53 protein-coding genes, 3 pseudogenes and 1 riboswitch (1 of these 57 running past the window's edge) are annotated in these 57,671 nt (G+C 47.4%); of the genes and pseudogenes, 26 read left to right on the forward strand and 30 right to left on the reverse strand.

Features of this window, described 5'->3' with window-relative positions; genetic code table 11:
* Positions 1-276 precede the first annotated feature (276 nt).
* From D791_RS02475 to D791_RS02495, 5 genes are all read left to right on the forward strand, one after another.
* Positions 277-750 (forward strand): NYN domain-containing protein, encoded by a 474-nt coding sequence (locus D791_RS02475; protein WP_036507450.1) that lies wholly within the window; start codon positions 277-279, stop codon positions 748-750.
* 252 nt (positions 751-1,002) lie between these two features.
* Positions 1,003-1,104: riboswitch (TPP riboswitch) on the forward strand.
* 92 nt (positions 1,105-1,196) lie between these two features.
* Positions 1,197-2,114, forward strand: coding sequence for an FAD-dependent oxidoreductase (locus tag D791_RS02480; RefSeq protein ID WP_202806792.1), 918 nt, complete (start codon positions 1,197-1,199; stop codon positions 2,112-2,114).
* A gap of 42 nt (positions 2,115-2,156) precedes the next feature.
* Positions 2,157-2,354, forward strand: coding sequence for a sulfur carrier protein ThiS (gene thiS, locus D791_RS02485; RefSeq protein WP_036507453.1), 198 nt, complete (start codon positions 2,157-2,159; stop codon positions 2,352-2,354).
* A gap of 1 nt (position 2,355) precedes the next feature.
* A complete protein-coding gene (locus D791_RS02490) occupies positions 2,356-3,117 on the forward strand; it encodes a thiazole synthase (protein WP_036507456.1) in 762 nt (253 codons plus the stop codon).
* On the forward strand, positions 3,114-3,713 hold the full coding sequence (locus D791_RS02495; RefSeq protein ID WP_193364990.1) for a thiamine phosphate synthase: 600 nt from the start codon (positions 3,114-3,116) through the stop codon (positions 3,711-3,713). The genes D791_RS02490 and D791_RS02495 overlap by 4 nt, the downstream gene beginning before the upstream one ends.
* On the opposite strand, the gene pyrE is transcribed toward D791_RS02495, so the two are convergent.
* Positions 3,710-4,354 carry an orotate phosphoribosyltransferase gene (pyrE, locus tag D791_RS02500; protein ID WP_036507459.1) on the reverse strand — a complete coding sequence of 215 codons (645 nt, stop codon included), beginning with the start codon at positions 4,352-4,354 and terminating at the stop codon, positions 3,710-3,712. The two genes, D791_RS02495 and pyrE, sit on opposite strands and share 4 nt — an antisense overlap.
* Positions 4,355-4,520: 166 nt before the next feature.
* Here pyrE and D791_RS02505 point away from each other — a divergent pair.
* A pseudogene (locus tag D791_RS02505) lies at positions 4,521-5,293 on the forward strand (exodeoxyribonuclease III).
* A gap of 51 nt (positions 5,294-5,344) precedes the next feature.
* Here D791_RS02505 and rph read toward each other — a convergent pair.
* Positions 5,345-6,118 (reverse strand): ribonuclease PH, encoded by a 774-nt coding sequence (gene rph, locus D791_RS02510; RefSeq protein WP_051514022.1) that lies wholly within the window; start codon positions 6,116-6,118, stop codon positions 5,345-5,347.
* Here rph and D791_RS02515 point away from each other — a divergent pair.
* Complete coding sequence (locus tag D791_RS02515) at positions 6,117-7,067, forward strand: YicC/YloC family endoribonuclease (protein WP_337588587.1); 951 nt, start codon at positions 6,117-6,119, stop codon at positions 7,065-7,067. The two genes, rph and D791_RS02515, sit on opposite strands and share 2 nt — an antisense overlap.
* Here D791_RS02515 and D791_RS22150 read toward each other — a convergent pair.
* The 9 genes from D791_RS22150 to D791_RS22155 form a co-directional block, all read right to left on the reverse strand.
* Positions 7,004-7,372: a hypothetical protein gene (locus tag D791_RS22150; protein ID WP_475094895.1), complete on the reverse strand. Its 369-nt coding sequence runs from the start codon at positions 7,370-7,372 to the stop codon at positions 7,004-7,006. The two genes, D791_RS02515 and D791_RS22150, sit on opposite strands and share 64 nt — an antisense overlap.
* 216 nt (positions 7,373-7,588) lie before the next feature.
* Positions 7,589-7,891 (reverse strand): hypothetical protein, encoded by a 303-nt coding sequence (locus D791_RS20155; protein ID WP_036507471.1) that lies wholly within the window; start codon positions 7,889-7,891, stop codon positions 7,589-7,591.
* A gap of 74 nt (positions 7,892-7,965) precedes the next feature.
* Entirely contained in the window at positions 7,966-9,168 is a 1,203-nt protein-coding gene (locus D791_RS02525) for an ImmA/IrrE family metallo-endopeptidase (RefSeq protein ID WP_036507473.1), read from the reverse strand.
* 9 nt (positions 9,169-9,177) lie between these two features.
* Positions 9,178-9,462, reverse strand: a complete 285-nt coding sequence (locus tag D791_RS02530; RefSeq protein ID WP_036507475.1) for a type II toxin-antitoxin system HigB family toxin — start codon at positions 9,460-9,462, stop codon at positions 9,178-9,180.
* A gap of 77 nt (positions 9,463-9,539) precedes the next feature.
* Positions 9,540-11,573, reverse strand: coding sequence for a DUF2357 domain-containing protein (locus D791_RS02535; RefSeq protein ID WP_202806793.1), 2,034 nt, complete (start codon positions 11,571-11,573; stop codon positions 9,540-9,542).
* A 5-nt stretch (positions 11,574-11,578) separates the two neighbouring features.
* Positions 11,579-14,719, reverse strand: a complete 3,141-nt coding sequence (locus D791_RS02540) for a DEAD/DEAH box helicase (RefSeq protein ID WP_036507477.1) — start codon at positions 14,717-14,719, stop codon at positions 11,579-11,581.
* A 10-nt stretch (positions 14,720-14,729) separates the two neighbouring features.
* Positions 14,730-15,062 carry an HVO_A0114 family putative DNA-binding protein gene (locus tag D791_RS02545; RefSeq protein WP_036508052.1) on the reverse strand — a complete coding sequence of 111 codons (333 nt, stop codon included), beginning with the start codon at positions 15,060-15,062 and terminating at the stop codon, positions 14,730-14,732.
* 218 nt (positions 15,063-15,280) lie between these two features.
* On the reverse strand, positions 15,281-16,531 hold the full coding sequence (locus D791_RS02550) for a type II toxin-antitoxin system HipA family toxin (RefSeq protein ID WP_036507479.1): 1,251 nt from the start codon (positions 16,529-16,531) through the stop codon (positions 15,281-15,283).
* Positions 16,532-16,646: 115 nt separating this feature from the next.
* Positions 16,647-16,832 carry a hypothetical protein gene (locus D791_RS22155; RefSeq protein WP_475094914.1) on the reverse strand — a complete coding sequence of 62 codons (186 nt, stop codon included), beginning with the start codon at positions 16,830-16,832 and terminating at the stop codon, positions 16,647-16,649.
* A gap of 318 nt (positions 16,833-17,150) precedes the next feature.
* Between D791_RS22155 and D791_RS02560 the strand changes: the two genes are divergently transcribed.
* On the forward strand, positions 17,151-18,479 hold the full coding sequence (locus tag D791_RS02560; RefSeq protein WP_036507481.1) for an ATP-binding protein: 1,329 nt from the start codon (positions 17,151-17,153) through the stop codon (positions 18,477-18,479).
* 186 nt (positions 18,480-18,665) lie between these two features.
* On the opposite strand, the gene D791_RS02565 is transcribed toward D791_RS02560, so the two are convergent.
* The 9 genes from D791_RS02565 to D791_RS02600 form a co-directional block, all read right to left on the reverse strand.
* The gene (locus D791_RS02565) at positions 18,666-18,998 is read right to left on the reverse strand and encodes a hypothetical protein (protein ID WP_036507483.1); all 333 of its coding nucleotides are present in this window, start codon (positions 18,996-18,998) and stop codon (positions 18,666-18,668) included.
* A gap of 28 nt (positions 18,999-19,026) precedes the next feature.
* Entirely contained in the window at positions 19,027-19,560 is a 534-nt protein-coding gene (locus tag D791_RS02570; RefSeq protein ID WP_036507486.1) for a hypothetical protein, read from the reverse strand.
* Positions 19,557-19,943, reverse strand: a complete 387-nt coding sequence (locus D791_RS21310) for a PepSY domain-containing protein (RefSeq protein WP_202806794.1) — start codon at positions 19,941-19,943, stop codon at positions 19,557-19,559. Before D791_RS21310 ends, D791_RS02570 begins: the two co-directional genes overlap by 4 nt.
* Before the next feature lie 95 nt (positions 19,944-20,038).
* Complete coding sequence (locus D791_RS21315) at positions 20,039-20,809, reverse strand: PepSY-associated TM helix domain-containing protein (RefSeq protein ID WP_202806795.1); 771 nt, start codon at positions 20,807-20,809, stop codon at positions 20,039-20,041.
* 21 nt (positions 20,810-20,830) lie between these two features.
* A complete protein-coding gene (locus D791_RS02580; protein WP_036507489.1) occupies positions 20,831-23,260 on the reverse strand; it encodes a TonB-dependent siderophore receptor in 2,430 nt (809 codons plus the stop codon).
* A gap of 110 nt (positions 23,261-23,370) precedes the next feature.
* Positions 23,371-24,342, reverse strand: coding sequence for a DUF4880 domain-containing protein (locus D791_RS02585; RefSeq protein ID WP_036507491.1), 972 nt, complete (start codon positions 24,340-24,342; stop codon positions 23,371-23,373).
* Positions 24,335-24,844 carry a sigma-70 family RNA polymerase sigma factor gene (locus D791_RS02590; protein ID WP_036507493.1) on the reverse strand — a complete coding sequence of 170 codons (510 nt, stop codon included), beginning with the start codon at positions 24,842-24,844 and terminating at the stop codon, positions 24,335-24,337. The genes D791_RS02585 and D791_RS02590 overlap by 8 nt, the downstream gene beginning before the upstream one ends.
* Before the next feature lie 182 nt (positions 24,845-25,026).
* Entirely contained in the window at positions 25,027-26,430 is a 1,404-nt protein-coding gene (locus tag D791_RS02595; RefSeq protein ID WP_036507496.1) for a sensor histidine kinase, read from the reverse strand.
* A gap of 4 nt (positions 26,431-26,434) precedes the next feature.
* On the reverse strand, positions 26,435-27,100 hold the full coding sequence (locus D791_RS02600) for a response regulator (protein ID WP_036507498.1): 666 nt from the start codon (positions 27,098-27,100) through the stop codon (positions 26,435-26,437).
* A 310-nt stretch (positions 27,101-27,410) separates the two neighbouring features.
* Here D791_RS02600 and D791_RS02605 point away from each other — a divergent pair, with 310 nt between their 5' ends.
* From D791_RS02605 to D791_RS02620, 4 genes are read left to right on the forward strand one after another with little or no spacing between them, the layout of a single operon-like run.
* Complete coding sequence (locus D791_RS02605; protein WP_036507501.1) at positions 27,411-28,406, forward strand: Bug family tripartite tricarboxylate transporter substrate binding protein; 996 nt, start codon at positions 27,411-27,413, stop codon at positions 28,404-28,406.
* A gap of 52 nt (positions 28,407-28,458) precedes the next feature.
* Positions 28,459-28,911 carry a tripartite tricarboxylate transporter TctB family protein gene (locus D791_RS02610; protein WP_036507503.1) on the forward strand — a complete coding sequence of 151 codons (453 nt, stop codon included), beginning with the start codon at positions 28,459-28,461 and terminating at the stop codon, positions 28,909-28,911.
* 14 nt (positions 28,912-28,925) lie between these two features.
* Entirely contained in the window at positions 28,926-30,443 is a 1,518-nt protein-coding gene (locus tag D791_RS02615; RefSeq protein WP_036507506.1) for a tripartite tricarboxylate transporter permease, read from the forward strand.
* Positions 30,444-30,459: 16 nt separating this feature from the next.
* Positions 30,460-31,479: an AbrB family transcriptional regulator gene (locus D791_RS02620; RefSeq protein ID WP_157682213.1), complete on the forward strand. Its 1,020-nt coding sequence runs from the start codon at positions 30,460-30,462 to the stop codon at positions 31,477-31,479.
* A 26-nt stretch (positions 31,480-31,505) separates the two neighbouring features.
* Here D791_RS02620 and D791_RS02625 read toward each other — a convergent pair whose 3' ends face one another.
* From D791_RS02625 to D791_RS02640, 4 genes are read right to left on the reverse strand one after another with little or no spacing between them, the layout of a single operon-like run.
* Positions 31,506-32,033 (reverse strand): winged helix DNA-binding protein, encoded by a 528-nt coding sequence (locus D791_RS02625; protein ID WP_036507510.1) that lies wholly within the window; start codon positions 32,031-32,033, stop codon positions 31,506-31,508.
* A complete protein-coding gene (locus tag D791_RS02630; RefSeq protein WP_036507513.1) occupies positions 32,033-33,331 on the reverse strand; it encodes a TRAP transporter large permease in 1,299 nt (432 codons plus the stop codon). Before D791_RS02630 ends, D791_RS02625 begins: the two co-directional genes overlap by 1 nt.
* Positions 33,332-33,344: 13 nt before the next feature.
* Positions 33,345-33,896, reverse strand: a complete 552-nt coding sequence (locus D791_RS02635; RefSeq protein WP_036507515.1) for a TRAP transporter small permease — start codon at positions 33,894-33,896, stop codon at positions 33,345-33,347.
* Between the two features lie 50 nt (positions 33,897-33,946).
* Positions 33,947-34,930 (reverse strand): TRAP transporter substrate-binding protein, encoded by a 984-nt coding sequence (locus D791_RS02640; RefSeq protein WP_036507518.1) that lies wholly within the window; start codon positions 34,928-34,930, stop codon positions 33,947-33,949.
* A gap of 215 nt (positions 34,931-35,145) precedes the next feature.
* Between D791_RS02640 and D791_RS02645 the strand changes: the two are divergent.
* The 3 genes and pseudogenes from D791_RS02645 (at position 35,146) to D791_RS02655 (ending at position 37,522) form a co-directional block, all read left to right on the forward strand.
* Positions 35,146-35,891: pseudogene (locus tag D791_RS02645) on the forward strand (5-oxoprolinase subunit PxpA).
* Between the two features lie 3 nt (positions 35,892-35,894).
* Complete coding sequence (locus D791_RS02650) at positions 35,895-36,602, forward strand: 5-oxoprolinase subunit B family protein (RefSeq protein ID WP_202806796.1); 708 nt, start codon at positions 35,895-35,897, stop codon at positions 36,600-36,602.
* Positions 36,599-37,522, forward strand: coding sequence for a 5-oxoprolinase subunit C family protein (locus D791_RS02655; RefSeq protein ID WP_036507520.1), 924 nt, complete (start codon positions 36,599-36,601; stop codon positions 37,520-37,522). Before D791_RS02650 ends, D791_RS02655 begins: the two co-directional genes overlap by 4 nt.
* Positions 37,523-37,875: 353 nt before the next feature.
* Here D791_RS02655 and prmB read toward each other — a convergent pair whose 3' ends face one another.
* On the reverse strand, positions 37,876-38,796 hold the full coding sequence (gene prmB, locus D791_RS02660; protein ID WP_036507527.1) for a 50S ribosomal protein L3 N(5)-glutamine methyltransferase: 921 nt from the start codon (positions 38,794-38,796) through the stop codon (positions 37,876-37,878).
* A 163-nt stretch (positions 38,797-38,959) separates the two neighbouring features.
* On the opposite strand from prmB, the gene D791_RS02665 reads away from it, so the two are divergent.
* Positions 38,960-40,198, forward strand: coding sequence for an EAL and HDOD domain-containing protein (locus tag D791_RS02665; protein WP_036507529.1), 1,239 nt, complete (start codon positions 38,960-38,962; stop codon positions 40,196-40,198).
* Positions 40,199-40,256: 58 nt separating this feature from the next.
* Here the strand turns inward: D791_RS02665 and ilvD are convergent, their stop codons facing one another.
* A complete protein-coding gene (ilvD, locus tag D791_RS02670; protein WP_036507531.1) occupies positions 40,257-42,092 on the reverse strand; it encodes a dihydroxy-acid dehydratase in 1,836 nt (611 codons plus the stop codon).
* 142 nt (positions 42,093-42,234) lie between these two features.
* Here ilvD and D791_RS02675 point away from each other — a divergent pair, with 142 nt between their 5' ends.
* From D791_RS02675 to D791_RS02690, 4 genes are all read left to right on the forward strand, one after another.
* A complete protein-coding gene (locus tag D791_RS02675) occupies positions 42,235-42,495 on the forward strand; it encodes a hypothetical protein (protein WP_036507533.1) in 261 nt (86 codons plus the stop codon).
* 106 nt (positions 42,496-42,601) lie between these two features.
* Positions 42,602-42,889: a PepSY domain-containing protein gene (locus tag D791_RS02680; RefSeq protein ID WP_036507535.1), complete on the forward strand. Its 288-nt coding sequence runs from the start codon at positions 42,602-42,604 to the stop codon at positions 42,887-42,889.
* Positions 42,890-42,907: 18 nt separating this feature from the next.
* Positions 42,908-43,594: a response regulator transcription factor gene (locus tag D791_RS02685; protein WP_036507538.1), complete on the forward strand. Its 687-nt coding sequence runs from the start codon at positions 42,908-42,910 to the stop codon at positions 43,592-43,594.
* Complete coding sequence (locus tag D791_RS02690; protein WP_051514031.1) at positions 43,591-44,958, forward strand: ATP-binding protein; 1,368 nt, start codon at positions 43,591-43,593, stop codon at positions 44,956-44,958. The genes D791_RS02685 and D791_RS02690 overlap by 4 nt, the downstream gene beginning before the upstream one ends.
* Positions 44,959-44,985: 27 nt before the next feature.
* On the opposite strand, the gene argA is transcribed toward D791_RS02690, so the two are convergent.
* The 3 genes from argA to D791_RS02705 form a co-directional block, all read right to left on the reverse strand.
* Positions 44,986-46,338 (reverse strand): amino-acid N-acetyltransferase, encoded by a 1,353-nt coding sequence (gene argA / locus D791_RS02695; protein ID WP_089503595.1) that lies wholly within the window; start codon positions 46,336-46,338, stop codon positions 44,986-44,988.
* A 97-nt stretch (positions 46,339-46,435) separates the two neighbouring features.
* Positions 46,436-47,701 carry an inorganic phosphate transporter gene (locus D791_RS02700; RefSeq protein WP_036507540.1) on the reverse strand — a complete coding sequence of 422 codons (1,266 nt, stop codon included), beginning with the start codon at positions 47,699-47,701 and terminating at the stop codon, positions 46,436-46,438.
* A gap of 28 nt (positions 47,702-47,729) precedes the next feature.
* A complete protein-coding gene (locus D791_RS02705; protein ID WP_036507543.1) occupies positions 47,730-48,410 on the reverse strand; it encodes a TIGR00153 family protein in 681 nt (226 codons plus the stop codon).
* A 278-nt stretch (positions 48,411-48,688) separates the two neighbouring features.
* On the opposite strand from D791_RS02705, the gene D791_RS20600 reads away from it, so the two are divergent.
* From D791_RS20600 to glnE, 6 genes and pseudogenes are all read left to right on the forward strand, one after another.
* Positions 48,689-49,288, forward strand: a complete 600-nt coding sequence (locus tag D791_RS20600) for an AraC family transcriptional regulator (RefSeq protein ID WP_237748484.1) — start codon at positions 48,689-48,691, stop codon at positions 49,286-49,288.
* Between the two features lie 265 nt (positions 49,289-49,553).
* Positions 49,554-49,691 carry a helix-turn-helix domain-containing protein gene (locus D791_RS20605; protein ID WP_237748485.1) on the forward strand — a complete coding sequence of 46 codons (138 nt, stop codon included), beginning with the start codon at positions 49,554-49,556 and terminating at the stop codon, positions 49,689-49,691.
* Positions 49,692-49,827: 136 nt separating this feature from the next.
* Positions 49,828-50,685: a SphA family protein gene (locus D791_RS02715; protein WP_237748486.1), complete on the forward strand. Its 858-nt coding sequence runs from the start codon at positions 49,828-49,830 to the stop codon at positions 50,683-50,685.
* An 11-nt stretch (positions 50,686-50,696) separates the two neighbouring features.
* The gene (locus D791_RS02720; RefSeq protein WP_036507545.1) at positions 50,697-51,917 is read left to right on the forward strand and encodes an MFS transporter; all 1,221 of its coding nucleotides are present in this window, start codon (positions 50,697-50,699) and stop codon (positions 51,915-51,917) included.
* 86 nt (positions 51,918-52,003) lie between these two features.
* A pseudogene (locus tag D791_RS02725) lies at positions 52,004-53,442 on the forward strand (amidase).
* 282 nt (positions 53,443-53,724) lie between these two features.
* On the forward strand, positions 53,725-56,634 hold the full coding sequence (glnE, locus tag D791_RS02730) for a bifunctional [glutamate--ammonia ligase]-adenylyl-L-tyrosine phosphorylase/[glutamate--ammonia-ligase] adenylyltransferase (protein ID WP_036507548.1): 2,910 nt from the start codon (positions 53,725-53,727) through the stop codon (positions 56,632-56,634).
* 73 nt (positions 56,635-56,707) lie between these two features.
* Here glnE and D791_RS02735 read toward each other — a convergent pair whose 3' ends face one another.
* Positions 56,708-57,671, reverse strand: the 3' portion of a protein-coding gene (locus D791_RS02735) for a branched-chain amino acid aminotransferase (RefSeq protein ID WP_036507551.1). The gene runs 35 nt beyond the window's last position; the window shows 964 of its 999 coding nt (coding positions 36-999); its start codon lies off the right edge, out of view — the gene reads right to left on this strand; its stop codon occupies positions 56,708-56,710.

The following is a 57,671-nucleotide window of genomic DNA, read 5'->3' on the forward strand; positions in this document are numbered from 1 at the left end:
AGGGATGCAGCTGCATGGATGCAAAATAGCAGAATCAAAGATTCTCACTCCATATAACCTCTCCAGTACAGTTTTCTCTTTAAATATTAAGTATTTTTGCAATTCGAAATATATTCATCTATCTAAAGCCGCTTTTAGATTGATAAATTACATGCCGTACAATCTTGCTATGGGGCTTTTATAGTTAGCTCGTTGATTCAGTTATAGTATCTATGATGAGTTCAGGGTTATCATCAGGTAGTCCCGATCCTCCAATTCATATCAAGAGAATCTGTTTTGACCCGAATAGCCATTTTTGTCGATGTTCAAAATATTTATTACACCACACGTCAAGTATTTGGACGGCAGTTTAATTATCGTGCTTTTTGGCAGGCAGCGAGTGAACTTGGCGACATAGTGCTTGCTACTGCCTACGCGATAGATCGTGGAGATTCACAGCAGCAAAAGTTTCAGGATGCCCTGAGACATATCGGATTTGATGTAAAGCTCAAGCCCTATATTCAACGTGGTGATGGCTCTGCCAAAGGTGACTGGGATGTCGGTATTACTATAGACGCATTGCTTTGTGCAGAGGCTGTCGACCGAGTAATTTTATTGTCTGGAGACGGTGATTTTGATTTATTATTGCACACCCTTAGGGAGCGATATCAGGTTTATAGTTATTTGTTTAGTGTTCCTGGGCTCACCGCCCATTCGTTAATTGCAAGTGCGGACGAGTGGGTTTCTATAGATGACTCTTTACTGCAATAGAGTATATGAAGCTTCTTTGCTACTGCCACCCTTGTATTTTTTATATTGATGACTCTTTAGGAAGAACTCCTATATACAGGCTAAGTCTTTATCTTGATAATCTCATCAAGACAGAGCGCAAGGGATTGTGATTGCCTGAAGGATTCAGGCCTCTGTCTATCTCACAGGATCGTGGCTCCGCTGCAAGGAAGCAGCACACTAATTGTCTCTCTCCACCTCTCTTTACACTCTGCTAGCCACTCTATATCATCAATGCATCCGTTGGGGTGCCGTGAAAGGCTGAGAAGTTTTATAAACTAACCCATCGAACCTGATACGGGTAATACCGGCGAAGGGAACGGTGATCTTCTTGTGCTTTGCCATTCCCCCATGCTTATTCCCCATACGTTTAATCCGCTAATTTTAATATTTGCATATCGCTCATATTGACCTATCTAGGGGGAATGATGAGAGTACAAGTAGTAGGTGCAGGGGTTGCAGGTCTATGCGTTGCAAATGAGCTATCTTCTCGCGGTGTTGAAGTCAGCTTACATGACACGTATCGTCCGCCAGGTCCGCATGCATGTTCATGGTGGGCAGGTGGCATGCTAGCGCCCTTCTGCGAAGGTGAAAGCGCCGAAGAGCCCGTCATACGCTTGGGTACACGTGCAGCATCTTGGTGGCAGAAGTTTACGGGCGCTGTTGAGTATAAAGGCTCGTTAGTTTTATCGTCCAAGCGTGATAAAAATGAGTTATTGCGTTTTGCCAGTATGACTCGCCAGCATCGCTGGGTGGATCACCTTTCTATTGCTGAGTTAGAACCCGACTTAGCCGGTCATATACGTCAGGGGCTCTATTTCGACTCTGAAGCTCACCTCGACCCCAGAGTTGCGCTGGCACGTCTTGTCGATACTTTAGCATCTCAGGGTGTTGTATGTACTCAAGAGGAGCCTTTAAGTGACATACTCACAATCGATTGTCGTGGGTTAGCAGCGAGGGATGCTTTAGCTGATCTGCGCGGTGTTAAAGGTGAAATGGTAATCTTAAAGAATCCTGAACTTAATATTAGTCGTCCAGTTCGCTTTATTCATCCGCGTATGCCTCTATATATCGTACCACGAGGGAGTGGGGTGTATATGCTGGGTGCGACGATGATTGAATCTTCAGATCGATCTCGTATTACTGCTCGTTCGATGTTAGAACTTTTATCGGCTGCTTACGCTCTTCATCCTGCCTTTGCCGAGTCTGAGGTTCTTGAAATTGGCGTGGATGTACGTCCAGCCTTCCCAGATAACCTTCCGAGAATACGACGCAGAGGCAACAGGCTATTTATTAATGGCCTTTATCGGCATGGCTATCTATTGGCTCCTGCTTTAGCGAGATGACCGCAGACTACTTATTGACTCATAAACAACCGGAGTTGATGGATGAATGTACTATTTAATGGTGAGAACGTAGAAGTAAGCGCCTCAAATTTGGCAGAGTGCTTGGTTTTGTTAGGTGTTTCAGATCAGCATATTGCAACCGCCGTGAATGGAGAGTTTGTACCTCGTTCTCAGCGTCATCAATTACAATTGACAGAGGGAGATCGGCTAGAAGTCGTTTCCCCTATGCAAGGTGGCTAACATGGCTAGATTTTACGATGTCGACATCACAAATCCTTTGATGCTGGGTACGGCACTTTACCCTTCTCCTGCAATATTGAAAGACGCTTTTAAAGTATCTGGTGCCGAAATTGCGACAGTGTCTTTACGTCGTGAGCAAGGCGCAGGACAGGATTTTTGGTCTCTAATTAAGTCTATGAACCTGCGTTTACTTCCTAATACAGCAGGATGCTATTCAGTGAAAGAGGCCGTGACAACTGCGTATATGGCACGAGAAGTCTTTGATACACCTTGGATTAAATTAGAAGTTATCGGTCATACGGATACATTACAGCCAGAACCCTTTGCATTGGTTGAAGCCGCTCGGATTCTGAGTGAGGATGGATTTCAAGTTTTTCCTTACATGACGGATGATCTGGTTTTAGCGGATCGATTGGTTGAAGTGGGTTGCCGAGTATTAATGCCCTGGGGAGCACCTATTGGCTCGGGCTTAGGCCTGAACAACGAGTATGCACTAAAAACCTTACGAAACTACTTTCCTGACATTCCTTTAGTTGTAGATGCCGGAATCGGTCTTCCTTCTCATGCCGCTAGAGCAATGGAGCTAGGTTTCGATGCTATTCTACTGAATACCGCTGTTGCCAAAGCGCAAGACCCTGTCAAAATGGCGCAGGCATTTTCGCTAGCTATCCAGGCTGGTGCCCTAGGTTATCAGGCTGGACCGATGGAAGTGCGCGATATGGCATCTCCATCCACCCCCGTGATAGGTAAGGCCTGGTTATGATGTCTCTCCCCATTTTCTATCCGTTGCTCGATTCTGTTGAAGGAGTTGAGCTGGCTGCGCGATTAGGTGTTCGTTTTGCACAACTTCGGATTAAGTCAGGAGGGCATGAGACGATACGAGATAACATTCGTCAAAGCCTAGCCATTGCCCGTGAGGCCAATATGATGTTGGTGATTAATGATCATTGGCAGTTGGCCATAGAAGAGGGGGCTGATTGGGTGCATTTAGGGCAAGAAGACCTTATCCAAGCCGATGTAAATGCGTTACGCAGAGCAGGGATTTCGTTAGGTATCAGCACTCACTCACAAGAAGAACTTGAGCGTGCACTCTTGTTAAATCCTGACTACATAGCACTAGGCCCTATTTACCCTACGCAAACGAAGTCGTTGACTTGGTCTGCGCAGGGGCTAGGGCGTATTTCTGAATGGAAAGCCCAGCTGGGTCAGATTCCGCTTTGTGTCATAGGTGGCATTACGTTGGAGCGCTCGAGCGCTGTTTTAGCATCAGGTGCTGACATCATTGCCGTCGTGAGTGATGTTTCGTTGCATCCTGACCCGTCCGAGCGCATTCGTGAGTGGCTAAGCTGCTACTGTTAGGCAACACCGTAGCTGTCTCTGTAGCGTTTGATGGCGTCTAATTGCTTGGTTAAGTCGCCGCGCTCTTGCAAGTAATCAATTAACAGATTGAGTGTAATAATACTGGCAACAGGGATGTTGAAATCCAATTCTACTTCTTGGATAGCGGAGAGTTCGCCCGTTCCCTTTTCTTGACGATTCAGTGCAATCAGAACACCAGCAGGTTCCGCATTGGCCTGTTGTATGATCTCCATGACTTCACGGATAGCTGTGCCTGCCGTGATAACATCATCAATAATTAAGGCTCTGCCAATCAATGGCGCGCCAACCAAGCTACCGCCCTCGCCATGATCCTTCGCTTCTTTGCGATTGAACACATAAGGTGTGTCAATATTATGATCAGTGTATAACGCGACGGCCGTGCTCGCGGCTAATGGAATACCTTTATAGGCAGGACCTAATAGAACGTCATATTCTATTCCGGAATTAATCAAGGCCGCTGCGTAAAATTTACCCAAACGTGCCAGTGCTTCCCCTGTACAGAATAAACCTGCATTAAAGAAATAGGGGCTGACACGTCCTGACTTGAGCGTGAACTCGCCAAATCTGAGGACATTTTTTTCAATAGCAAACTCAATAAACTCACGTTGATAGTCAAGCATTTTAGTATTTCACTGGTTTTGTCTGATGGTGTGTGAACAATAATACCTGTCTGATCCCATATCCGTCATTAATTGATTGGATATAAATTTCATTTTTGGTCGCTTCCCGATACAATCTATAGTCAATAAGTATAACTGGCTACTTGCTCAATGGGGCTAACTTACTATGCGCGTGATTTCATTCAATACACAGGGTATTGAACAAGCAGCTGAAAAAGGCTTTTTTGACTGGATGGTTAAGCAAGATGCAGACGTTGTCTGTTTGCAAAGTTTGCGAGCCAAAGAGTATCAGCTGGATGACGAACGCTATCATCCTGAGGCTATCATGCCTATTTCTTTGATGCGTTCGAGGATGGATTCAGTGGAGTCGCGATCTACACTCGACATGTGCCCAAAGCCATCATGACTGGCCTTGGGTTTGAACAGTGTGATTTTAATGGGCGCTTTATCCAAGCGGATTTTGACAAATTCAGCATATCATCGTTGACGATCCCATCTGGTCTGAAAAGTGATGAAGCGCAAGCGGCGAAAATGGAATATTTAGATTTATTTATGGGGCACTTGAAAAAGACACTCCGTAAGCGTCGTGATTTCATTTTTACAGGTACGTTCAATATTGCACATAAACCAATAGATTTGAGTAATTGGTACGTCAATCAACGAGTGTCTGGCTTTTTGGCCGAAGAGCGTGTCTGGATTGAAGAAGTTTTTGGTGAAATGGCTTTTGTAGATGCATTTCGTCAGGTGAATAAGGCGGAGCGGCAGTACACTTGGTGGCCGGAGTATAACCGTGCCTGGAAGCTCAATGAAGGTGCGCGGTTAGATTATCAAATCACCACGCCGAACTTGCGTAAATCAGTCAAGTCTGTGTCTATTTACAAAGAGCAGCGCTTCTCTGAACATGCGCCTCTAATTATTGATTATGACCTGACATTTTAAACTTAGAAACATGAGAGAGGACACGAACAGTGCCCTCTCAGTATCTTGTTCTTAGGTGTTTGATAACGCTGTTTTTTGTATCTCTAACAACTCTTTGATGCCTTTTTGGGCAAGCCCCAGCATTTCATTAAGCTGTTCTTGCGAGTAAGCGGCACCTTCTGCTGTACCTTGAACTTCAATGAAGCCTCCTTGGTCTGTCATAACAACATTCATGTCGGTTTCGGCATCAGAATCTTCGTTATAGTCCAAGTCTAGAATGGCTTGGCCTTTGTGTATCCCAACGGATATAGCAGCGATGGCTTGTTTTAGCGGATTGCCTTTTACCGCGCCATTTTTGTCTCGGCGTAAAACATTAATCGCATCGACCAGCGCTACATAGGCTCCGGTTATAGAGGCTGTACGGGTTCCACCATCGGCTTGAATGACATCACAATCAATTAAAATTGTGTTCTCACCGAGTTTTTTAAGATCTACCGCGGCACGCAACGAGCGCCCAATCAGTCGTTGAATTTCAAGCGTCCGTCCACTTTGTTTACCCTTAGTGGCTTCGCGATCATTACGTGTATTGGTTGCACGCGGCAACATGCCGTATTCTGCTGTCACCCAACCGGAGCCTGAGCCACGAAGAAAACGAGGAACACCACGGTCTACAGAGGCAGTACAGATCACCTTGGTATTTCCAAACTCAACCAACACAGAGCCTTCGGCATGCTGTGTGAAATTACGAGTGATTTTTATCGGGCGCAACTGGTCGGGTGCACGCCCACCGGCACGCAGTTTATCCAGACCCAGATTTTTTAGCTGCTCAGACAGCGGAGAACTCATGGTGTTTCCTTTCAGTTGTATGCATAGAGCTGGACGCTCAGGACTGTTAGAATTGATTGCCTATTCTAAACGAGAAGCGATGATTATGACACGCAGCATGACAGCTTTTGCACGCCAAAGCCAAATCCATCAATCCTGTGAGCTGACTTGGGAGCTGCGCTCTGTTAATAGTCGTTATTTAGAACTTCATTTTAAATTACCTGAAGTATTTCGCTCGCTGGAGCCATTACTGCGTGATGTGCTAAAAAACCGTTTTGCGAGAGGAAAAATTGAGTGTGCGCTTCGTTATCAGGCAGAAGAGGGCACCGATCAACTCGAGCTTAACCAAGCATTGGTCAGCCAGTTAATTGTGCTGTCAAAACAGCTGAACGATCAGCTAGAAACATCTCATCCTATCTCGCCTCTTGAGTTGATGAAGTGGCCGGGTGCGTTGCAAACGCAAACGTTGAATATCGAAGCCTTGTCCCAAGCTGCATTGGCTGCCTTTCACCTTGCTGTAGATGAGCTAGAAAGTGCAAGGGCGAGAGAGGGGGCACAATTAGCGCTGCTGATTCAGAGTCGTATAGATGATATTCGCTTGATACTGGATAATGTTAAACAGATATTACCTGAGTTACTCGTCGCCCAAGTCATGCAGTTAGGTACGAGGCTGGAGAGTTTTAAGGAACAGTTAGATCCAAGCCGTTTGGAGCAAGAGATGGTGATCTTGGCACAAAAAGCGGATGTTGCCGAAGAGTTAGATCGATTAGAGACCCACTTGCAAGAGGTTGAGCGAGTGTTGGGGGTAGAGGAGGCCAGTGGGCGGCGCTTGGATTTTTTAATGCAGGAGCTTAACCGTGAGGCGAACACTTTAGCCTCTAAATCGATTGCCACACTCACGACTCACTACGCGGTGGACTTGAAGGTGTTGATTGAGCAGATGCGAGAGCAGGTGCAGAATATTGAATAGATTCCTAGGTGGAAAGTTATTACCTCATGAAAGCCTGCCACGGTTTGCTTGGTGGTATCCAACACCACCTTTTCAGGCAACATGGCTTTAGCCGCCAAGTGTGACAGCTCATCCAGCGTGAAATCGCTGAATTTCTTGCTACGGCTCACCTTCAGCGACGCACTATCATCGGGGATATAAGGAATGGTCGAGACAAAGTCATAGGCAGGCAGTATTGGCTCAGCTTCGTAGCTGATGCCGTTAATACCTTGGCTGCTTCGAATGATTGACTTGATGGCAGAAGCGGACTTTTTAGGCGCAACCAATAGCTCTAGGTCGTATACAAAAACATATCACCCTAATCCCACAAACACAAAAATGATTAGCTATTATGTATCATCATGCACTTTTTGATATGCAATTATAGATAAGTCGTAACGCACGAGCTGACTTACCGTGGGCAGTTGGGACAATGGGCTGTAATTTGAATAGCTCGCTTACAAAATACCACACCCAGCTTTAAGCTAAATCAACCAACCCAATTACTTATTTTGATCAGCTGATGCAATCCCCCCCAATGCGTCATTTGCTAATCCATGAGTTTCAACAGCCGCCACACACTTCCCCATCCCTTTACCCCCATACGCCAAAAGCACTATCCGTTTGGCTTTTGGATCGAAACGCCAAGCAGGGAAATTAGCCCATTTACTGTTTGGCGTCTCGATTGAAATCCAACGCTGGTAGGCCTTTCCAGCCCAGTTCGCCGGAGCAAATGGGCAAATCATGCACGGGGTTATTACTGAGTGGCTTAAGAAAAGAAAACGAAAAACGAAGTGATCAGCCACCAGATCAACCTAGAGCTTCTGCACCACCTTTGTGAGCCGGAGAATGATGTTTGGATTACTCAAGAGCTTATGGCTTAACGTTGAAAATAAACGCTAATCTTGTCACGGAATAAAGAGCCAAACTTTTTATGATCACCACTCTCAAAACGAATTCGTCCAGCCACGATACAAGGTGATATTTGAAGCTCTTTTGCTAGCTCCCTGACTTCTTCAGCGCTCGATATACGGCTTCTGCACCAAATACTCTGCGGTATCAACGCCTCTCTAGCCATATCATCGGCCTGTTTCTCAATCTCATCAGCGCCCTGAGCATCTAAATCATCTAAGTACCAGCTTTCATTACCATCTAAGTGCAATGCAATATGTGCCATTTCATGCATTAGTGAAAACCAAAAGCTATCGAGACGATTGTGCCTTAACGTCAGCGCTATAATCGGGTTGCCATCAATACCCATGCACACAGCACCATCCAAATAAGTTTTGGGTAGATGAGGCTCAATGATTACATGAATGCCTGACTTATTTAGACACTCAATCGCTAGTAAAGGGCCTGATTCAAGCCAAGATAGCTTGGAAATGTTCTGCATCCATTCCAAATTCACAGTACTAGCGCGATATTGACAGGGTAATTTTTGTTCAGCAGCCTTCTGCAATACTCGAATTTGCCACGCCCACAGAGCATAAGGATCTGTTTCCTTATCATTGGTACGAAGGTGAGAAGACGCTCTCAACAAGGCAGGTTGAAGATTAAAGCCTGATTTTACGGAACCGATAAAATCAGACAGAGTCTCCGCTGCATATTCCTTTAACTCTTGTAATGAACCATTGAAGCTATCAAAGTAGCCACGCTTTCGCATTTCAGCTATCGGGAAGGCTTGCCAATCAACTTCTCTTTGAATTGCGTGCTTTTGCTCTGGCAATTGAATCAAAACATCAGCTGATATACCCAACCCACTGCTTAGCTTTCGGATCATGTTCAAGCTAAGGCTACGTGTTCCATTCAATATCTCGGAAACTTTTGGAGCTGACCCAATAAAAGGAATAAGGTCTCGATTTTTTAAACCTTGTTGTTCCATTCTAAATTTTATCGCTTCTATTGGATCGGGCTTACTAATTGGAAAATGATCTTCTTCGTACTTTTCAATTAATAATGCCAATACATCCATCTCATCAGATTCGGCTGAACCTGGCTGCGGATCCAAGTCCATTAATGACATTAATCGCATCAATGCTGACTCATGATCGTGTGCTGATTTGATTAATTTAATGTGACTCATCTTCCCCTCCTAAAAGCGTTGCTTATCATACTGAGCATGAGTACCAACCCACTCAATAACAGCAATGCCATTTTGATACCTGACTTTTACAACTAGTCTGTAATGGTTACCTTTGATATTAAATACAACTCTATTACCGTCTAGGAAATCTGCACTGCGGTAACGGTCTTTAATATCCTGAGGAGTTTTCCAACAAGCGCTTTGAGCTTCAGAAACCCATGCCTCTAAAGCTGACTTCACATTAGCGTGTTTTTTATAAAAATCGACAAGTTTGTCTTTACCTAAGACTTGCATACCACCTCAAGGTTCCCTTGGTGGGAATTATAATTAAAGTTACCAAAAAGGGAAGTTTTCTTTTCTATGTTTCACAATCACACCATTGCCGCTTCGTACACTTTTTCAACCTCGGTAAACTTAGTGACGCTCTCTAGGCGAGTTAAGGTGGTGAGTTTCATCGAGTTTTTCATTGGGCGATGTGGCACGTTGGTCACTGGCGTTTGTAGTGACAGTGGTTTGCCTAACTCAAATAAATAATACAAATCAGCAGAACCTGACTTCTTACCCGCTTGATCTTCGGTAATGGCGTAGCGTGGTAACACTGTGACTCGTTTAACCGGCCAAAGTTTGTCAATTTGCTTGGTTGAACTTTGAGTGTCTGAGGTAGACGCCAACGCTAAATAGCGAATTTCCTCGGCAATATGCTGCTTAAATTTCTGCAAAAACGTGCTTTGCGGCAGGTGATACCACAGCGCTGTGCCTTGCTCAAATTGTTCAAAGTAGCCATTATCACGGCCACGTTGCCCACCCAATGCCACTGTCATCGTCAAATCAGGATACAGTACTTGGCGCATGCCGTAATAAGGTATGCGTGCTGCTTCTTGTACGTAGAGCCTTTCCGCCATGCTAGCCACAGGATACATGACTTCATTGTTTTGCTCTGTTTGTGCATTCGGTGCTGTGCCAATTTGCGCTTTCAAGAACTTTAGCAACCACTGGTGACCGGAATAACTGCTCTTAGTCTGAGTAGGATCTGTTTGACTAAGTTCGTTTTGGCTAGGCCTATTCTGACTAGGCTCATTTTGACTAGGTAAAAGGGCAAACGCGCCAATACCCACTTCTTTTATTGCGGCTGCGTAGGGGTTGGTTTTTGTGGCTTGATCAAAAAAGCCTGGGTATAAAGCAAACGCACCAAAAACAGGACGGCTTTTCTTAGGAGATTGGCCAGTGTTTCCACTTGATGATTCAGGTCCGTGAGGTTCTGATAAACGAATCAAGGCATCCCGATAACGGTGCATTTGGTTGATGGCATCGTCGGGTACGTAATCGGTACTTTCAATATCTTCGCAGCTATCATCAAAGTGGTTTTTCTCGGTTTTAATACGGTATTTTGCATCAAACAGCCAAATAAACTGCTTCTCTTCTGATGAGCCTGAGTCTGCTTTTGTTAAATGGGCGCTTTTAGGCAATGTCACTTCCAACACAATATCCGGCTTTTGGTTCACTAGATACGAACGTATTTTACCCGTTTTATTGAAAATCGGTTCATGAGCTAATCTTGCCGTCACACCATCAGCACGTTTAAAGCGAAAAGCGCCACGCATGCCATCTTCTTTAAAGCTGTACTCAAAAAAATCATTTTGTTTTAGCTCTGCCGCACCGTTTTCTACCAACTCGAAGCCGAGATCCTGCTCTAAAATCTGTTTCAAGCATAAAAAGCACCACACTTCGTAAATCTCAGCCACCGATTTCATTGAAATGCTCGACTGATTGCCAAACACATCTAAATAAAACTTCAGCTCCTGCCAAATACGATACACCGCGCTATAACCCGTTTTTTGCTGTAGCACTAACGACTCACGGCTTAACCCAGTGTATGAGCCAACCTCTTTTAAAAAACTTTGACCTAACACTTTTTGCAGCGGTTGTTGCCAACTATGCACTTCATCAATGAAGGATTCTGATAAACGTGGCCGCTCTAGTGCTTGGTTACTTTGCCTAAGTTTTTGTTCGAACTCCGCTAATTGCCGCTTACTTTTAGTCACCGCCATTTTGATAAAACGGTTTTCTGGGGTATCGACACTGAGTCGCTTTTTTTCGACTGCATAGCGCTTATCGTACTGGCCATTCGCAAAGTCTTGCTTAACTTTCTCGGCTAACTTATGTGGCAGGCGGCCTTTTAATTTGGCCGCTTTGATATTAGCTACCGTCGGTTGCAAACGGCTATGTGGTGCGGCACAAATCACTTTTAAGCCTTGCTCAAAACGCTCCCGTAACGCGGCAAAATTAGCCAACCACATCAATGGAAAATGCCTGCGTTGTTGGCTAGTCGCTGCATCTTGCTCGGTTTTCTCTACCAAACTAAAGCGCCAAAGGGGGTAAACTTTGTTGATGGCTGGAGTCATCATGATATTTAACCTACAGCTAACTTCGCCGCTTGTTGCCACATAAAGTGTGGCATTGGCTCTTTTAACTGCCAAGTAATGCTCATCGGTTGTGAACCTGTATGCGATACGTAGTCTACTTCACCATAATTCACAAAACCCATGGTTCGGCCGTATTCATCTTTGCTTTGCTCACGCACAAATAAAAACAGACGCTTACCAATATTTTGATGCTTGATGTACTCCAAACCACGTCCTTTGTCGGGCCTTGCGCTATTTTGCGACTGCCAGTGAAACAGGTGTTCGTTGATCGCGTAATCGTGATACATAGTAGTGGGTGAAAACTGCTTTTCGTTTTTGTCTAAGGTGACAAACATCAGTTCAATATTTTGATCTTTCAGAACAAACACACCTTCTCGTGCTGGCGGCTGACGCTCAAACGTGGTCGCACCAAATGCCACCAATATTTGCTCACGCGCATAACGTGCATGCAGCCTTAGTGAAACCTCAGACAAAGCGTGCATTGCCGATTGCTCATGCTTGGTTTGTGCGAGTTGCCAATTCACAACATCCATTAACTCTGCTTTTAACTCGCAAGCATTCAGTTTCGCTAAGCTTTGAACAATGGAATCGAATCCACATTCAGGCCCCGTTTTCTGCCAAAAATCGAAATGACACATTAAGGCATAACGATGGTCAGCATCTTCAATAACAAAATTACTTTGGCAAAGCTGTTTTAAGAAACTCAAATAGGCATGATCATCACAGGTCAAAATTCGGTTATGAATAGCCTTTCTATGCATTTTCAGCAGATCTTCATCAACTGAGTTTTCGTTGATTTCATCCTTAGCTTGCTGAACCAGCTGCGACCAACTGCCCCGTTTATAAAGTTCATTCAAGTCGATATGCGGATTTAGGATTAAGAAGTTCGAAAGCGTTAACGGCAGTGTGGAATGCTCTGGATACTGGCGGATCATTGCGACTAGGCGCTTCAACGTTAATGAAGCTTGACGAATGTTGCTGAGCACCATTTCTTGCGTGCGCTTACTCAACTCAATGCGACAACCCAGTGGTGCGTGGGGGAACCCTTGCTTTATTTCTTCGCTGATCGCGCGATGACTTTTACCGATTAAGGCTCTAAATTTATTGGCAAAGTCATACTCTGGGCGGGAATTACCAACAAAATCCAGCACGGTACAACATTCTTTGCCTTCGGCTAAACGCAAACCTCGGCCAAGCTGTTGCAAGAAAATGGTGAGGCTTTCTGTCGGTCGTAAAAACAATAACGTATCGACTTCGGGAATATCTACACCTTCATTAAAGATATCGACCACGCAAAGCACGTTAATGCTGCCAGAACGAATCGCTTGCTGCTTTTGTTGCCGCTCGTGGCTGTTATCACTGGTCAACACATCCGCTTTAACGCCTTTTAATAAGAGTTGCTCTGTCATGTACAGTGCATGTTCTTTGCTCACACAAAAGGCCAATGCTTTCATTTTGCGTATATCAGTGATGATCTCCTGCATACTCAGCAAAATCTTGTCAAAGCGGACTTGGTTGTGGGTATACAGATTGGTCAGTTGAGCGATATCGTAACGTCCACGACTCCATGCAATGTTGCGAAGGTCGGTATCATCATCAATAGCAAAATACTGAAATGGACAAAGGTGGCGACGATTAATCGCTTCCGGCAAACGGATCTCTGCCGCAATCACGCCACCAAAATCCGCTAAAATATCACCGCCATCATGCCTCTCAGGTGTTGCAGTCAGGCCGAGTAAAATAGTTGGGGAAAAGTGCTCCAGCAGCGCGCGATAACTTGAAGCTGCAATATGATGCACCTCATCAATGACAATGTAGTCATAATAGTCAGCAGTTAGGTTAAGCTGAGTAAGCTGATTGTTCAGAGTTTGAATAGAAACAAACAACTGCCGATAATGCTCTGGTGTATGTCCGCCCACCCAAAGGTCACCAAACGTACCGTTACGCAACACCCCACGATATGCCGCTCTGGCTTGTTTTAAGATTTCTTCTCGGTGAGCGACAAATAAGAACTTAGCCTGCGGCTTGGCTTTGATAATGCGCGCAAAATCAAAGGCCGAAATCAGGGTTTTTCCGGTGCCGGTAGCCGCAACGACTAAATTACGAAAGCGCTGGTGAACACTACGCTCAACGGCCAGTTGTTCCAAAATGTCACTTTGATGAGGAAACGGAGAGATATCAAAGAAGTGCGTCGGGCTGGCCTCAAAACCTCCGCGCTGCTGACTCAAGGCTTTTTTGAGTTTTTCACTGCTTGTTGCATCGCCACTAAAGTGTTCAAAATCATTAGAAACCCAATAGGTTTCAAAGGTGCTCAATGATTTATTGATAATGTGTGGGATTTCTTGTGAAGTGATTTTTAAATTCCACTCTAAGCCATTGGTTAGCGCTGAATGGGAAAGATTGGAAGAGCCGATATAACCAGTGTGATAACCCGTGTTGCGTAAAAATAAGTAGCTCTTGGCATGTAAACGTTCACGCTCAGTGTTGTAACTCAACTTCACCTCGGTATTCGGTAAACTCGCCAAATACTCCACCGCTTTGGCATCCGTTGCTCCCATGTATGAGGTGGTGATGATTTTTAGCTCGCGCCCACTTGAGGTAAACTCTTCTAGCTCTTTGCGAAAAATGCGGATCCCTGCCCACTTAATAAATGACACTAACCAGTAAATTTTATCCGCAGACAGAATCTCTCGCTTCAATTCAGATTCAAGCGACAAACCCGCATTACTGCCACAAAACAGCTCGCTTTGGCTTAAGCCCGTTAACGGAAAAATGTCGTTAATATAATTTTTTAAATTGGCTGAGACAGGATTTTCGAGCTCATAGAGCGCAGTTAGAATTTTACCTTGACTGGCAAGCAAGTTGTCTTCGATAAAATCATCATCCTGAATTTGTGTTTTTAACCACAATAACAATTGGTTGGACAAAGTAATTTGCTGTTGCAGCCGATCATCACCCGCAGGCACAGAATCAATCGCATACTCAAGAATGTGTGAGAGGAAGCGAGATAACCATGTTGATGCTTCACTGCTATTGAGCTCACGTTCGCCGACATAGAATCGCTCTCGGTCAATACGACTCTCGATAAGTTGCGTTATAAGCTGCTCATAAATTCCGACTTGTTGCATGATATTCCTTTTATTCTAATGGCTGGATCAATAACAACATCGATTGATATCGTAGTTTTACCGCCAATCCATTTTGTGATTTTGTCATTTCAACCAAGTTGTACTTGCACAATGTTTTCAGTGTTCTCGACACATTACTGACTGCACGGCCGGTAAGTGCTGCCAGCTCAGTTATCGATTGCGGCTGCTGCTCGGCAATCACTTTTAACAACTGCTGGTTTTCTTTTGACAACACATTGGCCAACGATTTAAGCGAGTCGAACCAGATATCGACGGGATACTCAGGGTCGGGCGTTTGACCTGTAATACTAATTACGCAGCGCGATTGTTTGACGTTTCTCATTGCTTTACTCGCATAATTTGCTCGCACTCTCTACTTCCTCTACAGTCAGCGGGTGCGTAAAACAGCGTTTGAACAATAAAAAGACTGTACGCTTATACATAAGCCAAACACCTTATCAACTACTGATAATAGTGCAAGAATATTTTCCGTTTAGGGCCATAACAACCCCATACACTCTAAGGTGACGGGCTGATACTGGGTGCATCGTTTCTTACTCATTAAACGTTAAACGCCGATTCTTTCATGGCTTGTTCGGCTCGGCTGATCCCTAGGCGCTTAGCAACGGCTTGCCATTGCTTCACCGCAATTAATACTTCATCGTAAACTTGCGTGGCTTGGGTTTGAGAAAGCCGAAAAAAGTCTTTTACGTCAAAGGCTAATTGATAGTCTAAAGCGTTGTCTGCATCTGTAATGTTCAGATGCAGGCCGTGCTTACCAACTATTGGGTTTAAGTCGTAAGCGGGTGATAATTTCCAACCCTTCTTTGTTAATAAAAACCCATGGTTACGCAGGTGATCATCTGTGTTGGACACCGCAATATTAAACACGATACGACGCCATAGCTGTGCTAAATCAGCTTCTGTTTGTGCACCAGAATTGGAAATAAATTCAGCAAGCTCTAAGTAGCTGGCACCTTGAGATTGTTCACCATCATAGTATTGGAGCTGTGTCATGGCCGATGAAAAATGCAGCCGTTGATCGCCGTCACGGTCAAACCGTTTTGTTAAAAAGGTATGATGCTGAGAGGAAAACTGCCTAATCTCACATGGAAACATGTCAACACCTGCCGCCAAAGCCAATTCATAACAGACCATCTCCCACGCCCCCACGTCAAAGGTATCATTTAGATTGGGAAACTTGGCAATCCACAAGTGGCCTTGTTCATCTGTCGCACAAGCCTTGGGTCTTGCGCCACCTAATGATGAGCCTGGAGAAATCAGCATCTTCAACCAGCGATAATACTCGTCACTGTCGATGTTATCGTCTTTTTCAATCTGCATTGCAGCGTGCTCTAACTCTCGCAGAGACGACATTGGCGGCGCAGCAAATTCAGCATTGTCATCTAAGAAAGCATCCGAGCCTGCTCGCTTAAATCGAATACCACCCATTCGGTAAGAGTCATGTACGCCCAGCAGGTAATCCAACTCGTTTAATCGACTTGTTGCTCGAATGTCCTTGCGAGCTTCAATGGCCGCACGTCGTTGCATTAAAATACGTCCCCATCTATCAGGCGATGAATCAAGAAATGAACGAAAGTTTTTATCGGCTTCATCGTTGTAGAGTTCACCGGAGTGAAGCGTCAGGATTGGATCGATTTGCAAGCGATAGGCTGAGGTTAAAAACGCTTTATCGTAGGCAAAACTAAACACGCCACCTCGGCTTGAGTCGCTGTAAGTAAGCTGCCCTATTAGCAAAGGCGCTTCAATTGGCTGCCAGTCGGCATAGACTTCGACGATTTCACGGCTCATCTTGAACCTTCCAGCAATTTTATGTTTTGCAGCTTGATACCAACTTCATCATGAGCGGCCATTTCCGCAAAGTTGCTTTCCATGCCAAGTACGGCCATTACCTTTAAGTAAGTACCTATGGCAACGCCGGATCACCTGCGAAGACTTTGTTCACGGTTTTATGATCAAAGCCAGTTCGTTCGCACAGTAGCTTTTTTGTAAAACCACGTCGTTTCATCGCCAACAGCAAATCCTCACCAAAATGAGTCAGGATTTTGCGCTGCTTTGGAAACAGTACATTGTGTAAGTCACGCTTAGCCATATCACCAACCAAAGGGACTATATTCCCACTATTTAACCGTTAATGGGAATATAGTCCAACTTTTAAATTCAAGCAACGTCAACAAGTAAAATATGGGACTATATTCCCATTTTATTTGATATAATTGGATTTATATCCTACTTTTAGGCTTAGTTTGCGCGTTGGCCAAGGCGATGATGTGGATCCCTGAATGCCAAAGGCCATCAAATTACACTTTTACGCGCATAAAAATGTAAAATTTCGCACTTTTATGCGCGTAAAAGTGTAAGCCGAGTTATACTACAGGCAGTTAACAGTCTTAATTGGCGGGAAATAACAATGCAGCGTAACTTACTTAACGCCTTAATGGCATGGAAAAACCAATCTGTGCGCAAGCCATTATTAATCGATGGCGCAAGACAAACAGGTAAGACCTATCTGCTGCAAGAGTTGTTTGGTAACACCTTTGCCAACATCCTTCGTATCGACTTCCTTGAAAACCCTGCTTACAAAGAGGCGTTCGATGGCTCGTTGTCACCTAACGAGCTAGTAATGAACATTGAGTTGTTAACCAACCAAGCATTCAACCCAGAAACCGATCTGCTGATATTAGATGAAATTGGCGAATGTGAACGTGCCGTTACCTCACTAAAGTATTTTGCTGAAAAAACACCTTCCTATTTTGTCGCGGCCAGCGGCTCGAATATTGGTTTGCTCAACACTTTTCCCGTTGGCAAGGTAGAGCAATACAATTTACGACCACTGACCTTTCAAGAGTTTATTTACGCATCAAATGAGCAAGCACTGATCAAAGCGTTTGATGGCCAAGCAAGTACACCGGCAGTGCACACTAAATTGATGGATAAACTGACGGACTACTTTTTTACGGGCGGTATGCCGGAAGCTGTTTCTGCTTGGTATCAGTTTAAAGATTCAAGCATTTTAGAGCGTGTTGAAAAAGTCACTAAAATTCATGCCGATTTAGTTGAAGGTTATCGCCGCGATTTTGGTAAATACGCCGGCAAGGTCGATGCCACACTGATTGAATCGGTGTTCAATAGCATTCCAGCGCAGCTATCACTTGTGAGCGATGAGTCCGTTAAACGCTTTAAATTTAAATATGTCCATGAGCGTAAATCTCGATATAGCGATTTTGAAACCGCAATCCATTGGCTTAACTGTTGCCGCTTAGCCTTGCCAAACTACCCTATTGAAGGGTTGCCGAAATCACCACTTGCGGCCTATAAAAAAGAAAATATGGTCAAGCTGTTTCTGTTCGATGTGGGCCTGCTCAATCATATGCTGGGCAGCAGTTATAAAGAGGTTAAGCAACAAAACTATGATCTCTCTGTTTATAACTACAGAGGCTATGTAGCTGAAAACTTTGTGCAGCAAGAACTCACCGCCATTGGCATTGACCCAAGTTATTCATGGAATGATGCTCGTGCCGAAATCGAATTTATTTTGGCAACAGATGAAGGCGATATCATCCCTGTCGAAGTAAAAAGCGGCAAACGTACACGAGCAAAATCGTTGGCATCCTACGTTGAAAAATGTACTCCAAGTAAAACCTTTAAGTTAACGGGTACACAAGGCTCTTCAGCGTTAGAACAAACCAATATCGTGATGCCCTTGTATTTCACCCAGTATTTGCCGCAGAGATGGTAAAAGCGCTTTGCCCATAATTTGGAGGTCTATACAACGGGGTCACACCGCCCAAGCCTAGATGCCATAGAAACTAGGGCTGTGCTAAAAGCCTGTATTCCTGCACGCGCCGCTGTAGCAGAGTTAAAAAAGGCTGGGGAGCTTAATCCTAACTTTCCGCTGCTCAATGAAGGGTATAACACCTGTCGATTAAGACTCTATCCCTTCAATTTCCGGCCAATCTATTTCAACAATATGTCCAGGGCCTGCATCCATTAAGATGTAAAAATCGCCCTCAGGGCGTGGGAAGCGGATGCTGGACTGTCCATCCAACGTGCTCGATAGAATAATGTCTTCATCATAGGTGATGACATCTAGCTGTATACCCTCAGCGCCGGAGCCATCTGAAAAACCACCTTGGCAGACAATAAAATCCCCTTCAAGTTTGCACTGACAGTACGGAGAGTGGGCCCAAACGGGTAAGGTTGCTAGGCTGCTGAATATCAGTAGTACTATGTAAAAAAAGCGTTTATTCGTTCTCATAATCCGTTCTCAATCTAGGGTGCCTTGGTTAATGATTGCGACGTTGAATAAAGGTCGCGGCGCTGGGTGAAGCCTCAGCCAAGGGCATGGATATTTGGTGTATGGAACCGTCCCAGCCTTCCAGTGTTATCCAAATATCGGCATCGGCCGTTGCGCTATCGGTAATGGGAACCGATATAAACTGGCGATAGGGCGTTCCGAATGAAATGGCACCAGCGGTGCGCAGATTACGCGGTTTACCAATGCGCATATAGGCCGCTTTCACCTCTGGGATGCACGTCTCACAGAGGGAGAGTGAAAAGGTTTTCATATAACTGGCCACTCCATCTCGCCAAGGTGGGTTGGTATCCCATTCTGCCAACTGAATCTGCCAAGGACCGACTTGGTGTTGACCAAGATCCCGTTCGCCCAGACCTTTTTCACCCCGAGACATGGCCAGATCATCAAAATAAAACGGCATCGCGACCATTGGTAAAATCAGCAACAATCCGCTGAGATGAAAGCGCCAGCGAAACCAGAGACTTTTGCGATGACGGGGTTGGGAGGCACGTGGCTGACTCATGCGCTTTCTCCTTTGTTTAATGCGTAAGCAGGTATTTGGGGGTTCATCTGTTCGTTGGGTTGTTGTTTAATTTTTCGCTCGCGAAGGACCGCAGCCGTGTCCCTGAAGGTGCGTTTGCTCCAGATCATCATGCCGCTGAATACCATCATGGTCAGCAGTATGCCGAAGAAGAAATACACCAGCTTCAAGCTCAGACCGACGAAATCACCGGTATGCAGCGGGCGCATGGAGCCCGTGATGATTTCAAGCCAAGACAGATCGGAAATCCGGCGTGTCTGCTCAATTTTGGCGTTGTAGGGGTTCACACTCACGCGCTCGAACAGCAGTGGATAACTGACACTGCGTCCGCCGATACGATAGTGTGCGTAGGCATTGCCCGGCATAGAGACAAAAGACGCTTGGAAATCGGGAAAGGCGGTTTCGACGGCGGCTGTGGCTTCATCTAGGCTGATAAAAGGCGGTGTCTGGCTGTTGCTGCTCAGTTGCGGGACATCAGCCCTGTCGACATAGATAGGGGCCCCGCTGTTGAAAACGAAACTTGATTATCCTGCAGTATGCCCTGTAGCAGAAACCAGATACTGGTGATCGAAATAATTGCAATAAAGGGAATAGACCAAATCCCCGCTAAGCGATGAAAGTCTCCCCAGAAAACCCGTGCATTGACGTTAAAGCGCAGTCTTGGGCTTAAAAAACCTCGCCAAAAGCGTTTATAGACAACAAGACCAGTGACCAATGAAATGAGCATGGGAACCGCCGTAATGCTCACCAGATACCATCCCCAACTGTAGCCGTTGGTCCAGGGCATGAGTAGCCAGCCATGTAGGCCCCGTACAAATTGTCGAAAATCAAAACGAGAACTTTCGCCTTGAATCACGCCAGTATAGGGGTTGATGTAGAGTGTTCGCGTGGTGGTGTCTGGATAACTGATACGCGCCGTTAGGGCGAATTGCGATTTTACCGGTCGGGAAATCGACTGAATAATCGCTTCGGGATGACCCTCATTCACCACGGCGACAATTTCATCAAAACTGAGCAGGTTCCCCGCCTGTGCCGGAGGATTGGCGCGTGAGGCGGGGTCAGCCAGCCACACGATTTCCTGACTCACGGTAGCAATCGTACCCGTTAGGCAAATGAAAAATACAAATGCCCAAATTGGCATGGCCATCCAGCTATGCACGAGAAACCAGATTTTGGCACGATTGGCGCGTGGTTTTTCGGTCATTGACTTAGTTGAAGTGGATGTCGGCATTAGGTCACTTTCCGTTTTGTCTCAGAAGGAATATTTCATGGTCAGCATGGTTCTTCGGGGCTCACCCCATGTGTAGGTACTATACGCGCTGAAAATTGTGTAGTACTTCTCGTCGAATAGGTTGCTGATATTCAATGATCCTGTTAACTGATCCGTAAAACGGTAGCTGGCCATAGCATCAACAACCCAGTAGTCATCCACCGTATGCTTAACCATGCCAGCCACGGCTGGGTTGTAGACATCTCCCCAAGTTTTATCTTGCCAACGTGCGCCGCTACCGAGTGTCAATTTGCTATTTTGCCCCCAGGGTTTGTAAGTGGCAAAGAGGCTGACTTGATTGGCCGGTGCGAGGGTAGAAACCTTATTGCCTTGTCGACGTGAAACACTGTTGCTGAAGCCTGCATGCAGGTTCCAATAGTCATTCAACTGACCGGACACCTCCAGTTCATACCCTTTAGTTTTTACACCGTTAATGGCTCGATAAGCGACACCTCCGTCAGGTGTTAGCGCTCCTGTGGCTTCAGCAAAGTTGTCCTGTTCAAGTTGGAAAACGGCAGCGCTAGCGTTCAGGCGATTACTGAAGAAGGCACCCTTCAAGCCGAGCTCTATGTTGGTGCCTTCTAAGGGGTCGAGTGTATTGCCAGACTCATCACGTCGAGATTGAGGTTTAAAAATACTGGTGTAGCTGGTGTAAACAGAGTAGGTATCGTTGAGGTCATAGACGAGGCCGAGGTAGGGGGTCAACACTCCTGACTCTTGCATGGTTTCACGCTTGTAGTTAGAGAGGCGAGCTCCCGTAATGAGTTTTAGATCGTCGCGTAGATTCCAACGTGCCGTGGTGTACAGGCCTTTTTCACGCGTGGTTTCATCATTTTGACCATGCCATGCATTAGGGTCATTCCAATCGGGTTCTGGTACCTGTCCGTTCCATTCATAGTAGTTGCTTGGGATGGTTGCGTAGCCGACATGTGGTCCATCTCCGTTATTGGTCCAGCGTCGTTCGCTCAAGCCACCACCGACGACCAGTTCATGTTCACGCTTCAGAAACTCAAATGGGCCGCTCGCATAGAAATCTGCTGCATTGGCCCGAGTTTTCCCAACGTATCGGCCGACCCACATGCGTGTGCCGGAGCCATCAGTAGGGTTTGGATTGCCCCCGCCTACAGCACCGAGAGGAGCATCATAGCCATTGATTTGGTGGTTGAGTTGTAGTTTTACGACCCAGTCGTTATCAAAGTAGTGCTCCAGCGTCGCGAAAGCTGTTCGAGTGTATTGTTCCCAACTGCTCCAGCTGGCGCCATTGTTGAAAGAACGTGGGCGTTCGTTGAAGTTACCTTCAGTGTCATAAATTGGGATCCCGCCCCAGGTTGAGCGAGTCGGTTTATTGTCTTGATAGTCAGCGCCGACTGTAAGCAGGGTGCTAGGCGTGATATCGGCTTCGATGCTACCAAAAAAAACAGGTGTTTTTCGGCGGTAGCCATCCATGTGGGATTCTTGATCTTGGTAAGATGCCACCGCTCGGCCTCGCACGGTGCCTTCTGAGTTAAGCGGGCCCGAAAGATCAATTTCGGTTCGATAGCTGTTCCATGAGCCTGCACTTTGGCTGACATGCCCTTGAAAATCTCGGGTAGGTTTTTTGCGGATTAAGTTGATGGTGGCTCCTGGGTCACCGCTACCTGTTAATAAGCCAGTGGCACCTTTCAATACTTCTACTCGGTCATACGTTGCCATGTCACTGAGTGTATTGCCTGCTGAATATCCCGCATTTCGTTCCATTGGGATACCATCGTATTGAAAGTTGTTGATCGCAAACCCGCGTGCGTAATATACCGTTCGTTCACTATCGTAAGTCAAAATACTAATGCCAGGGGTGTTCTGCATGACTTTATCGATGTTTGTGAGCTGGAAGTCATCCATCTCGTTACGTGTAATGACACTAATGGACTGCGGTGTTTCGCGCGGTGTGAGTACTAGACGGGTGGCGGTTGCGATGGCGCCTGGGGTGTAAGTGCCACTGCCTTCAGTAATTTCGCCAAGCTGGTTGGCGGTTACCGTGACGGAAGGTAAAGCGACCGCACCGTTTATAGCTTGTAGAGTAATAATATAGCCCCCGCCACTTTGCGGTACCGCGACCAGTCCACTGCCCTGAAGCAACAGTCCTAGGGCCTGATCAACCGGATAGCTGCCTTGCAGCCCCCGTGTTTGCTTGCCTTGGCTGAGATCACCGTTCACTGACACTAAAACACCGCTTTGCTGGCCAAATAAAACGAGAGCAGAGTCGAGACGACCGCTTGGAATGGAAAAGGCTTGTTTAACCGTCGATACGGGAGCTGCCTGTATCAGTGGTGACGCTATGAGTCCACTGAGTCCTATACCCATCGCTAAAACGAGATGACTCAGAGAGGGGCGGTATCTGTATAATGTACGCACAGAGGGTGAGACAAACGGCATGCTCTAGATTCCTTGTTGGGTGGCCAATACACCTGAGCGAGTTGCCACAGGTGCTTCTTATTTGATAAGCCCCACGAACAGACAAAATCTGCCTTATTTTTTTATAATTTTTACGCGGGCATGAGCCGTACCCAGTATTGGCTCACTCTGTGTTGACGAATGGGTAGTATTTGGCAGAGATTATGTAAAATCGCGTCGGTATCCGCGATTGGAAAACTGCCTGAGAAGGTCAGGTGGGCAACCTCATCGGCGTAGCCTAAATAGCCCGCTCGGTAACGGGTTAATTGCCTCAGAAAGTCCCCTAATGTCGTACGCTCAGCTGTTAATAAGCCTTGGCGCCAACTTAGATGAAAAGGAGTTAGCGCTGTTTGCAGCATCTGAATGCCTTGTAGCTGTATCTTCTGGCCAGCATTGACTTGATGCTCTTTCTTATTGCTGAAGATACATTGGACTATCCCCGTAATCACCTGCAAGACACAGTGGCTATCTTCCCGGTATAGGGTGAACTCGCTTCCCGAGGTAGGAGTGAAGAGATGGGCGCCTGCCCGAACTTGTGCACCACCACTGTTAGCAATAGATAGTTCGCCATAGTGCAGGATAAGTTCCGGCTGGGAGTTGAAATTAACATCTAGGGCAGATTGTGTATTCAGAATGAGCTGGCTGTTGTCATCAAGTATAAGTGTTTTCTGTTCGCCTGCGGAGGTTCGTAGGTCTGCCATCGTTTTGCCGTACAGATAGCGTCCAGTTTGAGCGACCCCCGAGATATCACGTGTTAGCCAAAGGGTCGTTCCAAAACCGCTGATCGCGGCGAGTGTTTTAAGTGTGTGGCGTTTTTGGTGCAAGCGCTGTTCAGCACTGTTTAGGCTATATAAGGCTTTCTCACTGCTGAGATGTGAGACGCGGGAGAAGTGTCGATTGGCCAGCTTCAGCTGTTCCCATACCAACGCATGTTCAGGACTTTGTGATAACCAGTGTGTAAACGCAAGCTGTCCGACTGCATCAACCTCTCCAGCCTCGAACTTAACCTGCCAATAAATTGCTTCCGTCACGAGTTTGCGAGTGGGTAGGCGTGGATTAGTCATATAAGACTCGATAACACTGTTGCATGCACCGGACCATCGCTTTTTGTACCCGGTTTACATTTATATTGAGCCTGTCCGCGATTTCCTGATATTTAAGTCCATCTAAACGAGCCATTAGAAATATTTGTTTATCGCGATTGGGTAGGCCCTCTAGTATCTGTGCCAGTTGCAAGAGCGTCTCAACCACTAAATGCTGCTCTTCCAACGAAGGCGATTCGTGTTCGGGTTGTAAGGCGAGTGCTTCTAAATAGGCTTGTTCTAAGGCTTGACGCCGCCAGTGGTTAAACATCAGACCTTTGGCAATGGTACTGAGATACGCCCGAGGACTTTCAGGTTGTGGAGCGGCTTCCTTTGTTAAAAGTCGAATGAAAGTATCTTGCGCTAAATCTGCTGCCGTTTCAGAGCAGCCCAGACGTTGACGTAACCACTGGTGCAGCCAGCCGCGATGGTCGCGATACAGCGAGCCCACCTGATTGTGCTGCATTGGGTTAACGTCAGGCATTAATAATCCTTAATCAACATAAAAGTGATAATGGTTATCATTTTATATGTCGATATGCCGGCTTACAAGTCTTGATATCAATTGGATTGCTTATACGCGAGAAGACTGCCTAGTAAAAGTGTGCTTTGTTTTTTAGGCTGTAGGTGTTGTTAAACGCATGAAAGAACTGTAGTTAGGGTTGGTTATACCATGGGCATTGGGGTGGGTTTCAAATATAACGGAAAAATCACCCTGACCGACAAACCACCTTGTTCGGACCGGCCCAGACGCAATTGAGCATTATGCGATTGCGTGACTTGGCTCACGATGGATAAGCCCAATCCACTGCCTTTTTCATCCCGATTCACGCGATAAAAGCGTTCGGTCACGTGTGCAATGGCATCATCCGGTATACCTACCCCTTCATCTTCGACACTTAAGCACACACTATTGTCGATTTGCTCTAATTTTACGCGAATCACTCCCGTATAAGCCGCATGGGGGCCACCCGCATGCACGCTGGCGTTGTCGATCAAATTGGTTAATAACCATTGCACCATAATGGGATCGCAGCGGATTAGAAATGGTCGGTCATTGGCGATAAACTCCAGTTCTTGGTCTCGTTTTAGAAGGCGATTGAGCAGGCGAGCACAGGCTTCTCGGCAGATGGGTTGTAGATCATGAGGCATCAATGCCGACGCATCCACCAAATCACTTTTTGTTTTGGCATACTTCAGGAGCTGCTGGGTTGTATGAGCGGCATACTCCGTTGTTTTGCAGATGGACTGCAAATAGTGTTTTAGAGCGGGGTCGGTGCACTGTTTTTCGGACATTTCAGCTAACACACTGATTTCAGCGATTGGCGTGCGCAGTTGGTGTGAGACATCTGCATTAAATTGTTGAATGTGTTGCATGTTTTGCTTTATTTTGACCATTAAATGATTGATGCTATCAACCAGGGCTTGAACCTCATTCGGAACCTTTTCTTGCAAAGGTGAAAGGTCTTGAGCGGAGCGTCGACGTAAGGCCCGCTCAATCCGTTTTAAAGGGACCAGGCCTTTGTGAATGGCAAATAAGGCGATGCTGAGTAGACTAATACCCAGTGCGAGGTTGATGCCGAGCAGGTTTGATAAAAAGGCGTCCAGTAAATTTTCTCGTCCCTCGCGTGATTCAGCGACAATGACCTCCACAGGGCTGCCTGTTGTTGAACCACGCACAGGAATAAATAAACGCAATGCCCTCAACTCAGTTCCAGCAAAGACTGTGTCGTAGAAGATAGCCTCATTATTTTGCTCCACCGGACCTTGCAAGCCTTCAAATCCAGTCAGTAGGCGGCCGTGGGCATCCTTCACTCGATAAAACAGTTTGCCTTGTCCTCCTGTACCCAGCGAGTTTACGGAAAAGTAATTCATATTGATCCGAACGTCGCCTTCTGAAACGAACAAGCGCTCTTCGAAGCGTTCGGCACCCATTCGCAGCAGGGTATCAAAACTACTATCAATCCGCTGTGCGAACACTATGCGGCTGACGTACAAAGACGAGGAAATCAAGATGATCAGCGGGAGGATAAACCAGAGTATGAGTCGAGCACGGATTGAATAGCGCATTGAATTAATCCAAGCTGTCCATCATGTATCCTAAGCCTCTCACCGTGCGAATGGCCACCGCAGCCCCCAGTTTCTTACGGATACGCGAGACATAGGTTTCGATAGCACCTGCACTGATGTCTTGCTCCAGAGAGGCAATGCTGTCGGCCACTTGATCTTTACTCAGTAAGCGTCCGCGATTCAGCATAAAGTACTCAAGTACAGCGAGTTCACGTCGGTGCAGGGATACGATCTCACCGTTTAACGTGAGGGTTCGTGAAGCTAAACATAACTCTACATCCCCATTTTTGAGGCGATTGTCTGAAAATGAGCGGCTGCGACGGATGACCGCTCGAACACGAGCAACCACTTCTTCCAGAGAAAAAGGCTTGCAGAGATAATCATCCGCGCCTTCTTCTAGCCCGGTGATCCGTTGATCGAGTCGATCCCTTGCCGTAATGATGATGACGGGTATGGGGTTCTTCTGGCGACGTAAATACCGAAGAATTTCTATTCCATCCATGCCAGGCAAGCCAAGATCCAACATCAATAAATCGTACTGACCGCTTTTAAGCCAAGGGATGCCTTGCATACCATCCATTAGTAAATCCACGTAGTAGCCTGCCTCTTCAATGGCTGTCTTCAGGCCCTCTGCAAGAATGGCGTTGTCTTCTAGAATCAGAATCTTCATGTCAAAACCACGTATTAAGACGGTGGAGGAAAAGAGACAAGAGCGGTCACTGTATGAGACATTGCCCTCCAAATACACTGTTCATGCCATTATTTAACGCTATCTACAAGGATGTTGCCACTGATTAATGCGGGTAGGTCGCTTGTGTCGACTGAGTCTCTTTTGGTTAATACTTTAGTCTAAAATTAGGAAATTAAGTCAGTCTTGCCAGCTTTCTGACAGTTTAGCCTCATATAGTGCAATCATGCCCTTACAGCCCATGTGATGTAGTTGGCATCTATTCAAACAATAATTAAAAGGTTTAAACATCATGGCGATATCCTTACGCAAATCCATCAAACTGGCTGCATGTGCTTTGGCCATTCCCCTGCTGGTTTCTTCAACCCTTGCCGCGGCTGATAACTATCCCAATCGTCCTCTTGAGGCGGTTGTCGGTTTTGGTACGGGCGGGAGTGCTGATCGTATGACACGGATTATGTCGAATCATCTTTCTCAAGAGTTAGGTGTTCCTGTTCGCGTGACTAACCGCCCAGGGGCGGGTACTCAAATCGCTGCAAACTACATTTTGAATGCACCGGATGAAGGCTACCATCTTTTTTCGTCGACCTTCGCACCCTATCTGACCAATACCATTTTGGCGGGTGATGCGACCTACAGTGTTGATGATTTTTCCTATGTGAATTTTCAATGGTTTGACCAAGATTTGATTGCCGTCAATAAAGACAGTGGTTATTCAAGTCTTGCTGAAGTGATTGAAACCATCAAAAACCAACCGGGTAAAGTGCGTGCGTCTGTGGTGCAGGGCTCGGCAGGGCATTTGATGGCGAGGATTCTGTTGGATGCCTATGGTATTCCTCAAAACCATTTAAATCTGGTGACCTATAACAGTGGTGGTGAAGCGAGGACAGCCGTAGCGGGTGGCCAAGTGGATTTGGTTTTGATCAGTGCTGAAGGCAGCGAGAGCATCCGCGAGTTTTTAATTCCGCTGGCGATTGTGAGTGATGAGCGCATTGAACAGTGGGACGTACCAACGGTCAATGAAGCCTTAGCTCCACTTAACATTGAAGTGCCTGTACTGCAGGGATCAATGCGCGGTTTTGCCGTGAGTGCAGAGTTTGAGCGTCGTCACCCTGAGCGTTATAAAAAACTGGCCGATGCGATGCAAAATGTGCTGGCCAAAAAAGACCTGCAAGAAGAGCTACGTCGTCACGATATCGGTGGTATTTGGGTCGGTCCTGAAAAATCAAAACAGATGATGAAAGAGAACTTCGAAACCTTCAGTCGTTATGCCCAACTCTTAAACTAACTTCTCTGCAACTTAATGCTGCCCATCCACTGGGCAGCACAGGATTCGAGTGATGAACAAGCCCCGATACGATGTCGGCCATCTCTGTATGTTAATAGGGTTGGTTGGATTTACGCTTTGGTATTTGAGTGATGCGATTCGTGTTTCATTTACCGTACCCAATCTACTGCTGATTATGCCCGTTGCAATCGCCATCCTGATGCTAGCCTTAGCTGAACTGTTGATGAGCTGGCGTGGCGGTAAATTATTTGAGGCGGTTGATGATGAGCCTGTGCGCGAGATACTGCCAATTATTCTTTTGTTTGCCGTCTATGTCTTGTCCTTGCCTTGGCTGGGGTTTGATTTAGGCACGATTTTGTTTGTTGCAATTTTTCTTCGCATGAAAAAAGAAACGAACTGGTATTGGGTGATTGGCTACAGCGTTGGGTTTGGTTTAGCCATTGCGTTGTTTTTTGCGTTGATGTTGCCATATCCCATGCCAATGACGTTTCTTCCGATAGATTAACAAGGTGACGTATCATGATTGATGTTGCTGCGAGTATTTCAGCACTCTCTATGCTGATGACCAGTTTGACGCCTTGGCTGATTGTGATTCCGGGCATTATTATTGGTTTGATTTTTGGTGCCACGCCGGGCCTGCAAATTTCCATGGCCATGGCCATTTTCTTACCCATGACCCTCTACATGGACTTTCTGCAAGCCATGTTGTTTTTAACAGCTATCTTCACAGGTGGGTCATTCGGCAGTGGAATACCCGCTATTTTGATGAATATACCGGGCACATCGTCTGCCATTGCCACAGCTTTTGATGGTTACCCGATGGCCAAGAAGGGCAAGCACAATGAAGCATTGGGCATTGCCTTGGCATCCTCTGTGTTTGGGGTTTTGGTCGGGTATTTGATTCTCTTTATGATGATTCAGCCGATTTCATTGATGGTGCTCAAATTGGGTCCATCTGAAATGTTTATGGTGATCTTGTGGGGGATGACGTTAATTGCCAGCTTACGTGGTGAGTATGTTTTAAAAGGCTTGATTGCAGGTCTTGTTGGTTTGCTGATTGGAACCATTGGCTTCAATGAAATTGGAATGGCCCGCGGTACATTGGGAAGCTTCTATTTATTTGACGGAATTCCGGTGATTCCCGCAATGATGGGGATGTTTGCCGCGTCTGAGCTGTTCCGTATTGCCAATAAGCAATTCATTGTCGAAAACAAAGCATCGCGTAAAGTGGAGCTGCGTAAAATCGGCCAAGGCTGCAAAATGGCCTTTCAATCCCCCTTAGTCATGTTGCGCGGATGTTTGATGGGGGTCTTTGTGGGTGCGGTTCCTGGTGTGGGCTCATCTGTCTCAAATCTGCTTTCATATGTGGAAACCAAACGTCGTGATCCCGATCCAGATTCCTTTGGCAAGGGCAACCCGAAAGGCATCGTGGCGTCCGAGTCGGCCAACAGCACATCCGAGGCCGGTTCTATGGCAACGCTGCTGGCACTGGGTATTCCGGGGGGAGGTGCAACGGCGGTGATGCTGGCGGCCTTTGCTATGCACAATATCACGGGCGGCCCACAGTTTATTCGTGAGCAGACTGATATCGTGTATGCCATTATCTTTGCCAATTTTGCGCAGGTGTTTTTCTTGATGATTCTGGGGCTGTTATTTATTCCGCTCTTGGCGAATATCATCAAGGTGCCGATGCGCTATTTGATACCAACTGTGCTGGTCTTAGCTGTGATGGGGTCGTTTGGATTGACGGGTAACTTTGTTGGGCCGTTCACGGTTCTGGCATTTGCAGTGATTGGCTGGTTGATGCGTCGTTACGGCTACTCCGTTCCGGCAGCGGTCATCGGGATCTTGCTTGGGGCCATGGCTGAAAAAACCTTATTGCACACCTATCAAATCAGTGGTGGCGATATCAGCTATTTGCTCGAGCGTCCTGTAACACTCGCTATTATAGGCTTATTGTTGTTATCCTTATTTGGACGTCACCTGTTAGCACTGATGCGTTTTTCCATGCACAAGATGTCAGCAGCTAAAAATTGACACTAGGGCTGTCTCTTTGAAAACACTCTATACCTGCGTACTTGGGGCACTGGGCGGATATCTCGCCTGGTGGCTGAATCTTCCACTGCCTTGGATGCTAGGCCCCCTTTTCTTGGTGACGTTACTTGCCATCAAGGGCATCTCTGTGCGGGTTGATCGTCGAGTCAATCGCTTCTTTCTCGGTGTTTTAGGTTTTTGGCTTGGCACAGGGTTTGAAGCGAGCTTACTCAGTGAAGCCCTTCATTGGTACTCAAGTGTCTTGCTTATGGTGGTGTCAGTGGCACTTACCCTTGTGGTGAATACCTGGTTGTTTAATCGAATTGCAAAGTTAGATTTGATTACCTCGGTGTTTTCATCCTTGCCAGGCACGATGAATGCGGTTGTGATCCAAGGTGAGCAATTAGGTGGAGATGCACGTTGGATTGCCATTGCGCAGACCCTGCGTATCTCTCTGGTGGTGATCAGTACAACGCTTATCTTCTACTTTATGCCGGGACAAAACCTACAGGGCTCAAGCCCAGAAGTAGGGCAGCTGCTGGATCTGCTTTGGGTGTTGCTCGTGCCGTTGGGTTGGTGGGGGGCTAGATGGCTGCGCATCCCAATGGCTGAGTTTCTGGGGCCTTTGATGATCAGTGCGGTTCTTGCTGTGTCTGGGATTGACATCGATTTACCCGGTTGGGTCATGATGATGACCTTTGTGGTGTTGGGCTCGTCAATCGGCAGTCGTTTTTTTGGGACTCAGGTTCGGGAACTGCTCAAAGTCAGTGTGTTTGCGGTATTGGCCACGGCCATCGGCATGGTGATTGCGGCAATCATGGCGGCGGTGACTTGGACCTTAACCGATATCCCCTTGTCTCATGCATTTCTAGCCTTAGTGCCGGGTGGAGTGGGTGAGATGGCCTTGATTGCGACGGTCGCAGGGATCGATCCGATTTATGTTGTGTTTATTCACGTGTTTAGGATGTTCATCTTAATCTTATGCACCCCATTAATTAGTCATTTATTGGGGCGCTACGCTAGCAAAATTGAATCGTAAGTTGAGATGAATATAACCGATAGGTTTTACAAAGAAGCCGCTGAACGTGCGGCTTGATCATAAAGACCCGACATGGCACGTAAGGAAGCTGCTATCTGGTGCATATCTTCAGGCGCAATGCCTAAACTTGCCAGAGACTCAACCAAACAGGCCTCGCGTATTTCGGCATATTGCATGCAGGTTGTTTGACCTAACTCTGTGGTTTTGAAGAAGGTTTCCTTACCTTGCTTCTGGTTAGACAGTAGCTCCAGTTTCGTCAGTTTTTTAAGGGCATAACTGACTGTATGGCTGTCTTCAATATTCAACACCAAACAGATGTCCGCTAAACGCTTAGCACGTTCGCGGTGATTCACACTGTGGAGCACTAAAATATCCAACGAGTTAAGCTCCGAAAAGCCAACCGCCGTCATGCAACGCACCATCCAGCGATTAAATGCATGGCCTGCAATGATCAAACCAAACTCGAATTCAGAGAGCTCTTTCGCTTTGCGCGAAAGATGCTCTGAAGACACGATGGGCCCAAGTCCGTCTTTTTTTAAGTCTGTAAGGGGCATTAGCGATTACTCATAGCCTCAGGTAAAAAAGTTACTATCTGAGGAAAGAGTGTAATCAAAATAATGCCCAATAACATTAAGAAAAAGAAAGGCAGTGCCGCATAGGCGATTTGTAGAATATTTTTCCCTGTCATACCTTGTAACACAAATAAGTTAAAACCAACGGGGGGTGTTATTTGCGACATTTCCACAACGATAACAAGATAGATGCCAAACCAGATCAAGTCGATACCGGCGGCTTCAACCATCGGCAGCATGATGGAGGTGGTTAACACGACGACAGAAATGCCATCTAAAAAACACCCCATAACAATGAAAAACAACGTCAATACGGCCAACAGCATGAAGGGCGATAGGTCGTAGGTGGCAATCCATCCCGCTAACTGACTTGGGATTTGCGTAAAGCCCATCGCGGCGGTTAGAAAGGATGCGCCCGCTAGGATAAACGCAATCATGCAAGAGGTTTTGACGGCACCGAGGGTGGCATCAGAAAAACTCTGCCAGGTTAAAGCGCCGTTGGCATAGGCCAGCACTAAAGACAGGACCACACCGATTGCTGCTGCTTCTGTGGGGGAGGCGAGACCTCCATAAATTGAGCCAATGACCCCGATGATCAGTGCCATCATTGGAATCAGCCGACGAGAACGGTGTAGCTTTTCTTTAAATGAAATCGGCGCATCCGCTGCAGGCACACGATCAGGGTAGCGCCATGACCAATACACCAAATAGGCTGCAAACAAGCTGATCAGCATGAGGCCTGGGAAAACACCTGCCATAAACAGCCGCGCAATGGATTGATCAGTTGCGACAGCGAAGACAATAAGAATAATGGATGGCGGGATGAGTAAGCCAAGCGTTGCCGAACCAGCCAGTGTTCCGATAATCAGACGTTCATCATAACCGCGGCGTGTCAGTTCAGGCAGTGTCATTTTACCCATGGTGGCACAGGTGGCGGCAGACGAACCTGATACGGCAGCGAAGAGACCGCAGCCCACAACATTGGTGTGCAGTAAGCGTCCGGGTATGCGTTGCATCCAAGGCGCGAGTCCTGTGAACATGTCTTCGGCTAGGCGTGAACGAAATAGAATCTCCCCCATCCAGATAAACATGGGTAGGGCGGTTAATTCCCAACTGTAACTGGCGCTCCAAATATCGGAGGCCATCATGTCGCCAACAGGAATTGATGTGAATTGGCTAATGCCTATCCAGCCCAGTGCGAGCAGGGAGAAGGCAACCCAAACGCCTGATCCTAAGAAGATAAATAGGGCTAGGGTCAAAACAATCATCATTAACAGCATAGTATAGCCCCTATCATTCGTGTCCGGAGTCGTCTATTTGAAAGGCACTTGGATGCGTGAAGGCTTGAATGAGCCGATTTAACCACGTTTCAAATAAGGCCAACGAAAAGAGTGCAACGCCCGTGAGCATGACGGTTTGAGGTATCCAAAGTGGGATGCGTAGTAATCCGTAGGACATCTCATTAAAGCTCCAACTGTCCTCAACCAAGCGAAAGGTATACACGCTGAGGTATGCGCATAGGGCCAATGCCAAGGATAAACACCAAAGCTCAACAAATACGCGCACTTTGGGTGATAAATGGCTGATGAGCAGGGTCACGCGAATATGGCCATTGTGTATAAAGGTATAGGCCAAGCCTAAAAAGCTCGCGCCGACCAGAAGAAATCCGGATATTTCGGACAAACCGGGAATGACTAAGCCAAGATTGTCGAAGCCGAGCCAAGCACTGAGTTTATCGAGAAGGCGTCCGAGTACTTGTAAGGTAATTAAGCTGCAGATGAGCACCAGACAAGCCGCGGCACCGAACGCCCCAAAAGTATATAAAGGTCGCAGTCGGTAATGCATGATGAGTTACCTGAAAAAAGACCGGTCGCTTGGCGATCCGGTCATGATGCTTATTGAGCGGCGTAGCGCTGGAGGATAGCTTGGCCTTGAGCACCGGCTCTTTCAAGCCACTCGTGTGTCATGATGTCGCCGATTTCTTTAAGGGCAGCTGACAAGGCTTCAGACGGTTCGCTTACCTGAATGCCATTGTCTTTAAGCACTTGGATGGCGGATTGCGTTTCTGCTTGACTCATTTCCCAGCCACGCTTCTCAGCGGCTTCGGCCGCGTCCAATACGGCTTGCTGTACCTCTGGGCTTAAACGCGAGAAGGCCTGCTCGTTGACGATGACCATATTCTTTGGAATCCACAACTGAGTGTGGTTAAAGTGGCTAAGATAATCCCAAGCTTTGGTATCGGCACCCGTTGCTGGTGAGGTCATCATCGCGTCCACGCGACCTGTACTGAAAGCCGTTGGGATATCGGGCACTTCTATTTGAGTCGGAACGGCGTGTACAAGTTGTGATAAGCGTTCGCTAGATAGGTTATAGGCACGAATTTTAAGATTTCTAAGGTCACTAACATCATTGAGTTCTTTTTGTGAATATAAACCTTGTGGTGGCCAGGGTACGGCAAAGAGTAGACGGATGCGTTGCTTTGCTAACTCTTCGGAAATGATCTCTTTTGAGGCTTGCCATAAGGCCCAAGCTTCATCGTAGTTTGATGCCAAGAAGGGAACAGAGTCGACATCAAAGATCGCATTTTCATTGGCCAAGCGTGACATAATGAGCTCACCGGATGGCACGATTCCACGACGAACGGCATTTTTGATTTCGGCATGACCGATTAACGAGCCGTTAGAATGGACATTGATGGTTAAATCTCCCCCTGTTCGTTCGGCAACATCATCAGCAAATGCTCGAATATTAACGGTATGAAAGGTTCGATCACCATAGGGTGTGGGCATATCCCAGCTGGTCGCTGCAAAGGCAGACGTGACAGCACTAGCACTCATTACAACGGCGAGTGCCGTTTTCAGCAGACGGTTTGTAGACATATTTTTCGACCTCAAAAGGTTTATTTATCTTATTTTTCGCATAAGGGGCACTGAAAAATGATCACAGAGCATTCACGATGCTTCTTGTGTTAAGGAGAGTAGACAAGAACCCGTCGATTCGTCAACATTATTTTTACAATTTATCGATAATTTATTTGCAAATTGTGTTTGTTTTGTTAAATTTCATTTAAAAATAACTGAGAAAGAGCCGTGTCATGACCCAATTACGTTTAAATGCAGATGTTGGAGAAAGCTTTGGAGCATGGCGGATGGGACAGGACGAAGCTGTTATTCCGCACATTCACCTTGCGAATATTGCCTGCGGCTTCCATGCATCCGATCCAGATGTCATGCGCTCAACCATACGTTTGGCACAACAACATCAGGTTAAAATAGGGGCGCATCCAGCGTATCCTGATTTACAAGGGTTTGGTCGGCGTTCATTGCAGTGTACGCCTGAGCAGGTTGAAAACTTAGTGCTGTATCAGTTGGGTGCGTTGCAGGCGTTGTGCCGTGCCGAGGGCACCGAAGTGACCTATGTTAAACCCCATGGCGCGTTGTACAACGATATGATGAAAAATGAAGCGTTGCTGCGCGCGATCTTGCGAGGTGTGAAGGCCTATTCAGAACATTTACCCTTGATGATCATGTCTACGGCGGACAACTCACGTGCTAAAGCATGGCGGAAGAGGAGGGTATGCAGCTGATGTTTGAAGCCTTTGCCGATCGTGCTTACGATGATGCAGGCTTTCTCGTCTCTCGGCACTTACCCAATGCAGTTCATCACGATCCTGACACCATTATCGAACAAGCGATACGAATCGCACTCAAACAACCCTTGTTATCCAATACCGGAACCTGGCTGTCTTTAGAAGCCGATACCCTTTGTGTTCATGGCGATAATGAAGAGTCTATCGCGGCGGTGAAGCGTATTCGCACCGCATTGGATGAGTTAAGCTAATTTATGATGAAGACAGCACGACTCGCACCTCGTATTGAACATGCGGGTGTTGATGCATGGACGGTTCGTTTGTTCGACGATATTGCCGAAGAGAATATGCCTTGGATCTTAAGCTTAGTGAAAGGGTGTGAGGCACTCTTCTCTGAGGCGCTGATCGATATCGTCCCGTCTTACACAACGGTTTGGATTCAGTACAACTTAACCAAGTTATCCTCTCAAGTCTCCCGTCAGATGCTCGTTTCGTTGCTTCAAGAATTACGTCCGTTGGACATAAGTCATGCAGGCAGTATTAAAGAAATTCCCGTGTGGTACCACTCAAGTGTTGGGCCTGAGCTTGAGCGGTTGCAGGATGAAAAAGGTTTGTCCTTGGGCGAGGTGATTGCTTTCCATACTGAAAACCCTTTTCGTGTTTTTGCCTTAGGATTTGCACCAGGCTTTGCGTTTATGGGCAGCCTGCCTGATGCCTTAGTCTTGCCGCGTTTATCCACACCGCGTCAGCAAGTAGCGGTTGGCAGTGTTGCGATTGCTGAGCGACAAACGGCGGCATATCCACAAGCAACACCGGGTGGGTGGAATGTGATTGGGCGGACACCTTTGCGATTATTCGACCCTCAACGTGAGGCTATGAGTTATCTACAGGTCGGGGATCGGGTTCAGTTTGTCAGTATTACTCAACAGGAATTTAAGCGACTTGGCGGAGATGATCGATGAGCCATCCGATCTTTCGAGTTATTCAAGCAGGCCCTTTAGCACAGTTGCAGGATGCGGGGCGATTTGGTGTACGTCATTTGGGACTTACTCAGGGTGGGCCGATGGATCTGGAGTCTTGGGCGCTGGCCAATCAACTATTGGATAATGCTTGGGGTTGTGCCGTTTTGGAAATCACCGTGGGTGGCTTAATCCTTGAATGCCTAGAGGATGTTGATTGTGCAATGACTGGAGCCGATTTAGGTGCAACGGTGGATAAATCACCGATTCCGCTTTGGCAAAGTCTACCGCTTAAAAAAGGACAACGTCTCGCCTTCGGATCGCCCAAGCAAGGACTGAGGGCTTACTTGGCGGTAAAAGGTGGGTTTGATGCGCCGCGTTTTCTCGAGAGTTGCGCTTCTGTGCAACGTGAGCAGTTGGGTGGACATAAAGGGGATGGCAGTCGGTTAAGTCGAGAGGATGTGTTGTTTGCTTCGACACTATTCGAGTCGGCCTCTGTACATAAAAAGACTCAACCGCGCGCCTTCGATCAGATAACCGATTTAGATTTGATTCCCGGTGCTCAAGTGCACCTTTTTTCAGGCCGCAGTCTTTTTCAAGCCTTCAATCACGTTTGGAAAGTGGATTTGCGCGCGGATAGGATGGGGGTTCGTCTCACTGGGAACCCGTTGCAAGTGAAATTACCCTCGTTGATTTCTGAGGGAATCGGGCTGGGGGCGGTGCAAGTTCCACCGGATGGTTGCCCGATTGTGTTGTTAAATGATCGTCAAACGATAGGTGGCTATCCGAAGCTAGGGAGTTTAACGCCCTTGGCCTGTGCGCGTTTGGCTCAGGTGCAGCCAGGTCAGTCCGTTCGGTTTAGAGCTTGTGGGCAAATTGCGGCATCTGAAGCCTATGCTCAATTTTTATCTCGATTCCAATGAGCCCTGTGTGAATCCTTTATCTTTCACTCCGACCATCCAATGCATTGCATCTTTAGTGTTGATCAAAAAATAATCAGTTTTTCACAACCGAGCATTGATGCTGACTGGAATCGCTTTCCCCCCGAGTGTCCCAGTGTTATGCACAGTCTTATTCAGGTTTCATGTGCATAATACACTTATCAACACCTGAGCGTGTTAGTAAATGCAGTGAGTTGCGAAAACTCCCTGAAAGGCCCAGATAATGGGGCCTTTCAGGGGGTAAAGGGTGTGCAAAACTGTGTTGATATTGTGTATAAGTTGTGTGTGGATTGACGTCAGTCAGGTTCGACGGTCGATTTATCGCGTTAAAACCCTTACTGAAACAAGGATATATGTGGACGTAAATCCCTTGCTGAGATCATAAATACGCCATTTCCACCCTTTTCAAATTCTGCCCACATGAATGGAACTTCAGGGTAGAGTTCGATCAAATGTGCTTCGCTATTACCGACTTCAACGACCAGCAGACCCTCGTCATCAAGATATTCACAGGCCTCTCTTAAAATGCGCCGTGTAATATCCAAGCCTTGATCCCCCGATCCGAGTGCCAATGCAGGCTCGTGATGAAATTCAGCGGGCATATTGGATAAATCCTGAAGATCAACATAAGGAGGGTTGCTGACAATCAGATCGTAGCGCTTACCTTTTAGGGCATTAAAAAGATCGCTCTCAATAACCTGCACACGCCCGTTGAGTTCGTGGCGTTCGACATTGCTCTGCGCAACGTCTAAGGCATCTGTGGAAATGTCGGCCAGATCAACTTCGGCCTCAGGAAACGCATACGCGCAGGCAATCCCTATGCATCCACTGCCTGTGCATAGATCGAGTATTCTGTCGACTTGTCCGGGTCTCAGCCAAGGATCAAACTCCTGCTCAATGAGTTCTGCAATCGGTGAACGAGGAATCAGGACGCGCTCATCGACATAAAAAGGCATGCCTAAAAACCATGCTTCTCCAACTAAGTAAGGCAAGGGGATTCGCTCTTCAGCTCGACGCCGAATAAAATCCAATACCTTGATCCGCTCGTCCTGAGTAAGCTTCGCATCTAAAATAGCGGGGTTGGCATCCCATGGCAGATGGACAGCATTCAGCACTAACTGCACCGCTTCATCCCACGCATTGTCCGTACCATGCCCATAGAAAACACTGTGTTTCTGAAAATGTGTCATTGCAAGGCGAATGTAGTCACGAATAGTTTGCAGATCTTGGCGGATTTGTTCAGTTTCAGTTGACATGAGGTGGGTCCAGAATGAGTTTAGCGGCACATAGGATAGGTAATGGTAAAGAAATCTTGCTGAGAGTGCTATGATGTTTAAATCATTATTGAATCGCGTGCGATAATATCAGGAAGCATCCTGTCTAAGCCGAGCGTTACAGGTATTGGGAGAAAAGTAATCGATGGCCGGTATTAAATTAAATGCAAATGATCAGAATTTGCCTGTCTTAATGGCGCGTCAGCCAATTTATACCAAAAGTCAGGATGTGGCCGCCTATGAGCTGCTCTATCGAGATGAGCAGGGCAATTTTATTCAGGGATTGAAAGATGATGAAGCGACACTCGCCGTACTCATCAACTCCTATTCGTCTGTCAATGCCAATAATCAGAATGAAAATGTTCCATTCTTTTTAAAAGTCACGGATGAAATCTTACTGAGTAATCAGCTTCCAGATCTTCCGCGCCATATGTTTGTTTTACAATTGCTGGCGCATACGGATGTGACACCTGCGTTGATTAATCGACTACAACAACTGGCGAAGCAGGGGTATCGATTAGCGCTGTCGGGATTTGATCCCGCCGATACTAAGTTTTATCCGCTTCTTAAGGTGATTCATGTTTTAAAACTTGATATTCAACTGATAGGTTTGCATCGCATCCCCAATCTGGTTAAAAAGTTAAAGCCGTTTAACTTAGAGCTCTTAGCCGATAAGGTTGAAACCCAAGACGAGTTTAGACAGTGCCTTGAAATGGGCTTTGAGCTCTACATGGGCTATTTTTTGAGTAAGCCTTGTTTGGTGCGAGGCAAGAAAATATCTGGCAATAAAGTGGTGCTCTTGCAGGTCTTAAACGAACTCAATAATCCCAAGTCGTCGCCGCAGTCTGTTGAAGAAATTGCACTCAAAGATCCTGAGTTGACCTATAAAATCCTACGCGTTGTAAACTCGGCTGCGTTTAATGTGCAAAAAGAAGTGAGGTCTTTGTCTCACGCCATCACCTTGTTGGGTATGGAGCAAATTAAGCGTTGGGTCATGTTGTTCTTGACGAAAAGCGAAGGGGGAAAGCCGCTTGAGCTGACGCGCACCATGTTGGTTCGTGCGAGAATGTGTGAGTTGATGGCTGAGATACTTGAGTACGAGACCCCCATGGATTTCTTTATCGTCGGTTTGTTGTCTCAGTTAGATGTGATGATGGACATAGACATGTCTTCATTATTAGAGCAGGTGCCCTTACAGCTCAATGTTAAAAGTGCCCTGCTGGAGCGTGAAGGTCCATTGGGTCAAGTGTTGAAGGAGGCTGAAATTTATGAGACTGGCGAATTTGATCGTTTGAGTGATTTGCTTGATCGGCCGTTTTACGAGGTTGCCTATCGTCATAGCCTGAAGTGGGCGGATCAAGTCCTCAATGCCATGCACACCTAAACCCTCAGCGGTTCTCAAATCTGCGTCAGCCTCTTATCGAAGCTGACGCATTCTCTGTTTAATCCAGCAACGATATATCGCGAACAGCACCCTTGTCAGCAGAGGTGACCAGTTTTGCATAAGCCTTAAGTGCGGCTGATACTTTGCGTGGTCTTTCGTCCGCAGGCTTCCAACCTAAACGATCACGCTCAGCACGGCGCGCCGCCAGTTCTTCATCGCTTAAGAGGACATCAATGCGTCGGTTTGGAATGTCGATGCGAATGCGATCTCCATTTTGAACAAGACCGATGGCACCACCGGAGGCCGCTTCGGGTGACACGTGACCAATCGATAGCCCCGATGTACCGCCCGAAAAGCGTCCATCGGTTAATAAAGCGCAGTCTTTACCCAAGCCTTTCGACTTAAGATACGATGTGGGGTAGAGCATCTCCTGCATGCCCGGTCCGCCTTTCGGGCCTTCGTAACGAACAATCACGACATCGCCCGCTTTTACTTTGTCGTCCAGAATGTGGGCAACGGCTTGATCTTGAGATTCTGTAATGTGGGCTGGACCTTCAAACACCATAATGGAGTCATCAACACCTGCAGTTTTTACAACACAACCGTCCTCGGCAATGTTGCCAAATAAAACAGCCAAGCCTCCTTCCTGCGAGAAGGCGTGTTCACCAGAGCGGATACAGCCATTTTCACGGTCGCCATCTAGGGTAGGCCAACGCGTTGATTGACTGAAGGCAACCTGGGTTGGAATGCCCGCAGGACCCGCTTTGTAAAACTCAAGGACTTCGGGTGATGGGCTGCGCATGATATCCCAGGTTTCTAAGGCTTCTTTCATCGAAGAGCTATGCACCGTAGGGAGATCTGAGTGGAGTTTGCCTGCTCTGTCCAGCTCACCCAGAATCGCGAAGATACCACCGGCGCGGTGGACATCCTCAATATGGTATTTTGGTGTGTTAGGTGCGACTTTACATAACTGTGGAACACTGCGTGAAAGACGATCTATGTCTTTTAAATCAAACGCAATTTCACCCTCGATGGCAATTGCCAATAAGTGCAGAATCGTATTGGTTGACCCGCCCATGGCAATGTCTAAAGACATGGCGTTTTCAAAGGCTTTGAAATTGGCAATGTTACGCGGTAATACCGAAGTGTCGTCCTGCTCATAGTAACGTTTTGCCAATTCAACAATGCGGTGTCCGGCCTCTTCAAACAAACGGCGACGATCACTGTGAGTCGCCAGTGTCGTACCATTGCCTGGTAAAGAAAGGCCGAGTGCTTCGGTTAAGCAGTTCATAGAGTTGGCGGTGAACATACCCGAGCAAGAGCCGCATGTGGGGCAAGCTGAGCGCTCATATTCAGCGACTTTTTCATCGCTGGCGCTGTCGTCAGCAGCAATGACCATTGCATCGACCAAATCGAGCTTGTGCTCAGAAAGCTTGGTTTTACCCGCTTCCATCGGCCCGCCTGATACGAAAATAACGGGGATGTTTAAGCGCATGGCCGCCATCAGCATTCCCGGTGTGATTTTATCGCAGTTTGAAATACAGATAAGGGCGTCGGCACAGTGTGCGTTGACCATGTATTCAACCGAGTCGGCAATAATGTCACGTGATGGCAAGGAGTAGAGCATGCCGTCGTGACCCATGGCGATCCCATCGTCAACCGCAATTGTATTGAATTCTTTTGCCACGCCGCCTGCTTTTTCCACCTCACGTGCCACCAGTTGTCCCATGTCTTTTAGGTGGACATGGCCGGGAACGAATTGAGTAAATGAGTTGGCAATCGCGATAATGGGCTTTTGGAAATCATCATCTTTCATTCCGGTGGCGCGCCAAAGTGCGCGAGCACCCGCCATATTACGGCCAGCTGTGGAGGTCTTGGAGCGATACGCAGGCATGTTGTTATCCTTTGCTTAGGGTTCACGAGCGATTTTTATCAGTATAACAGATTCAAACACAGTCCTGAGTATACCAAAGACAGCCTTGTTTCAAGAGAGGTTGACGACTATTCTGTCACATTTTAAACAGGTAAATTCGCGCATGACTATCCGAGTTGATAAAAAAGAAATTCGAAAGGACCCTTTTCTGCGTTTCTGTATGAAAACAGGTATTCCATTGTCCATATTGGCTGTGTTGTTACTCTGGGGTGGCGGGTATTTGCCCTTTCCGTACGTGAACCCGTTGTTTGTATTCTGTACCTCGCTGGCCATCTTGATAGGTTTGGCCTACAACGTTCGTTTTGTGATGCTCTCGGTTCGATCCATTCGTGAACAAGAAGAACACGCCAAACAGAAAAAATAGGGGCATTTTTGAGCTGTTCAGAAGCGATTCATCTGGATTCATTTAGGATTGCCTTCAATGCTAAATCTTAAATGTTCGGGTGTTGTACTGAACGGAGGATCCATGAATGCCATCAGCTTTGTTGAATGAAGGGCGACGTAAGCTCATATCGATATCGCTCTTATGTTTAGCTGTCGTTCCCTTGATGTTTGTTTCTGTTGCCACGGTCGCCAACTCACCCGTGAGTCTGAAACAAGCAACCGAAATCGCTCAGAAAACCTTTGGTGGACAAGTCCTCAAAGCCGAAGAGGACGAAGCCAGTGGTGACAAGGTGTATCACATACGCATTGTCAATGAAGGCCGTGTTAGAGATGTGCAAATCAAGGCGAGCACGGGTGAAATCATTGCACCCTAGTAGAGTAAGGACATAGGCATGAAGTTATTGATTGTTGAAGATGATCCCGATTTACGTCGGCAGTTGGTCTCTATTTTGGCTGACAAAGGCTATACCGTGGAGGAGTGTGCCGAAGGTAAAGATGCGGTTTTCCAGGGGCAAGAGTACGACTACGATGTGGCGATTGTCGACTTAGGTTTGCCGGGTCTATCGGGAATGGAGGTCATTCGAGCTTGGCGTCAACAGCAGCGAGATTTTCCTGTGCTTATTTTAACTGCGCGTGGTCACTGGCAGGATAAAGTTGAAGGCTTGGAAGCGGGAGCTGATGACTATTTGGTTAAGCCATTTCAGCCAGAAGAATTAATTGCGCGATTGAATGCATTGGTGAGACGTGCAGCAGGTCATGCAAAGCCTCAGTTGACGTTTGGTCCAATCAGTTTGGATACGGTCAGCCGTGTTGTGTGCTTGAACAACGAAGAGGTTCGTTTGACCAGCTATGAGTACCGTACGGTTGAATACCTGATGCTGAATGCAGGTAAAACAATTTCTAAAACAGAATTAACCGAGCATCTTTACCATCAGGATTTTGATCGAGACAGCAATGTGCTTGAGGTTTTTGTACGTCGCTTACGGCAAAAACTCGATCCTGATCAGACATTGCAGCCGATTATGACGGTGAGAGGCTTAGGTTACCGATTTAACCCGGATATTAAGACGCAATCTTGAAATTCAAATTGATTCCGCGTTCGTTGCAAGCCCGTTTATTATGGGCTTCGTTCATTTTACTGCCCTTGGTGATTGCCGCTGCAGCGGTTGCACTGCAGCGCTCCTTCTATGATAGCTTGGTGACCTCCGAGCAATCTCAAGCGCAGCTTCAGGTCTATTTAATTCTAAGCGCAGTGGAGTTGGTTGATCATCAGCCGGTGTTGCCCGAGTTGCTCCCTGAGCCGGGTTTCATGCGGCCCGACTCGGGTGTCTATGGTTACATGACCAATCCCTCTGGTGAGGTCTTATGGCGTTCGCTATCGGCTCAGTTTTTGGCAAATGAAATCGCGGAGAAAAGCTTAAAGGGACGTTACCCAGATCCTGGACAGATGCACTTTCGGTATTTACGCCAGCAGGGCTATTTTTTGATGCAGTATCCCGTCGTTTGGGAGTCGCCCGAAGGCGATCTTGACTTTATGGTGTCTGTGTTACGCGCTGATTTGTCTGTAAATGAGCAAATGTTGGCGTTCAAAACCCGTTTGTGGGGGTGGTTATCGGGCGTCTTTTTACTCGCGCTCTTCGTCCAGTATGTGATCATGCGCTGGGGCTTAAAACCCTTACATCAATTAGCCGATGATCTTAATCGCATTGAAAAAGGTGATGCCGAAGGACTGACGGGTGTATACCCTCTTGAGGTGCAGGCCGTTACCGATAATCTAAATCAGCTTATTAAAAGTGAGCGCCAGCAGAGAGAACGCTATCGCAATACACTTGCCGACTTGGCTCATAGCCTGAAAACGCCTTTGGCTGTTATTGCCGGTGCGAGTAATGAAAAGCTGGATAACCAGGCGTATAAGCAATTAATTGAAGAGCAGGCTCAACGCATGGGGCAGATAGTGCAGTATCAACTGTCCCGATCGGTTAAGTCTCAAAGCCGCTTACTCGTTAAACCCATTAAAATATCACCTGTTGTGCAACGCATAGGCGGTGTTTTATTGAAAGTCTATGCTGAAAAACAGATCCAGTTTGAGAATCAGGTGTCAGAGGCGGCTGAGTTCCAAGGCGATGAAAGTGACCTAATGGAGTTGTTAGGTAACTTAATGGAAAATGCCTGCAAATATGGCAAACGCCGGGTTCGAGTGACCTCCTATACCACGCGTAATGGTGTGTTATTGATGATCGAAGACGATGGCAATGGTATTTTGCCAGGTGAGTCCCGTGTGATTCTAGAAAGGGGCAAGCGTATGGACACCTCGACCAGTGGGCAAGGAATAGGTCTCGCCGTTACGGTTGATATTCTGAGCAGCTACGGTGGGGCGTTGGAGGCCGATAACTCGCCGGAATTAGGAGGTGCACGTTTTCGCATGATGATTCCTCTGGCGTAAGGTTAGGTTCGCCAGAGGAAAGCAGGCTTAAAGTGTTTTAAAAAACACCTTGGAGTTACGCTGGAAGTTATACAAGGCTTTTTTCTCACCGGGTAAGTCGTCTAAGGGAGCAGGTTTAAAGCCTCGCTCTACAAACCAATGCGCCGTGCGTGTGGTTAACACAAACAAAGACGTGAGACCCAATTCATGTGCGCGTGCCTCAATGGCTTCTAATAAGCGATCACCTCGCTCACCGCCACGGTATTGATTGTCGATGGCAACGCACGCCAGCTCACCGACCTTGTCTTCAAGGAAGGGATATAAAGCGGCACAGCCAATAATGACATTATCGCGCTCAACCAGTGTGAAGCGTTCTATTTCAGCTTCCAAACGTTCTCGTGAGCGTCTGACTAATACGCCCTGAGACTCCAGTGGCGCGATTAACTCAAGAATACCGCCGACATCGTCGATACTCGCTTGACGAATTTGCTCATACGATTCTTTAATCACCATGGTGCCGGAACCATCGCGGGTAAAGAGTTCGGCAAGGAGAGCGCCGTCCTGTTGATAACTAATCAAATGACAGCGTGGCACATTGTGTTCACAGGCATCGGCGGCGGCTTGCAGCAATCGAGCCGTTTCTGTGTAGGCAAGGCTGGCATCCTCAATGCGTGACAAGTACTGCGATACCATTCGCTTCGCGGTTGCGACCAAGAGCTCACTGCGCAGGTCACCACGGCTGTCGCGTATCCCGTCTTCGCTGCCAAATAAAATGAGCTTATCCGCCTTCAGCGCAATCGCGGTCCGGGTTGCGACTTCTTCCACTGATAAATTAAAAATTTCTCCTGTCGGAGAAAAGCCAAGGTTTGAAATCAAGACAATATTATTGAGGTCTAATTGTTGATTGATGGCTTTATGATCGACTCGACGAGGCTCACCCGTGTGGCCGAGGTCAACACCGTCAACAACCCCTGCGGGTTTAGCCGTCACAAAGTTGCCACTGCACACTCGAATTCTAGAGCCATGCATGGGCGTATTCGATAAACCCATTGAAAACAGTGCTTCTAATTCTGCACGCAGTACACCTGCGGCCTCAATCACGCAGCTGAGTGTGTCGCTATCGGTGATGCGTTGATGATGGTGAAGTCGAGTGGGAATATTGCGTTGTTGTAAGCGCATTTCAATCTGAGGGCGCGAACCATAAACGACCACCAGTCTGACATCAAGGCTATTGAGTAGCGCAATATCATGAATAATATTGGTTAGGTTAGGGTCGTCCAGTGCTTCTCCACTGAGCATCAAGACAAAGGTTTTATCACGATGGGCATTGATGTATGGAGAGGAGTGCCTAAACCAATTTACGTATTGCAGTGCATCTTGTGTTGAAGAGGGTTTATTCACAATCAGGCCTAATCTCGATTCAGTAAGTGCGTTGAATCTCTATTGATACCACATTTCAACAGAAATCCAACGCATTTTAGATCAGACCAGAAAACTTCTACAGAAAAATGGCACTTAAGATAAAGAAAATAATAATGGATAAGAAGGCACCTGCTGGCAGAGTGACAATCCAGGAGATAAAAATCGTACCAATAATGCGAAGATTCAACGCGGCCATACCACGCGCAAGGCCGACACCTAACACTGCACCTACGAGGGTATGAGTGGTTGAAATGGGTAAGCCTGTACCCGATGCAACCACAACCGTACCGGCCGCTGCTAGCGTTGCCGCAAAACCACGACTGGGTGTGAGTTCTGTGATGTTTTGGCCAACCGTTGCAATGACTTTGTGGCCATACATGATGAGTCCAGCAACAATGCCACCACCGCCGAGTAACAAGATCCACGAGGGCATGATTGAGCGTGAGGCCACTTCGCCACCGGATTGAACAACACTCACAACGGCCGCCAGTGGGCCAACCGCATTGGCAACGTCATTGGAGCCGTGTGCAAATGCCATCGCGCAGGCCGTAAACAGCATCAAAATGGCAAAAATCTTCTCTACATTGGTGAAGTGGAAGTCCTTATCATCCTCGGGGTTGGGGCGGATGCGTTTGATCATTAGGACGCCAACGCCCATGGATATAAGCCCAATCACGGCTGAGGCAAGGCTTGCTTGGGTATAGGTCAAGTCGAGTCCAATGTGTGTCAAACCCTTGGTAAAGGTGACCATTGAAATAATGAAGCCGACTAGAAAAATGTAAAAAGGCACGTAGCGTTTGGCATTTTCGTACGGGCTTTCCGTACTCAAAATAAGGTATTGGACACTTCGGAACAGCCAAAAAGCGATAAAGCCTGCCGTCAGAGGTGAAATAATCCAACTGGCGGCGATGGTGCCGATTTTATTCCAGTGAACCGCTTCGACGGCAATACCAACAGCCGCGAAGCCGACAATGGCACCGACAATGGAATGCGTGGTTGAAACAGGCCAGCCGAAGTGAGTGGCCACTAACAACCAAATGCCTGCCGCCAATAATGCTGACATCATTCCAAAAATAAGGAGGTCTGGAGAGTCAGCCAGTAGCTCCGCATCCGTGATGCCGCTACGTATCGTTGCAGTGACAGCCCCTCCTGCTAAATAAGCACCGGCAAATTCAAAAATGATGGCAATAATAATGGCTTGTTTTAAGGTGATGGCTTTTGAACCCACGGAGGTTCCCATGGCGTTCGCTACATCGTTCGCACCGACACCCCAGGCCATAAAAAAACCGAAACAGCAGGCAATGACAATTAACAGTGTGCCGTGTTGAGCAATAACATCCATACAACAATCTCAGACAATAAGAAAAATATTATTTGGCAAGCAGTTGTTGCAAGCGACTGCCCACAACCTGTGCTCGGTTAGAAAGGTCACCGATCCAATCAATGGTCTTGTATAAAAACATGACATCAATCGGATTGAACTCCTTTTCAACGGTAAATAATGAAGCGCGAAGTGCGCGCTCTTTTTCATCGGTTGCATGTTCTAAACGGTCAAGTTCACTGATCAAACGCTGAACAATTTTGACTTCGTGGCCACGAAATCCGGTTTCCAGCAGTTCGTCTAATTCGTTCAAGGCGGTAACGGCTTGTTCGGTGGTTTGCACGGCAATTTCAACAAAGGCCATGAGCTCTTCACTCAAGACCGCTGGGATTTCCATGCGACGTCCAACCATGAGGCCAGCAATATCTTTGGCACGGTTTGCAACTTTATCTTGGGTTCTCAACAGCTCAAGAAGATCATTTCGGGGAACGGGTAAAAACAAATTGCCCGGTAAGTTTTGGCGAATTTCCCGCTTCATCTTATCCGCTTCGCCTTCCATAACCGCAATGCGCTGTTGGCACGCATCCGCTGTTTCCCAATCTTTAATCAGAATGGCTTTAATAAAGGGGATAAGCTCTGCGGCGGCCGCTTGAGACTTCGCAATATGCTCTTGCATGGGCTTAAAAGGGGAGCGGCCAAACATTTGCGTGATTGGGTTTTTGCTAACCATATGGGAAGGTTCCTAGAGTTAAGCTAAAGTGTAATGGTCAAATTATACTCGCTCACCCAGTCGATGTAATTAAAACTTCATAAAAGTGTCATTAAGATGTCATGATGTGGGAGTTTGTCCGCTAAAGCTTAGGGTCTTACGTGCCCAACGCCTTTCTGATGTTGCGTTGCGGCTATCCAATATCCAATTTCGGCAAAATTGCTTAGATCAGTTGCCAACGGGCGTAAAAGTTGCTTTGATGAATTTTTAATCAAAAGAAGATAGTGGGTGTTACTGTTATGCACCTTGATCGGGCAGAAGAGTTAGGGTTTGAACTTTCCGGCTTCCGTCATCGACGTACAAGTAATGTCGAAGATCATGCTCGCTGCTTCAGTGGTTGGAAACTACATTATAATCAAGTGACTAAAGGTTTATTCGAAGGGAGTATTACTGAACTGGATTTGCAGGGCATGCAGCTGATCCGCGATTGCTCCAATCAGGCAATGGTCAAAAGTGGGGAGGCTTGGGAAGGGGCGGTGACTTTCAGTCTCCCCTTGGCGTTGAATGTTCATAACTTCTATTGTGATGGTCATGAGATCAATGTGCAGAGCGTCTTAGCGGCATCGGGGGATCATCTACCTGATTTACGTACACCCGCTGGAATTGACCTGTTATGTGTTGCTGTAGAGAGATCGCTGCTTGAAGACATACTTGAACGTCAACAACGTGATTTTAAATTGGACCTCAGTGTGGCTCCAGGCTGCTTTCATCTGACCAATCCCGCGTGTCGAGAAGATCTAGTTGCTCTTGTCGACAGCGTTTTTGGGGGGCAGGATAGTCAGGGGCGAAAGCTCATGCTTATGCCGCTATTCGTGCGGGTATCCGTGATACAGTGTTGATGCATCTGCTGGATCTTGTTGACTGCGAAGCGGTTATATCATTGCCCACAACTGCCCGCAAGTTGATTGTCGACCGTGCATGTGAGTATGCTCTGGCCAATCCTGATGCCCCTCCTTCAATCATCGACTTATGTAATCGTGTGGGCGCTAGCCGACGTAAACTACAGTACTGTTTCCAAGAAACACTTGGCATTAATCCTGTTGCATACTTACGTATGTTGAGCTTAACGCCGTACATCGCGAACTATTGCAACCCCATTCCTACATGGCAGTACAGGATATCGCCATGCATTGGGGGTTTTGGCATCTGAGCCGATTCTCTTCTGAATACCGACAATTATTTGGTGAGCTCCCTTCGGATACTCTGCGTAGAGCACGTAAGGATTTTGCTGATTTCGGATAACTCATAGGACTGACTCCTTTGTATTGTTTTTGTTGATTGTAACAACAAAACAATACACCGATGAGGGTAGTCTATGAATCTGAAAAAGCTGATAGGTGCTGTTGCTGGCACGATCCTGATCCACCCTTCGGCATCCGTGCTGGCGACCGAGAATGGTGCTCCGACGACGGCTGCAGGCTTGTACAATTTTGGAGCGGGTTTTATGCCTCCGGCAACGCCGAAGGGGGCCTTTGGTCTGCGTACGGCCTTCTATTCTGCCAATAGTTTCAAGGATAATTCGGGAAAGGATGCACCCGTGGATTTCTCACTCGATGTCTTGTCACTATCCCTAGCGCATGTGCGTATGACAGATCATGAGGTTCTCGGTGCGAAATATGGCTGGGGAGTTGTGTTTCCATTTTTACACATGGAAGCATCGTTGGATGTGTCCACGCCCGTCGGTACTTTTTCTCGCAGTGCCGATGTATTTCGCCAAGCGGATATTCAGGTAATACCCTTGATATTGCAGTGGCATCCATCACGCAACTTAGGCGTGAACGCACAGTTCCAGATTCAGGCGCCTACTGGCGACTATGACAAGGACCGCTTGGTTTCACCAGGTCTAAATCATTGGACCTTTTCCCCGATTTTCAACGCCACCTACATCTCCGATACCGGTTTTGAAATATCGTCCAGCTTCGAGCTGGATTTCAATACCCGTAATCGTGCTACTGATTACCGCAACGGCGTGGAGTATCGGCACGAATTTGCAATGGGTCAGCATGTCAAGGATTGGACTGTGGGGCTTGGCGGCTACTACTACCATCAGCTTACCGATGACAAAGCGCCTTCACTAACGAGTGGTAACCGAGCTCGAACAATCGCTGCAGGACCCGCCTTGAGTTTTTTCCGCCCGGGTATGCCCGCGGTTTGGTTACATGGTTATAAAGAGTTCGGCACTCGAAACCGTGCCGAGGGTTACAGCCTAGCATTACGTATAGCCCAAAGCTTCTGAGGAGGGTAGAGATGGCTGATAAAAATATGATGTTCCGTCAGGCGACAGGGCGGCGTGAAGGGTTGGTATTGATGCTTGGCAGTAGCCTGACCATTGTCGGTTCGGTAATGGTGGCGCCGATCCTGCCCAAGCTCGGAGCCGAGTTTGGTCCTATGGAACCGAATGCCGCTCTGCTGGTACCGATGGCGATTACTGGGCCAGCACTGGCTATCGCACTGTTTGCACCAGTTGCGGGTTGGTTGGCAGACCGACTTGGCCGCAAGATCTTGTTGGTCATAGCGACATTACTTTATGCCTTGTTGGGTGTTATTCCGGCATTTCTGAATGATCTGCAGACGATCGTCAGTGTCCGTTTGTTATTTGGCTGTACAGAGGCGGCGATCATGACGTGCTGTGCAGCACTGATTGCGGATTATTGGAAAGGTGAGGATCGTATGCGATTCATCAATTACCAAGTGGTCACGATTGGCCTAGTCGGGTCGCTGTTCTTCGTAATTGGCGGAGTACTCGGCGAGCACTCTTGGCGTACTCCGTTTTACCTCTATCTGCTGCCGATTCTGTTGGTGCCAATTATGATGAAAGTGCTGTGGGAGCCTCGCCAAAACACGGAACAGATCACCGTGAGTGATCCAGAGCAGGTTAACGCTTGGGCGCTACTGGTCGGTTATCTGTTGGTGTTCACTGGTATGGTTTTGAACTTTATCGTACCCATTCAGACACCAGCGTTGTTGGTTGGCATGGGGGTAACTTCCAGTACTTTGATTGGTGCTTCTGCTGGTTTTGGCTTGCTCGCTACACTTGCAGGCTCACTGACCTGGCCTTTGATGCGTCGTTTGCTGGGGATTCGTGGCTGTAATGCGTTGTTGATGTTGTTGATCGCGCTGGGGCTCTGGTTGCTTTCCAACGCTCAGAGCTATAACGACGTTTTGGTGGCGGTTTTTATTCACGGTATCGGCGCAGGTTTATTAGTCCCCAATACCATGTCTCCGGTTATGAATGCGCTGACGACCGTTACCCGTGGGCGAGGAATGGGTGGTTTTACTTCCTGTCTTTATATGGGGCAGTTCGTCAGTCCATTGGTGGTTGCGGCTTTAATGGCTCAGGTTGGTGAGTTACGCGATGCCATTGTTATATTGGCGCTCATCAGCTTGGTCGGTGCGTGTATCTGGATGCTTTCTTATCTAATGCCTAGACATAGAGCGCAAAGCGTGACGGATAACCCCGTGGCTTGATTTGTGGACCAGGCATCTGCTTATGATGTCTAAAGGGCCTTTCGAGTTGTAAGGAAAAAATCATGCAAGATTTAAAGGAAAATATTATGCAGGATATACAAGCACTGATTGATCAATCGGATGCCACAGCCCTCGCTGAACTCATTCGAGTAGGGGAGGTGCAGCCAAAAGAGCTTCTGGAAGCAACTATTGCGCGTTTGGAGAAAGTCGAGCCTAGCCTAAATGCGGTAGCCGAAACGCTCTATGAGCAAGCAAGGCGACAGGTACCTGGAACAGGACCCTTCTCAGGTGTTCCGACGCTGATTAAGGATCTGTTTGCACCTCTAACGGAGGCGCGGATGAGCAACGGTTCCTTGGCATTAGGTGAGGCTCGTCCAGGGCTGGATGATGAATTGGTCAGCCGTCTGCGTCGAGCGGGTTGTGTATTCATAGGTACCACGACCTCGCCTGAGTTTGGTACGTCCTATACCACCGAATCTACTCGTTTCGGTGCGACTCGTAACCCCTGGGATACCGAGCGCAGTGCGGGCGGCTCAAGCGGTGGTTCAGCTGCACTGGTCGCATCACGTGTAGTGCCTTTTGCCCATGGTAATGATGGTGGAGGTTCACTTAGAGTGCCTGCGTCCTGTTGTGGTGTATTTGGTCTTAAGCCCAGTCGTGGACTGGTGCCGAGTGGACCTCTTATTGGCGAGGGGTGGGGCGGGATGGGAGTTGGCCACGCGATAACTCTATCGGTGCGTGACAGTGCAGCCTTGTTGGATCTGACATCTGGCGCTGATTTGGGCGCACCTTACGCAGCACCGGCTCGGCCCAGTTCTTACCTCGAGGCGATGGGGCGTCCTCCTAGGCCCTTGCGGATTGCGTTGGTCGAACAGATGGAGCCTTGGCCGTCATCGACCGAACCTTATCGGCGGTACGTGATGCCGCTGCACTGTGTGAAGGCTTGGGGCATTTGGTCACGCCAATCAATCTGCCAGTGGATCTGTTGAAGTTCTATGACATGGCATTTGATATCATCGGCCCGAATACGCGCCGCTATTTGGATATGCTGGGACAGATGCGCGGTGCACCTGTTCAAGCGGAGGAGCTTGAGCCTCGTACACGGATCTACCTAAGAGATAAGGGAGGGATTGGTGCGGTGAAATATGTGCGTGCAATCGAAGGGATCCATGCTCTAGGCCGTACCTTTGCAAATTTCATGTGCGACTTTGATGTTATCTTAACGCCGACGCTGACACGTGAGCCGCCATTGATTGGCACACTAGATGTGATTGATGACCAAAAGGATATAGGGACATTGATTGAGTGCTTTCATAGCTATTCCCCCTATACCGCACTGTTCAATGCAACTGGGCAGCCAGCCATGTCTGTCCCCCTGTATTGGACACCGGGTGGGTTACCAATCGGCGCTCACTTCGTTGGACGCTTTGGTGAAGAAGTTACTCTGCTCGCACTGGCGCACCAGTTGGAGCAGGCCCAGCCTTGGGCACATCGTCGCCCGCAAATAAATGCTTGCGTTAGCTGAAAACTGTGCAGAATTTACCTAGGCCGGAAGGTCTAGGTAAATATAATCGACAGTCTGGTGATTCATTGACCTTTTGAGCACTTTGCTGGCGGTACAGCCTTATCTTATTGTCAGGAGCCAAAATCCTGACAACATCTCTTTGCGCCAGCTACTCGATTATCTGCAGGTTAATGTAACGCCAGCCATAGAGCCTGATCGTTGATAAGCAAATGTAGGTTTAAAAACGGCGCACGTCTGATATTCTCTTTACCTTAACTTCGGCATAGCACAGGGGAATTCATTTTGTCATTTCAGTCAGCCATCGCCGCCTTGCCTTCTGAGCTTCAAGCCCTTGCGCACAAGCAGGTTGAAGCCCTTCAGTCCGTTTTTGAATCCATGCCATCACTCCCTGACGCCTTTCAGCAGGACTGTTTGAAGGTTTTGATCGGCAGTGATTTTGTTGTGGAACAATTATCTCGACATCAATCAACTTTAGCTGATTTGATGGCGGAGGGAGGGTTAGAGCGTCAGTATACCTCGGGAGAATATGCGGTACGATTGCGTCAGCGCATTATCGATCTAGAGGACGAAGCCGCTTTTCATCGTCAGCTACGCGTCTTTCGTAATTATGAAATGGTGCGACTCATCTGGCGTGATTTGACCCGCAAAAGTGATACGCGCAACACGGTCATTGAGCTCTCTGCACTTGCGGATGCTTGCATTGATGAGGCGTTAAACTGGTTGTATGCAAAAGCCTGTAAGCGTTGGGGTGTCCCGCAGTCTCGCCCTAATTCTGAAGGGGTTACCTATCCACAGCGGTTGGTTGTGTTGGGTATGGGTAAATTAGGTGCAAACGAGCTGAACTTGTCCTCGGATATCGACTTGATTTTTTGTTATCCCCAGAACGGTGAGACTGACCATGAGCGTTCATCTTTAGAGAATCAGGACTTCTTTATTCGTTTAGGGCAAAAGCTAATCCAAGCCCTCGATAACCTGACGCTAGATGGGTTTGTGTTTAGAGTGGACATGCGCCTGCGTCCATTTGGTTCCGCAGGCCCTTTGGCGATCAGTTTTAACGCGATGGAGAACTACTACCAAGAGCAAGGGCGTGATTGGGAGCGTTATGCCATGGTAAAAGTAAGGCCTGTTGCTGGAGATCTAGTCGAAGGTGAGCGCTTACTTACAGAGCTGAGGCCCTTTGTTTATCGCAAGTATATTGATTTTAGTGCTTTTGAATCTCTGCGTGAGATGAAGCAAATGATCAATCGCGAAGTTCGTCGTAAAGGTCTCGAACAAAATGTTAAGTTGGGATCGGGCGGTATTCGTGAAGTGGAATTTATTGCCCAAGCCTTTCAGTTGATACGAGGGGGGCGAGACCGTGATCTGCAGCAGCGCGAGCTTTTAAACATTTTGCCCTTGTTGCCTGAGAAAATTGGTATGCCAATTGAGGCCGTTCAGGAGCTGGCACAGGCCTATTTATTCTTGCGAGATACTGAGCATGCTATCCAGGCAATCGCAGATAAGCAAACACAAGAGTTGCCGGATGACGCGCTGGGTCAAGCTCGAATTGCCTTTAGTATGGGCTTTTTAGACTGGAGGGCGTTCAGTGAGCAGTTGTCTTTGCATCGACAGGCTGTTTCAAGGCATTTTGCTGACGTAATCGCCCCTGTTGTTGAAGAAAATGACGAGGAAGATAAAGCCGCAGAGCAATGGATGTGGGTCTTTGAAGGCGAAATCGAAGAGGCTCAAGCGCTGGAGTTTTTAACCGAAAAGGGCTTCCCAGAAGCGCAGGAAGCCCTCAAACGTTTAAGCGATTTGCGTAAATCGAGAACGATGCAGTTAACACAACAAGTGGCGCGCGAACGCTTATATACGATTCTTCCTGAGTTGCTGGAACGCATCGCCACTTGTGACAACTCAACACAAACACTTGAGCGTGTGCTCTTGCTGATCGAAGCGGTGCTACGACGCTCGGCCTACTTAGTGTTGTTGGCTGAGAATCCGGGGGCGTTACAACAGCTGGTGCGTTTATGTTCGGCAAGTGCATGGTTCTCCGTTCTCTTAGCAAAACAACCGGTCTTACTGGATGAACTGATTGATCCAAGAACCTTGTTTACACCGCCTGATAAAGCGCGTTTGCAGGCGGAGTTAAATCAGCAACTCTTGCGCATTTCTGAGCAAGATACTGAGCAATTGATGGAGGCTCTACGTTACTTTAAACATGCGCATGTGTTAAAAGTAGCTGCCTCCGATATCACAGGAGCGCTGCCTCTAATGAAAGTGAGTGATTACTTAACCTGGTTAGCAGAGGTGCTGCTGGCGGCAGTATTAGACAATGCTTGGCGGGGATTAGTCGAGAAACATGGCTATCCCATGACTGATGAAGGGCCTATGTTGCAGCCTCGCTTTATTGTATTGGGGTATGGCAAATTGGGCGGTATTGAGTTGTCCTATGGTTCAGATTTGGACTTGGTCTTTATTCATGATTCGGATCCTAATTTATCCACCGATGGTGAAAAAAGCCTGTCCAATGCTGTCTTCTTTAACCGACTGGGGCAGCGAGTGATTCATCTATTGAACACCTTTACTCCTTCAGGACAGCTCTATGAAATTGATATGCGCTTGAGACCCTCAGGTAACTCGGGTTTACTGGTTTCGAGTCTGAAAGCCTTTAGTGATTATCAGCATAAGGAAGCTTGGACCTGGGAGCACCAGGCATTAATTCGCGCGCGCGTGGTCACAGGGGATTCCGAATTGGCTGGGGCCTTTGAACAGGTTCGTGCAGATATTCTATCGAAGCCTAGAGATCGATCTCGGTTGCTTGAGGAGGTGGTGCATATGCGAGAAAAAATGCGCCAACACTTATCCTCGAAGGAGGTTAGTAATACGCTGAATGTCTTTGACCTTAAGCAAGATAGAGGTGGGATTGTCGACATAGAGTTTCTGGTTCAGTTCTTGGTATTGGCGCATGCGAAGACCTTTGCCACGCTTTACACCTATACGGACAATATTCGTATTCTGGATGCACTTGAGGGTGTGCAGATTTTGACGGCAGAGCAGGCTGAGACCCTACGTGAGGCCTATAAAACCTTCCGGTCGGTTGGGCATCGTCAGAGCTTACAAGAGCAATCGAATACCGTTATTGCCGATGAGGAGTTGGGTAAATGGCGTGAATGCGTGGTGACGATTTGGGATGAAGTTATGACGAGTTGACGTTGGTGAGGGCATGGATTTCGCGCAAGGACATCCCTGCGCGAAATCATGTTAACAGGCTGTGCTTAAGCCTTTAGATGCGTGTTAGCCAGCCATGTGTATCCGCACGCTTGCCCCACTGGATATCATTCAGTGCTGTACGCAGTTTGAGTGTGGTTTCACCGATACCACCTGTGCCCACTGCATATTCTTGACCTTTGTAAATCAAGGTGCCAACGGGTGCAAGCACTGCAGCGGTACCCGAGAGCGCCGCTTCACAACCGGGTTTTGCCGCTCGTTCAAGAAGCTCGTCCACCGTCAGTTGACGCTCGGATACCTGCATGCCCATATCTTTTGCAAGCGTTAAGATTGAGTCACGGGTAACGCCGTGTAAGAAACTTTCATCCAAGGCTTTGGTGATGATTTCATTACCATCAATCAATAAAAAGTTAGCGGCGCCCGTTTCTTGTACATCACCGCCTGGGCAGAACAAGACTTGGTCTGCTTGAACTTCATTACGGGCTTTCATGATGGGTTGCAAAGCGCTGGCATAGTTACCGCCACTTTTAATCATGCCCATATGTGGCGCACAGCGCATGCCCTGATCTTCGAGTAATAAGCGTAACGATTTATCACCGCCTGCAAAATAGTCACCGACGGGGGACACTAGAACAAAAAAGCAGGACATGGTTGAAGGTACTGCGGCTTTGCCAATAGCGGGTTCAGTACCGAAGTGCGTTGGACGGATGTAAAGTGATCCCGGTGGCGCAGGGACTTCATCCGCAAAACGAGCGACTGTCTGAGTGATCATGCGAGCGACTTGCTCGGTATCTAAGTCAGGCAAGCCAAGCAGCTGACTGCTTTGATTTAAGCGAGCAATGTTACGATCCATGCGGAAAATATTGACGCTGCCATCTTCATGCTTAAAGGCTTTGAGCCCTTCAAAGCAGGTGCTGGAGTAATGCAACACATGCGCGCCAGGGTGCAATGTCAAACTGTCACTTGGGACCATTTCCACCGGACTCCAGCTTGATCCGTCAAACCAGGAGATCGCCATT

Origin of the sequence: Nitrincola nitratireducens, from assembly GCF_000585235.1 — a bacterium.
GTDB lineage: Bacteria > Pseudomonadota > Gammaproteobacteria > Pseudomonadales > Balneatricaceae > Nitrincola > Nitrincola alkalisediminis.

Bases quoted from the DNA above. Each gene is read 5' to 3' on its own strand.
- D791_RS02630 (WP_036507513.1), bottom strand. From the start codon at position 33,331: ATGCTGTTAATGATGATTGTTTTGACCCTAGCCCTATTTATCTTCTTA.
- D791_RS02640 (WP_036507518.1), bottom strand. From the start codon at position 34,930: ATGTCTACAAACCGTCTGCTGAAAACGGCACTCGCCGTTGTAATGAGT.
- D791_RS02680 (WP_036507535.1), top strand. From the start codon at position 42,602: ATGCCATCAGCTTTGTTGAATGAAGGGCGACGTAAGCTCATATCGATA.
- D791_RS02625 (WP_036507510.1), bottom strand. From the start codon at position 32,033: ATGCCCCTTACAGACTTAAAAAAAGACGGACTTGGGCCCATCGTGTCT.
- ilvD (WP_036507531.1), bottom strand. From the start codon at position 42,092: ATGCCTGCGTATCGCTCCAAGACCTCCACAGCTGGCCGTAATATGGCG.
- D791_RS02655 (WP_036507520.1), top strand. From the start codon at position 36,599: ATGAGCCATCCGATCTTTCGAGTTATTCAAGCAGGCCCTTTAGCACAG.
- D791_RS02545 (WP_036508052.1), bottom strand. From the start codon at position 15,062: ATGAGAAACGTCAAACAATCGCGCTGCGTAATTAGTATTACAGGTCAA.
- D791_RS02720 (WP_036507545.1), top strand. From the start codon at position 50,697: ATGGCTGATAAAAATATGATGTTCCGTCAGGCGACAGGGCGGCGTGAA.
- D791_RS22155 (WP_475094914.1), bottom strand. From the start codon at position 16,832: ATGGCTAAGCGTGACTTACACAATGTACTGTTTCCAAAGCAGCGCAAA.
- D791_RS02495 (WP_193364990.1), top strand. From the start codon at position 3,114: ATGATGTCTCTCCCCATTTTCTATCCGTTGCTCGATTCTGTTGAAGGA.
- D791_RS02610 (WP_036507503.1), top strand. From the start codon at position 28,459: ATGAACAAGCCCCGATACGATGTCGGCCATCTCTGTATGTTAATAGGG.
- D791_RS02675 (WP_036507533.1), top strand. From the start codon at position 42,235: ATGACTATCCGAGTTGATAAAAAAGAAATTCGAAAGGACCCTTTTCTG.
- prmB (WP_036507527.1), bottom strand. From the start codon at position 38,796: ATGTCAACTGAAACTGAACAAATCCGCCAAGATCTGCAAACTATTCGT.
- D791_RS02535 (WP_202806793.1), bottom strand. From the start codon at position 11,573: ATGATGACTCCAGCCATCAACAAAGTTTACCCCCTTTGGCGCTTTAGT.
- D791_RS02585 (WP_036507491.1), bottom strand. From the start codon at position 24,342: ATGACTAATCCACGCCTACCCACTCGCAAACTCGTGACGGAAGCAATT.
- D791_RS02705 (WP_036507543.1), bottom strand. From the start codon at position 48,410: ATGGTTAGCAAAAACCCAATCACGCAAATGTTTGGCCGCTCCCCTTTT.
- D791_RS02700 (WP_036507540.1), bottom strand. From the start codon at position 47,701: ATGGATGTTATTGCTCAACACGGCACACTGTTAATTGTCATTGCCTGC.
- D791_RS20600 (WP_237748484.1), top strand. From the start codon at position 48,689: ATGCACCTTGATCGGGCAGAAGAGTTAGGGTTTGAACTTTCCGGCTTC.
- D791_RS02540 (WP_036507477.1), bottom strand. From the start codon at position 14,719: ATGCAACAAGTCGGAATTTATGAGCAGCTTATAACGCAACTTATCGAG.
- D791_RS02515 (WP_337588587.1), top strand. From the start codon at position 6,117: ATGGTGTTTCCTTTCAGTTGTATGCATAGAGCTGGACGCTCAGGACTG.
- rph (WP_051514022.1), bottom strand. From the start codon at position 6,118: ATGAGTTCTCCGCTGTCTGAGCAGCTAAAAAATCTGGGTCTGGATAAA.
- D791_RS02560 (WP_036507481.1), top strand. From the start codon at position 17,151: ATGCAGCGTAACTTACTTAACGCCTTAATGGCATGGAAAAACCAATCT.
- D791_RS21310 (WP_202806794.1), bottom strand. From the start codon at position 19,943: ATGCCGGGCAATGCCTACGCACACTATCGTATCGGCGGACGCAGTGTC.
- D791_RS02550 (WP_036507479.1), bottom strand. From the start codon at position 16,531: ATGAGCCGTGAAATCGTCGAAGTCTATGCCGACTGGCAGCCAATTGAA.
- D791_RS02590 (WP_036507493.1), bottom strand. From the start codon at position 24,844: ATGCCTGACGTTAACCCAATGCAGCACAATCAGGTGGGCTCGCTGTAT.
- D791_RS02565 (WP_036507483.1), bottom strand. From the start codon at position 18,998: ATGAGAACGAATAAACGCTTTTTTTACATAGTACTACTGATATTCAGC.
- D791_RS02665 (WP_036507529.1), top strand. From the start codon at position 38,960: ATGGCCGGTATTAAATTAAATGCAAATGATCAGAATTTGCCTGTCTTA.
- D791_RS02530 (WP_036507475.1), bottom strand. From the start codon at position 9,462: ATGCAAGTCTTAGGTAAAGACAAACTTGTCGATTTTTATAAAAAACAC.
- thiS (WP_036507453.1), top strand. From the start codon at position 2,157: ATGAATGTACTATTTAATGGTGAGAACGTAGAAGTAAGCGCCTCAAAT.
- D791_RS02570 (WP_036507486.1), bottom strand. From the start codon at position 19,560: ATGAGTCAGCCACGTGCCTCCCAACCCCGTCATCGCAAAAGTCTCTGG.
- D791_RS02490 (WP_036507456.1), top strand. From the start codon at position 2,356: ATGGCTAGATTTTACGATGTCGACATCACAAATCCTTTGATGCTGGGT.
- pyrE (WP_036507459.1), bottom strand. From the start codon at position 4,354: ATGCTTGACTATCAACGTGAGTTTATTGAGTTTGCTATTGAAAAAAAT.
- D791_RS02635 (WP_036507515.1), bottom strand. From the start codon at position 33,896: ATGCATTACCGACTGCGACCTTTATATACTTTTGGGGCGTTCGGTGCC.
- D791_RS02600 (WP_036507498.1), bottom strand. From the start codon at position 27,100: ATGAAGATTCTGATTCTAGAAGACAACGCCATTCTTGCAGAGGGCCTG.
- D791_RS02650 (WP_202806796.1), top strand. From the start codon at position 35,895: ATGATGAAGACAGCACGACTCGCACCTCGTATTGAACATGCGGGTGTT.
- D791_RS02605 (WP_036507501.1), top strand. From the start codon at position 27,411: ATGGCGATATCCTTACGCAAATCCATCAAACTGGCTGCATGTGCTTTG.
- D791_RS21315 (WP_202806795.1), bottom strand. From the start codon at position 20,809: ATGCCGACATCCACTTCAACTAAGTCAATGACCGAAAAACCACGCGCC.
- D791_RS02580 (WP_036507489.1), bottom strand. From the start codon at position 23,260: ATGCCGTTTGTCTCACCCTCTGTGCGTACATTATACAGATACCGCCCC.
- D791_RS02615 (WP_036507506.1), top strand. From the start codon at position 28,926: ATGATTGATGTTGCTGCGAGTATTTCAGCACTCTCTATGCTGATGACC.
- D791_RS20605 (WP_237748485.1), top strand. From the start codon at position 49,554: ATGGCAGTACAGGATATCGCCATGCATTGGGGGTTTTGGCATCTGAGC.
- D791_RS02595 (WP_036507496.1), bottom strand. From the start codon at position 26,430: ATGCGCTATTCAATCCGTGCTCGACTCATACTCTGGTTTATCCTCCCG.
- D791_RS02480 (WP_202806792.1), top strand. From the start codon at position 1,197: ATGAGAGTACAAGTAGTAGGTGCAGGGGTTGCAGGTCTATGCGTTGCA.
- D791_RS02525 (WP_036507473.1), bottom strand. From the start codon at position 9,168: ATGAGTCACATTAAATTAATCAAATCAGCACACGATCATGAGTCAGCA.
- D791_RS02685 (WP_036507538.1), top strand. From the start codon at position 42,908: ATGAAGTTATTGATTGTTGAAGATGATCCCGATTTACGTCGGCAGTTG.